The organism is Mucilaginibacter jinjuensis, from assembly GCF_028596025.1.
Taxonomy (GTDB): Bacteria; Bacteroidota; Bacteroidia; order Sphingobacteriales; family Sphingobacteriaceae; genus Mucilaginibacter; species Mucilaginibacter jinjuensis.
The window spans coordinates 173014-230132 of record NZ_CP117167.1 but is presented as its reverse complement, the minus strand read 5'-3'; the positions used below and the strand labels follow the sequence as shown (position 1 = coordinate 230132).

The following is a 57119-nucleotide window of genomic DNA, read 5'->3' as shown; positions in this document are numbered from 1 at the left end:
TTATTATAAAATGCGGGGGTTAAATAAAAAACTGTATCAATAAAATAAAGCACTCCGTTGTATGAGAGTACATTTTCGTCATGTAAATCCTCAAAGATTAAGCCTATTTCAGGACTAAAGTAATCGTTGTTACGTTTCTGCTTAAATCCATTGTAGTCCAGAAATTCTTTTACAAGTTCCAGGTTAGTATTCTCGTTCGATAAAATGAATTCCTGTTTAACTACAGCATTCAATTCATTGCCAATTATTTTGAACCCTAAAAATGTATAAGCAGTAGATGGAAAGAAAAAATTATGGATTAGTAAGCTATTAAAGTAATCATACCAACTTTCATAAAACATGCTCTGGTTGGTCTTTAATACATGAGCATCATCAAATCTATAAACCCTTTGTTCGGCCCCCTCACTTATAAAATCACTTTCAGCAATCAGATGGCTATAGAAGAGACTTTCTGAAGTTGCAAAAGTTATGAGTGCTGTTGTTTCTTCGTTTTTGAAATGCTGTTGCTTTTCAGTTGAGATGCTTGTTTCCGCATATCCTCTAAGGAAATTTTGGGCTTTTTTGAGCTGGCTATTTGAGCCAATTCGTTCATCTCCGAGAATGATATCCTGTAATTCATCTTTGATGGTTTTCATTTAAATAATAATCAAATATACGCTTTTTCGAATATTAATAAATAACAGATAAGGTGGTAGGATTTATGCTTTAGTATAGTTTTCATATTATGGAATAGTAATTGTCTTGAACCATTTACCATCGAAACCAAAGGTTATGAACACCTCAGATCTTTCGATTTAAGGCTTTTTCTTTCTGGGTAGCGGAAATAGGACTAATGTCGAATCGCCTAATGGATTCAATGTGCATTTTATTAGGCATTTAGAGAAATCTAATAGGTTCGAGAATTAGAAAAGTCCGATTCGGGTTGATCGAGCCCGAACAGGACTAAAGTGCAACCAATTAGTGATTGATTTGGCAATATTAAAAGTAACTTCAGCCCGTGTCCGATAGCTAAATGGCGTTATTAGTTAAACTTGTAACATTCTATGGTAAAAGAGAGTCTTGTATCAAAACATTTACCAATGATAACCTTGATAACCCGTGTTACTACACTTTGTGTAATTGCAATTACTCTTATAATTACGCCTACTTCTGCACAATCAACAAAAGTAAGTTATAGCCAGCTGAAAGAATACGAAGGCGAATATCAATATATTAAACAAACCACATTAAAGATAGCGGCGTCACCTAAGCAAGAATTGCTTTATGCGATCATCAATGAAAGTCGCTATCCTTTAGAGCCGCAGGGGGACGACAACTTTCGTAATGCTGGAAATGAATTGGTTCATTTTTTCAGAAATAAGGATCATATTATTTCTGGTTACGTAACAGGTCGGGATACATTTAAAATTTTGAATAAGCATGTTTCCTTCCCTGTTGAAATGTGGTATCCCCGATTAGTTGACCATCCGGAGTCTTATGCCTATGAATACAAGGTCCCGGCCACAACGAATGACGGTATCACTGTTGGAAACATCAAAGGAACGGGTTTAAATCCAGCGCTTTTGTCGCAAATGATGCTGAAAATAGTAAATGGGGAATATCCTAATGTGAGGAGCATTCTGATCATCAAGAACGATAAACTGGTTTTTGAAGAGTATTTTTATGACTATAACCGTGATAAACTACAGGAAATGCGTTCGGCAACTAAAAGCATTATTTCGGCATTAACCGGTATAGCCATTCAACAGAAACTGATAGTCGGTGTAAACGTTAAGTTGAGCAACCTTTTGCCGCAGTACCATTTTGCGAATCCATCACCGCTCAAAGACCGCATCACTTTAAAAGATATGCTGGACAACCAAAGCGGTGTTGCATACGACATTGCAGATCCCAAACTCCCGGGAAACGAGACAGCCATGAATTACTCACCCGACTGGATTAAATATACGTACGACCTGCCGATGGTTGATACACCTGGAATGATTGGCCGTTATAATTCAGGTAACCCCATCACTGTCGCGCGTATTATTGAATTGCGGTCTGGCATGTCTCTGCGCGACTATGCGGCTAAATACCTGTTTGATCCAATAGGCATACGCGACTTCAAATGGAATTTCAAACCCGATCAATCCAACGCAGAGAACTTTGGTCAGGTCTATTTAACACCACGCGATATGGCGAAATTTGGCTTGTTGTATTTAAACGATGGAAGGTGGAAGCATAAAACAATTGTTCCCGAAAATTGGGTCCGTGAATCTACATTAAAGCATTCGGTTGTGCAAAATGTTGACTACGGATACTTTTGGTGGCTTAAGTATTTGGATACTAAGAACAGGCGATATCAAAGCATTGCGGCACAGGGCAATGGAGGGCAGAAAATCTATATATTTAAAGAGCTTAAAATGGTCGTCGTAACAACTGGCGGAAACTATAACAGCAAATCGCCATCGGATGAATTGATCAAAGATTACATTCTACCGGCCTTCGATTAACAATAGCCAAATGGCAGACAGCCCTTAGGTCTACACTTAATAACAAACGAATATAACTGTTTCTTAACATTAACTAACAGGGGTAGGTAAAGTCGCTGGAACTCGAACCGAAAACACATGTTTTTTTATAAAACTTGCAAGAATTATCTGCAAGAAAATGAGTGAAACTAAAAAATAAATAAAAAAAACGCCATCCCACTTAAAAAGATACTTTTTCAGCCCGAACAGGACTAATCTCGAATCGCTTGATGGATTCAATGCGCGTTTTATCAAGTATCTAGGAAAATCAAACAGGTTCGAGAATTAGAGAAATCCGATTCGGGTTAACCGAGCGGGAACAGGACTAATGTCGAACCGCCTTGTGAATAGTATCAAACAACTATCCACAGTTATTTAATTAGAATGTAGTTTAATTGCCTGAGCGGTCAGATGCTGAAAATCCTTGTAAGTAAACTTTTTAGACAGGGCTTCCTGAGATAGTTTATTAAATATGGAAGATGTATTATAAATTTTCGATTAATTAATTATTTAATTCTTTCCAGATTTCTTTTAGCATCAATATTATCAGGTTGAAGTGATAATATTTTTTCGTAGCATGATTTAGCCTTTCCTTTTAAGCCTTTTACCAGATAGGCATCGGCTAAACTGTCCCAAACATTCACTGAAGAGGGATAGTTTTTGGTATTTATTTCAAAGATCGCAATGGCAACATCAGGGATATTCCTATCATGTAGGGCTATATAGCCAAGCGTATTTACAAAACTTTCGTCTGATTTAATCTCTACGCCCATTTTTTGGGACATTTCAAGATCATGTTTATTGATCAAATCGGGGTTCTTACATACTTCATTTATATCCAATTCAAAACCATCAAAAATGTAACGAAGTCCATAATAAGTTGCCGGCACCGGAACTGTCAGGTGTTTTTCATCTTCAAAATATCGCAGCTTTACGTCTAACTTGGAAAATGTACTGTTTTTTAGCAATGCATAAAATTCATTTCCCCATTGATAATGCCTCTTATCTTCCTGCATGTTGTTGGCTAAGGCGATATAAACACGTCCTTCCAGATCAGTTTTTGTTTTTAAAACCTCTCTGGTCCTTTTTCCAATATAGTTATGGTCCCAAAACCATGAAGGATCTATAAGGAGATAATAATTAAACAATCCAGGCGACTCTAATAGGCAATTGATAGCGAACAAGCCACCTAATGAATGTCCAATGATTAAGTTTTTAGGTAAGGTTCTGTAGGAGCTATCTATCTGGGGCATCAGTTCTTTTTTAATGAATTGCATAAATGCATCAGCTCCGCCGCTAGTGCTAAAAGCAGCGATATTTTCTGCATCTAAATAATTCAGGGAATGTGTAGGCGTAAAGTCTCTTGTTCTGTCTGTATTTTCTATTGATACGATGATCAATTCGGGAATTTGCATTTTTAAATCCGGTATAGAATTCATTGACTGGGCTATTCCGGTTACTTCAAGAAATTTGTTTCTCCCTCCATCTAAGACGTAAGCTACAAAATACTTTTTGCTGGGGTTTCTTTGATATGAAGGCGGTAGATAGACAGTATAAGTTCTCTTCTCTTTTAATATTTTGGAATAGACCGAGTACTTTTTGCCAATAGTTATTAAACTATCATTTATTTGCGCAAGCAGCGTTGTACATATAAATAAAAATATAATTGCAAGTACTGCACGTCTCATGAAATCTTCAAGTATTTATTTGTTATAAAATTCAAAATTAATTGAATACAACTCGCAAAAAAGGACAGCCTTAGTCACAATCCGGCCATTCTTCAACAACGTAGAGTTCAATATCTATAGCGACCAATACGAGCCCGACATGCTCAAACGCAAAAAAGCCTCAGATTTTCATCTGAGGCTTTTCTTTTCTGGGTAGCGGGAACAGGACTCGAACCTATGACCTTCGGGTTATGAGCCCGACGAGCTACCAACTGCTCCATCCCGCACTATCTTTTTGTTGAGTACAAAGGTACGATAACATTTAACATTTGCTGAATAAATATGTAACAGTAAGGTAATAATAGCAAAGCCACCCTGATACAGAGCGGCTTTGCTATTAAAATAAATTTTATGATGCGCTATTTACGCCGCCTTTATAACCGGGGCTATGTGTTTTCATATAATTATCGACAGAAAACGGACCCGAGCCTATTACCCAAAACATAACCAACAGCAGAAAAACCAATATGGACAGCCAGAGTTCTGAGTTGAGGAAAGTGAGCCCATGGGTTGCATTCACAAAAAATATAGCACCCAGTAAAATGGGGATCTGTATAACCACGGCAAAGCGGGTAACCAAGCCCATTATAATTAAGGCACCGCCTACAATGTGCACAAATGCCACCACATGTATTACAACCATAGCCATGAGCCCCGAAAAGCCGAATGCATTGTTTTGTAAAACCCAGTCTTGCTGTATGTTGGTTTGGCTTATAAAAGAAATGCCTTTGCACAAAATAAGCAAGCCCAGCAGCATACGTACTGCATCCAGCCATTTGGCATGGTGCAGGTCGCCCCAGTGTTCAACTTTTTGAACGGTATTCATAAAAACCTCCTTGTTTAAGATATTATATTGGTATAATGAAGTTACACGTTAATAAACTTAAAATCAATAGTTTTCAATCTTATTTTATAATGTAACAGATTGTACGGCAGGTAGTTTTATTCATTTTGAGGAATGGCTATCCTACCGGTCATTCTGCGGAAAAATGCGGATGGTTTTCACGTATCGCCCCAGGTAATGCGGTTTCAATGTAGTTTCGGTAACACCATAAGCCTTGCCCGATGTAGAGTGAATAAAGGCAATATCATTATTAATATTCGATACAATAATACCCATGTGCCCAACCGTGCGGATGGTGCTATCAGTACCGGTAAACAAAATGAGGTCGCCGGGCTTGGCATCTGCAATGTCTATTTCCCGTTGCACATTGGTAAAATCAACAGAGCTTCGGGGCACTGTAATGCCGAAATGCGTAAACACATAAGTAACAAAGCCCGAGCAATCCAAGCCCTGTTGCGGGTTACTCGATCCATATTGGTAAGGTGTGCCGATGAGGGATTCTGCAAAACTGATTAATTCGGCAGGTTGAGTTTTTCCGGTAGAAATAGTAGTTGCAGGCTGCGATGTTTGGTGATGAATGCTGTCGATAGAGGTGTTAGTATCGGCTGTTGCCGAGGCATTATCCGGATCATTACAGGATAAAATACCGATGACTAAAATATAAAGCCAGCAATTGAGTTTCATATCTGTTAAAGACACAGAAATGTCTGTATTGTTCAAATAGTTAAACATTATAAGCATTTCGTGGTTTCAATCTCATACACAACACTATCTATCATTTGAAATTACAACAACATAACCCATATAAAATTTTACTGCTGTTTGTGCTTTTTATGGGCATTAATCATGCGGCCTTTGCACAGGTAGCAACCGCAGTAGATTCGCTGAAACGTGATTCATTACACCACGTGGCACTGCAAGCCCAACAACAAGAGCGTGCGGTATTGGCTAAACAGTATGATTTCGGTAATCTGTTCCACGATATTTTTACCCCACATAAACAGCCCGATTCGTTGCATAAACCATCGGGCATTACGATAATTCCTAATATATCTGCCAATCCTACTATTGGGTTCCAGGTGGGGGTAAAAGCAGTTGCGGGCAGAAAGCTGGGGAATGATCCTAACACGTTTATGTCGGTAGCGGCAACTTCGGCATCTATCACTACCAAAAACATTATTTACTTCTATATCAACCATAATATCTACACACCGGGTAATAAGTGGAATTTTCAGGGTAATATCGTAATAGCCAAAACCGTAACACCCGATTTTGGTCTGGGTATAGGTAAAAGCGTTGCGGGCGAATCTACCGTCGACGAGGTGCTGGCAAACCCAAATCGCAAAGTGCGGGTATTCAACTCCATGTTTTATAACGTGCGGGAGAAGGTATACAAAGAGGTTGCTAAAGGCCTGTTTGTTGGAGCAGGCGCCTCTTTTGAAGTGAGGAAAAACATTGATGAAAAAGATACCAGCGCACTAACGCCGTATAAAATTTATAACCAGGAACACGGCTTTAAAAACGGCAGTTATTCGGCAAACGGTTTGTTGTTTAATCTGCAATATACCACGCGCGATAATCAGAACCGTGCTTATAAAGGTATTTATGCCGATGTGGGTATCCGCGCCAACCAAAGCTGGATGGGCAGTACCCAGAACGCGTTGCAGATTACTACCGATTTCAGGAAATACTTCAGCCTGTCTGACAGTAACCCCGAAACCGTGTTGGCCTTCTGGAACTGGGGTTCGTATCTCGTGAGCGGTAATGTGCCTTATCTCGAACTACCGGGTACCGCCCGAGACGGTGCTTTCAGAAGTGGCCGTGGTTATACCTCGCAATACTTTAAGGGCACACAATTCAATGATACTGAAGCCGAATTCCGTTTCCCGATAACAGCCAATAAGTTTTTGAGTGGTGTGGCTTTTGGTAACTTGCAAACGGCTAATGACGAGCAGGGCACTAAGCTATTCCAGGTATTTCAGCCCGGTTATGGCGCTGGTTTGCGGGTGTTGTTTAACAAGGCTACACGTACCAACCTGGCGCTCGATTATGCTTTTGGTAAGTTCGGCAACAAAGGTTTCTTCCTCAATTTGAACGAAGCGTTTTAGGGGGACTTAAGGGGAGGAAAGACAAAGGAGAAAGGACAAATGTTTGTTAATCTGGCTGCTCCGCTACAATATCTGTCCCAATTAGCCCCCTAATATGTCTGTTCCTCACCTGATTGGTATGCATGCTTTCGTGTAATTTAGATTTACAATAATCTATTCAATCATGAAAATAGTACGGGTACAATACACCACTACACAGGCCTACGCAGCAACAAATCAGCAGAATATTAAAAATGTGGTGAATGATCTGAAACAGCTTAACCACCCCGGTATTAAGTACAGCACGTATTTGCTGGAAGATGGCAAAACGTTTATGCACTTCGACCAGTTTGAGAACGAAGAAGCACATGAGTTACTGACATCACTCGCATCATTCAAGAAATTTGCTGCGGAATTGGAAGCAAGCGGACTGGAAGTTGAACCGAAGCTGGAACTGCCAACCTTAATTGCCTCTACCGAAACTTTCTGGGGATAATTAAACCGGTTTTATAGTGCCTTGTGTGTTATAAAACTCTCCCTCGCGCGAAGTCCAGTTGGAGTAGATGATCCCCTTTTCATAATCCTGCACCTGCGTTACGGTAGTTCCGCTGGCTTCCTGCCAGGTGGCCATTAAAACGTGTGGGCGGATTTCTGTTAATTTAATGGCAACGGTTTCCGTTGTGTTGTCTGCTGCTCCTTCTTTTTCTGTGATGGTGAATGTGAGCGAAGTTTCGCTTTCGAAATGCAGCACAGCTTTGGCCATGCCAAAATCAACCAAATATTCTTTTCCGATGATTTCCATAAATTTCTGTTTGATAGTATGAAGTTCGACAGGAAATACTGAAATGTAAGTCTGCATAAGCGACATATTGCGGGTGCATTTGGGACATTGAAAAAAGCTGTTAAATTTGCCGCACCCCAATTAACCAATTTTTACTGTTACCACTTCATGACCAAAACCCAGCCAGGCGCAAGCATCCTGAAAACGAAACAGCACTTTGAAATTCTCGACGGATTGAGAGGTGTTGCCGCCATTGCCGTAGTAACCTTCCATTTTATGGAATGGGCGATAAGCGACTACAGCAAAAACTTTATTGGTCATGGCTTTTTGGCGGTTGATTTCTTTTTCTGTTTATCGGGTTTTGTGATTGCATACGCTTATGATGATAGGATTGGCAAAGTGGGCGTACTCCAATTTTTTAAAGCGCGCATCATCAGGCTGCACCCTTTGGTTATCCTGGGTTCGGTATTGGGTTTACTGGCTTTGTATTTCGATCCTTTTGGCGGCACGCCAGAGTTATATACCGCAGGCAGAATAATTCTGATCTTTCTTTGCTCGGCCCTGCTCATTCCCTTCCCGGTAATGACGGATCGTTCGTTTAATTTGTTTGGGCTGAATGCCCCATCATGGTCGTTGTTTTGGGAATATATGGCCAATATTGTTTATGCTTTTGTGTTGAGTAAACTCAACCGCAAGTGGCTGCTCGTGCTCGCCATCATATCGGCAGCCTGGCTTTGCGTCGTAGGCTACCGCGCAGGCAATTTAATGGGCGGCTGGAGCGGCGGCACTTTTTGGGATGGCGGCGCGCGCATCTCCTTTTCGTTTTTGGCCGGTATACTGGTTTACCGCTCTAACTGGATCATCAAAAACAACATGGGTTTCATCAGCCTATCGTTTTGGTTATTGCTGGCTTTCTTGTTCCCATTCTCTACCTGGAACTGGCTAACCGAACCACTAATTATCATCATCTATTTCCCGCTATTGGTTTCGCTCGGTGCGGGTGCCACACTAAGTGATGGATTGAAAAAGCTCTGCAATTTCTCGGGCAGAATATCCTACCCCCTCTACATGACCCACTACGCCGCCTTATGGATGTGGGGTAACTACTATGGCAGCCACAAACCAGATGGCGTGCATATGTTCTACATCATTTTACCAAGCATTATACTGTTGGTAGGCATTGCTTATTTAGCCATGAGGTTTTACGATGAGCCGGTGAGGAAGTGGTTAAATGCAAAGAGAAAGGAAAAATAAAAGCTATTTCTGGATTATAAAACAACATCGTTTTCTCCAAATTTATCGACAACCTGTTTTATTTCATTTGCTTTCAGATAGCGGCTTAACTTATTAATGGCTTCATGAGACCATCCATCTTCATCAGGGGTAAGGTCAAATAATGGGTGAGTATCAAAATATACCGTTAGCACATTTCCTCTATTATTTGAGCCAAAGCCACCACCCCTGTGAAATTTTATTGGGCGATCCCTGTAAATAAAATCTATTTTTTGAACATCAAAGCTGTATCGTTTTGATGATCCCATCAAGAAGTTATATTTGGTTATAGTAAGCATTGAGTCATTAATAACAGCACTAGATACCTTATAATGCCACGGTTTTAACCAAAAAATGAATATTGTTAAAGCAATAAGATAAAACACATTATTAACAGGAAATAGCCATAAGAAAGTTCCATCCAATAAAAGTATAGTTACTATAAAACAGTAACGTAGTGTGTTTCCATTGCTAATATAATCCTCATAAATCTCCATATTATTATGCAATGTAATATTTTCAGATTATTGGGACGAAAAAACGAAGCCTACAACTTCAAATTCTTTATCGGTGGCCCAACCCGTTTAAAGCCATAGTCTTCCCTGAATTTATCCTGTTCGGCCTCGCTTTTATTTTTGAGGGCGCCTTCACTTACTTTGGCGAAGAATTCTTCCATCTTGCCGGCGGGTTGAAAGAATTGTAGCAGCCTGCCTTCACCGTCTCCTATTTTCGCGAAGCTGTGAGGTACCATACGCGGACCAAATACACTGTCGCCTACTTTAGCATGGTAGGTTGTTTCGCCAATTTTGATTAAGAATTCGCCTTGTAATACATACCACCATTCGTCTTGCGCAAAATGTACGTGATGGGCAGGGCCACCTTCTTTAACCCGTGATGATTCGTAGGCATATATATCGCCATCTGTATCGGCAGTAGAAACTTTAGTGAGAAAAGTATCACCTTCGAAGAGCGTAATAGCTTTACCTGTACGGCTCTTAGTAGCATCAACCATAAACCCGGCATTTACCCTGAATTTTGTGATGCCTTTGGCAACAAGACTAATTGGTGTTGCAATGATTGCACCCACAGCGAGACACGATTTGAGAAATGATTTTCTTTCCATAAAATAATTTGAATAAGGTGTAAGCATTAAGAATTGCCAATTAGACATGGCGAAGGAAGGGCAAAAATCAATAAGGGGAATAAATAAAAGTAAACCTATTAGTATTAACTTACAACTAATTGGCTGAATTATAATGTAGAAATGTTTGGATGTTTGAAAAACTGGCTGTCATGCTGTCCCGACTACTGTTGGGACGAAGCATGTGCGGAGGATATCACCGAGCATGCATTAGCGGTAGCCATGGCGTAAAAGGCCTTTGCCTACATGCTTCGTCCCAACGGTAGTCGGGACAGCATGACAGCCTTTTTTACCTACCCATTCCTCCCTCTAATCATACTCAAAAACACAGGCGTAATGCCAAGGTAAGAGGCAATTTGTTTCTGTGCTATCCTTTGCTCCAGTTTGGGGTATTGCCTGTGGAAGAGTTCGTAACGCTCTTCGGCAGTTTTAGCTAGATTGGAGGTAATGCGTTGCTGGTACAGGTTAAAGCCGTTTTGTGTGAGAATGCGGAAGAAGCGTTCAAGTTTGGGGATCTCTAAATAAAGTTGTTCCAGTACGGGATAGCTGAAGTAAAATACTTCGGTATCTTCTAAAGCACTGATATTATAGAAGGCCGGCCGCTGGTCAGAGAAACTGGCAATATCAACAGCCCACCAGTTTTCGGGGCAAAAGAGGATATTGTGTTCTTCGCCCCGCTCATCGGTATCAAAAGTGCGCAGGCAGCCTTTGTTTACAAAATAGATGTTTTTGCAGGTTTCGCCAGCGGTAAGCAGTACTGTGTTTTTCTTTACCGTTTTGTGTTGCAATTTGCTTTTAATATGCTCGGCCTCGGCGGCATCGAGCACAATATGCATGGCGAAATTGGAAAGAATAAGCTCGTACATTTTACGTTTTCGGTAAATATAAAATGTACGAGCCATAATTACTTAAAAGAAACTTACAATACGTGTAATCTTAAACTCGCTGTTAAATTCAAAATAGTCGAAACCATCTTTAGTGCCTTCGGGCAAATGTACCTGCCAGTTGTAGCGGCCAACGTTGTGGTGATACTCGGGCTGGGTTAATACAGAGAAAGTGCGGCCTGGGAGCTTGTCTAATGAGATCTGCGCCAATTCGGCAATGGCATCTAAACCTGCGATATCATAATTAGGGTCGGTGTAGGTAGCATCGGCAGACCAGCATTCGGCAAAGGCTGCTTTAAACTCGTCGACGTTGTGATGGTTCCAGGCATTCACATATTTTCCGATCATTTCTTCAACTGACGTTATCATATTCGTTTGTTTTTTTGGTGTATACAAAAGAACATCGCGCCAGCCGCAATAAAATTAAAGTAGTTTAATAAATGAAAATAGTGCAGCTTACTTACTGGTGCTTTTTAATGCCCAGTAAACCAGCACCGGTTGAAACAGCAGGCGGACAAACCTTTTTTTATCAGTATCTAAACCAAATGCACTACGATGATGGGTGTATTGCGAAATATTGCCAGGAAATACCGCTGTGAAGAAACCTGCAGCAACTTGTCCTACTTTCTCTTCATATTTTTTAGGCGTAAATACCAGGGCGCTGCCTAAGGCAATCTCGGCAATGCCTGAATACACTACCGTATCATCTATTTTTAAGGGAACCCAATCCGGCACCTGTGCTTTAAATGCCTTTCGGGCGAAGGTTAAATGGCTAATGCCTGCGAATATTAAGTTAGCTCCCAACAGGATACGGGCTGCTTTTTTGATGGTTTCTTCTTTCATGATTGAAGGAATGCAAATACTATTCCATGAAAGGTGAAGGTGGTTTGTTGTCTTCCGCGGGCGGGTTGGGATTTTTAATTATTGTCATTGCGAGCGATAGCGTGGCAATCTCGTAGTACGTAAATCGGATATACATACGACGAGATTGCCACGCTATCGCTCGCAATGACAAATTGAGATATAGGTTATTCTGTAACGCAAAAACGCCGCGATTATTAACCACGACGTTTCCTATAATGTGTAATCTGCACTTAAGCTTTCTTCACTAAATAACGTTTCCTCAACCATTCGCGAACAGGCTCGTCGTAAAATTTGAGGCATACCCAGGCAATGGCAACGGCGGCTATAACCAGCAGCGCGCCAATTTGCATACCATAATCCATTGGTATTTTATCATCAGATACCCAGGCGGTATAGGTATAAATTAAAGCATAGTGGGTAATGTAAATAGGATACGATATATCGCCCAGAAACTTACATGCTTTTTTGGCGAAACCGCCAGTAATGTGGCCGCCAGCGCCAAGGGCAACAATAAGCGGGAACACGAGGATGATAGAGAATGATTCGTATAAGCCATTCATCCACAAAGTATGTTCATCACCAATCCTCGGGATAAAAAACACAACGATAAGCAACAGACTACATACGGTAAAAGCATTTTTAACATGGATGAGTTTACCCATGCGGCAAAGCAAGATACCGGCGAAAAACGGATAAAGTAAACGGGTAAAACCAATGTTAAGCTGCTCTGCATTAATGCTCCAGCCGCCAATGACATCGCCGGTTGGTCCCCATACTAAATAGCGCACCAACATTGCTGCAAATATCACCACAAACACGCCCAATACTTTTTTAGAAAACCGGCGGAACACCAGTGCATACAGGATATTGGCAACATATTCGAAAAATAGCGACCAGGCTGGGCCGTTCAGCGGGTGCATTTCCTGCCATCCGCGGATGTCCATCGAGATAGGCAAAGGCAGCATGGTAAAGCCAACCAGCATAACCAGCAGCATGTGCCAAACCTGTGTTTGGTTAATAAGCGGCCACAAGGCACCGCCCTGTGTGTAAAAGAATATAGCGCCAATGATAGAACCCATAATAACCATAGGCTGCAGACGGATAAGGCGGCGTTTGTAGAAATCCCACTGCGTCATTTTACCCCAGCGGTCATCGTAAGCGTAGGCTACCACGAAACCCGAAAGCAGGAAAAAGAAATCGACAGCCAAATAGCCATGATTAATGATCTGTTTGAAACGTGTGCCCGAGTAGGTTTCTAAAACGTGGAAAATAACTACAATAATGGCTGCTACCCCACGTAAACCGTCGAGGATTTCATAATGGTTTTTGGTTTCGAGGTAGGCCGGTGTTTTACTGGTCATGGATGGTTAAATAGCTTAAATTGATTAAAGGTTGTTGCCTCCATGACAAATCAAAAAGGCGAATTAATATAATTGGTTTCCGCAATACGGGGTACAACATTGCGTTTATTCGACGCAATAATAATTAAAAGTTTTTCTTCTGCAATAAGGATGTTTAATTTGTTTATAACTCTACCAGCCTATGTTAACAAATTGGTGACATACAGCCTTTTGCTTTAGATTAAATGCTTTTGTTTTTATATTGCTGTGAGCTTTAATTGAAATAAAGATGAAAAAAAGTGAGGAGCAAAAAACTGCTATAAAGAAGAAGCAATGGATAAAACCTGACGTAGAAACTATTGGTGCCGACATTATTGCCAGTGGTTCTGTTTTTCAAAATCATGAGGGCGGGTATTACAAACTGTTTAGTTATAATGGCGCTCTTATTAAAGCCACTTACTTTAGTTAATGTGTTTTAAGGCCGTTTTATTGTTATTATATTTGAGTAAAACCACTATCTACCATGAACCAGATTAATAAAGAAGATATTAAGCAAGAGGTATTTGACCTATACGATGATTATGCGCACAGTCGCCTCGACCGCCGGGCATTTATGCAGAAACTATCGCTGTATGCTGTTGGCGGTTTAACCGTGCCTGCGCTAATGAGTTTCCTGATGCCTAACTACCAGGATAACATACAGGTTAAAGCTGATGATCCCCGCTTAAAATCAGAATATATTACTTATGATTCACCTAATGGTGGCGGAAAGATAAAAGCATTGCTTTCTAAACCTGCGGACGCCAAAGGCAAACTGGGAGGTATTATTGTAGTGCACGAAAACCGTGGCTTAAACCCTTATATTGAAGATGTAGCCCGCCGCGCTGCCCTTGCCGGTTTCATCACGCTTGCACCTGATGCGCTTACGCCACTTGGCGGCTATCCCGGCAATGACGACCAGGGCCGCGAACTGCAAGCCAAACGCGACAAAGGCGAAATGGAGCAGGATTTTATAGATGCGTTCCATTACCTCAAAAACCATAAAGACTGCAATGGCAAAGTAGGAGTTGTTGGTTTTTGCTACGGCGGCGGTATTGCCAACATGATGGCCGTGCGCCTGCCTGATCTGGCTGCAGCAGTACCTTTTTACGGCGCCCAGCCCGATGCCGCAGACGTGCCGAAAATTAAAGCACCGCTGATGCTGCACTATGCCTCGTTAGATACCCGCATTACAGGTGGATGGCCCGCTTACGAAGCTGCGCTGAAAACCAACAACAAAAAATACGAAGCCTTTATTTACGAAGGAGCTAACCACGGTTTCCATAACGATACCACCCCCCGTTATGATAAAACGGCAGCAGAGTTAGCATGGAAAAGGACAATTGAGTTTTTTAAGGCGAATTTAAAATAATAGCATAATGCCTGGAATACTAACGTCGAAACCATCTGAGATCAGAGAGTTTAGCATGGCTTATGAAGTTGACAAACTGGTAAAAATGTTAAAGCTGCCTATAACCCATGTTGAGTTTGATGAAAGATATGAATACGGGAAATTGTACCTGGACGAAAACCAGGAATTTATAATTATATATGCTAGGCTATTTGTAAATGATGATTTTATTGGCACTATCCCTTATATAAGTGATAAATGGGGACCGGGCTATGACACATCCAAACAAAATGAATTGGCTTGGGGCAAAGTTTACCAGCAGTTTCAACCAATTATTTTTGATAAAATATTGCAGTTAGAGCCTCTTACAGCTACACTAGAAACAATAGAAAACAGATCTCTATTGATTAAGAATAAAGATGGGCTTGCGATTAATACGGCATACTGTAATTATATTAATAACGAATGGAATGTGGTTTTAGGAGGTTTGTATTCGGAGGAAAGGGTAAAGGTTTTCACATACAAGATAACAATCCCGGATTTAGACCATGATGAAGGCGAAGCATTTTAAAGTTAGCTATAGCCTAATTCTTTGCTCTAAACATTCCCAACCCTCAACTTATACCCCTTACTATCTATATTAACCAGCTGAATAGACCCATCATACTCCAATTTCTTTCTTAGTTTGGAAATGAACACATCCAAACTGCGGCCAACAATTACGTTTTCATTCTCCCATTTTTTTTGAAGGCGGATGCGTTCAATGATGGTACTTGGCGAGTTTTGGTAATTTTCATTAAAAACAAGGGTCATATTATAATGTGATCAATCTTTATTAATTAAATTTCTTTCACTATAGCTAAAGTTTTATAAACTTTAAACCAATTAACCGGGCGCATCGTAATTAGTATGTACTCTGGCTGCGTAGGGCACGGTTATTCTACATATATTATTAGCCTATGCTAAAAAAGTTGAATGGTGTTTGGTTTAAGCTAATAGGCAACTCTTCTGGTTTTTCGTTAGAAAGCAGGATCTTTCACTCTATTACTATTTGTTTAGTTTTACTTGCTGTTTTTTATATCCCTTATAATTTTTTTGCCGGGCTTTATATTGCTTCTTTGTCGTGCATATTATTAAGCTCGTTTTTTATATATGAGTATTACAACTCCCGCTTTAATAACAAACCGCATAGCAGTATTTTATTCGGGGTAGCGGGTATAGCTATTTTCTCAGTTAACTACTTCGCTAATTCGGGCATTCATGGCTCAACCGATATTATATGGCCGGCTTACCTGTTGTTGGTATTTGCCATTTCGCCATACCGGCAGCATTTGGCCTGGCTAATACTGTATATGCTGTGTTTTCTGATTTTACATATTGTGGCCTATTATAATCCGCAACTGGTTAAATATCCTTTTGTTGCAGGTAAAGGCGAACTGATAGACAGGATTACGGCCTTCCCATTGCCGGTTATCGTCATTTATATTGTTATTAAATACATCCGCAAAAACTATGATAAAGAGCGGGTGGCTGTAGAAGAGAAGGCTACAGCTATTGAAGAACAAAACCGGCACATCCTGTTTCAAAATGAGCAATTGGAGAAAATTGATGCCGAAAAAAACAAGCTCATGTCTATTATCTCGCATGATATGCGAACACCACTGATTAACATACAAAGTTACTTACAGTTGCTTAGCGAAAATGAAATAGAAGGATCGGAGCGCGCCGGAATAGAACAGGAATTATTGCTGGCTACCAATGGCACCATGGATATGCTTACCAATTTATTGCAATGGGCTAAATCACAAATGGAGGGGCCTACGATTAATTTGGTACTGGCAAACCTGCTTAACGTGATAAAAAGTACGTTGGAGATGGGCAAAACCCAGGCCGATAAAAAGGGTATCGCCCTCAGCTATAAAATTAACCCTGAGCTTACAGTAATTGCTGATATAAATATGCTGCAACTGGTATTGCGTAACCTCATTAGCAATGCCATAAAGTTTACGCCAAACGGTGGTATTATTAATGTAGATGCCCAATTGGTGCAGCACGAGTGTAAGATAACCGTTAGCGATAACGGCAAAGGCATTGACCTAAGTAAACAGGAAAAAATATTCTCCATTAATACCGAGCCCGGCTTCGGCACCAATAATGAAAAAGGGGTTGGCTTGGGATTATTGTTATGCAAGGAGTTTACCGAACGCCAGGGCGGCAGGATAGGCTTTGAAAGCGTATTTGGCCAGGGCTCCAGTTTTTTTATTTTTATACCGGCTGGAGAAGGGGCTAATTGATGAAGAGCTAAGAATTCTTCCAAACGCAAAAAAGCCTCAGATTTTCATCTGAGGCTTTTTCATTCTGGGTAGCGGGAGCAGGACTCGAACCTACGACCTTCGGGTTATGAGCCCGACGAGCTACCAACTGCTCCATCCCGCACTATGTGTTTTTTTTATTGGACTGCAAAGATATAATTCGTTTCTTTGTACTCCAAATAAAAAATTAAATATTTTTAAATGAGTCATAAGGCAGGTTTTGTAAGCATTATTGGTAAACCCAACGCAGGTAAATCAACATTGATGAACGCATTGGTGGGCGAAAAAATGTCGATCATTACCCCAAAGGCGCAAACAACCAGGCACCGTATACTGGGTATTGTAAACGAAGACGATTACCAGATTGTGTTTTCTGATACCCCGGGTGTTATTAAACCGGCGTACCAGTTACAGGAAAGCATGATGCACCAGGTTGATGGCAGCATTGTGGATGCCGACCTGATTTTGCTGGTTACAGATATTAACGAAAAATACGACGAAGGCGATGTGATGATTAAACTGCAAAAATCGGAAGCACCGATTGCTGTTTTAATTAACAAGATTGACCAGAGCGACGAAGAAACCGTTAAGCAGAAAATTGAGTATTGGCAAGAGAAACTGAACCCTAAAGTGGTTTTCGCTATCTCGGCCCTGCACCAGCATAATGTAAAGGCTATTATGGATTTCATTCTGGAAAACCTGCCCGAGCACCCTGCCTATTATGAAAAAGATTTCCTGACCGATCGTAACGACCGTTTCTTTGCGTCGGAGATGATCCGCGAGCAGGTGTTTAAACAATATAAAAAAGAGATCCCTTACAGCACCGAGGTAATTATTACCAAGTTTGAAGAGGGCGATAAGCTATACCGCATCAGCGCCGAAATTATTGTGGAGCGCGACTCGCAAAAAAATATCCTGATCGGTAAAAACGGCGAGATGCTTAAAATTGTTGGTACCTATGCACGCCGCAGCATGGAGGAGTTTTTCCAGAAGAAAATCTTCCTCGAAATGTTTGTTAAGGTAATTGCAGACTGGCGCAGCAAAAAGAACTACCTGAAACAGTTTGGGTACGAAGACTAATTTTAAGAGAAGCAAGAAACGAGAATCAAGAACCAGGACGGTTGGTGGTGCTTGTACTTGAGTATAAGAATTAAGAATAACTTAACTTACAGGTAGTAAGTTTAATATAAATTAGAACATAAGGGTTACCGGAAGCAAGGCCATTTTTCTTTGTTTGCTGGCTCTTAGTTCTTTAATCCCCAAAAAATGAGCAATATAGTAGCAATTGTAGGGCGCCCAAACGTGGGTAAATCAACCCTATATAACCGCCTTACCGAAACCCGCAAAGCCATTGTTGACGACATGAGCGGCGTAACCCGCGACCGCCATTATGGTGTAGCCGAATGGATTGGCCGTAACTTTACCGTTATTGATACCGGTGGTTATGTAGCCAACAGCGAAGATGTTTTTGAAGCTGCCATTCGCGAGCAGGTAACCATTGCTATTGAAGAAGCTTCGGCTATATTATTTGTGGTTGATGTTACTACCGGCATTACCGACCTCGACGACGAGATTGCTAACCTACTGCGCAAAGGCAAAAAGCCTGTGTTTGTAGTAGTAAACAAGGTTGATAACACCTCCCTTAATGGCGATGCTGCTATATTTTACAGCTTAGGCCTGGGCGAAATCTACAGCATTTCGTCAATGACAGGTTCTGGTACGGGCGAACTCTTGGACGAGGTTGTTAAAACTTTCGACGAGGATGTAGTTCCGGAAAATACGCTGCCTAAATACGCCATTGTTGGCCGCCCTAACGTGGGTAAGTCATCTATCATCAATGCGCTGATCGGTAAAGACCGTAATATTGTTACGCCAATTGCCGGCACCACCCGCGATAGTATCCATATCCATTACAACCAGTATGGCCACGAGTTTATGCTGATTGATACTGCCGGTTTACGTAAAAAAACCAAGGTAAAAGAAAATATCGAGTTTTACTCGGTAATGCGTACTATCAAAGCTCTGGAAGAAGCCGATATTATTATCCTGATGATTGACGCACAGGAAGGTATCGAATCGCAGGATATTAACATTTTCCACCTGGCCGAAAAGAACAAAAAAGGAATCATGGTGGTGGTTAACAAATGGGATTTGATCGAGAAGAACAACAAAACCGTTAAAGTTTTTGAAGAAGCCATCCGCGAAAAAATTGCACCTTTTACTGATGTGCCTATCGTGTTTACTTCAGTAACCGAAAAACAGCGTGTATTGAAAGTGCTTGATGTAGCCAAAGAAGTTTACCAAAACCGTGCTAAAAAGATCCCGACCTCGAAACTGAACGACATTATGCTGCCGATCATCGAGAACTATCCGCCACCAGCGCTGAAAGGTAAATTTGTGAAAATTAAATATGTAACACAAATCAATGCAACATCACCGATGTTCGCGTTTTTCTGTAACCTGCCACAATATATTAAAGAACCTTACCGCCGCTTTATAGAAAACAAGCTTCGCGAAAACTTCGATTTCAGCGGTGTGCCCGTACAGATCTTCTTCAGACAGAAATAGATTTTAAAGAGACAGAAAGATAAAAGGACGAAAGATGAAGGACGATAAATCCTTTACCTTTCGTCCTTTTTATTTTACCCAAACCGTCTGTCTTAATATGTTGACGCACGGACAGTAACCACTTCGTCTTTTCTCCTTTATCTTTCCTCTTCCATTAACATTCCTTTCACATAAAATCCCGATATTGGCTTTCAATCGAAACCATCACTTTATGTTTAAAAAATTATTCCTGCTATTATTTGCAACTGCTACCTTAATTACGGCCAAAGCCCAAACAGCTGATGAGCTGCAAAATGCTTATTATGATTTTAGCTATGCTTATGTACAACACTTCAATGCCAACGCATTAAGCCTGGGCGAAGCGCTCTTACCCAATGCAGGTAAGCTATCTGATAAGGCGCAACCTAATTTCTATTACCGCATGGGTACACTTTACGAGGATCTTAACCAATTCGATAAAGCCATTAACTGCTATGAAAAAGTAATTGCTGCCGTGCCTGATTTTTTTGTGGCGCATCGTGCTTTAGGTTACCTGTATCTAAAACAGGCAAACCAGGTAGCAGGCAAACTTAATGCAGCCAAAACAGACCCTGTTGAGAACAAACGGCTTGCTGCACTATACACGGCCACTGCAAAAAAAGCAATCCCCCATCTGGAGAAAGCCCAGGCCTGTGACCCCGAAGATGACACGCTTACCCGCATAAAAATGCTCTATAAAAACACTAAAGACGAAAAAGGCTTGGCTTCATTAGATACCCGCTTGCAAACTTTGAGCAAAAATTGCGTGGACTTGCTGAGCGACAAATAGATGAAAGACTAAAAAACAAAAGACACAATACGTACTTTGTTTTGCTTGCAGGTAACAATAAAGCATTCACTCATTCAAAACTAACTCACTCATTGATTTGTTCTTAATTAGTTTCAAATAAATACCAGCCGGTATCTAATTCTAAAGCAACCGGAACTTTAATTTTATCAGACATTGTTGCTGTTTTCATCATTTTATGATCTGAACTTTGCAGAATGTAATCAGAAGAATAAACAACAGCTTCAAAGCCTATATGGGCAGAGTCAATAAGGTTTAATATAATTGTTGTAGCGGCCTCATTTGGCAATAAAACCTCCATATTACTAGTTAAATTATAGCTTGGCTTGTAGTGCTTATCAACAATTGTGGTTCCTTTAGGTAAAATGCCTTTGGCAACATGTGTGGCCGGAAAATCCAGCGAATCGCTGATGGAGGAATTCGTATTGCTGTTACCCGGCCTTAAATTGTCAGGAGAGTTATTAAGTGCATCAATAAGGTTTGTTCCCAGCTCAGCAAGCTTACCAAGGTTTTTACTGTTGTCTATGATGGTGCCTATCTGTTGTTTGCAGTTTTGTGCTTCATCATAAAGAGTATGGGCTATTTTAGTTAGTGCACCATAATTAGTATCACTCTTGTGGTTATCAGCAGCACGCCCATTTGGAAAAATCGCATTGATTAAGTACTCCAAATCCCCCATAACCACTGCGCCCTGCGTACCTGATAACCCGGCATTAATCTGATTCATCACGATCAAGCGGATGTATCCAAATGGGATATAGTGGCACCTGGCCTCGTTACTCCCAATCTGTAGATATTTGTTAATATCACTTAGGAAAGGATGCCTGGGGCCTTTTGCCATTTGTCCCCCACTTACAATTATAGATCTTTGAACAACAGGCGATTGTAATGGATAATTTGTTTGGCTATATGCAGTGGTGAAACTGAAGTTAGAGTTGCTTTTCAACTGTGTAGCTTTTGCCCCCATCATATCAGCTTCACGTTCTAACCCGCGGTTATCGTTTATTGTAATACCCGCTTTTAATTGTGTAGTTGGCCGTACCCTGCCCTGTTTTTGCTGTGCAACATGCCAGGCCTCGTGCGGCAAATGTTTTTCCTGCCCCGGCGCTACATGTATTTGATTGCCCTGTGCAAAAGCGTGAGCCTGTAGCTCACCGGGCTTGGCAGAATTATAGTGAACGTTAACATCATCGAGCGATTGCCCCGAAAGGTTTTCAACCCCGGCCTTTAACTGATCGGGCAAGCCGGTATCATTTTTTTTGCGTTGAACAGATCTGTTATCAACCAAACTGCCTTTTTCGTTTAGTTGTACGGCAACATCTCTAGGTGGGTTGGCAGGCGCAAACTTACCTTGAGCAACATTACCATCCCTGTTATCTTGCAGGTTTAAACCATCGGTTTTATTCGGCCTCCTGGCATCGTTAACCAGCCTGTTCTTATTCGAAGTGTCTTTACTTTTATAAATAGTCATAGGTTTAGAATAAGGGTGATAAGTAAAAATAAATAAAATACTTTAATACAATTAGTTATATATATTAAAAATATAGTTGCGGATTGCAAATGAGTGAGTAGCGAGGCATTTACTTGCTACTCACTCATTCACTAACTCAAAACTGACAGGCCCTAATTCCTTCACTCATTGATTTTATCTTGTCGCAAACACCCCTTTCAGATGTCGTTTTATACCCCGTTGCTATTCATCCTTTATCTATAAGTTTGATTATCAATTATACAATATGAAAAAAATAGTATTATTTATGCATGTCAGCCTCGATGGCTATACCGCTGGCCCCAATGGAGAGATGGACTGGATTGGCATTGGGGATGAAATGTTCGATACGGCCGGCAGCCAGGCCGAACGATCAGACGTTGCCCTATACGGCCGCGGCACCTTCGAAATAATGGAAGCCTACTGGCCCACAGCCGCCGACAAGCCCAACGCTTCGAAACATGATATTGAGCATGGCAACTGGTATAATAAAGTGAATAAATATGTAGCATCGGCAAGTATGCAAGGGCAGAGCTTTAGTAATACCACCATATTGAGTGATAATATTATTGAGCAAATAACCGCTCTTAAACAAAAGGAAGGCGATAAGCAGATCGTTATGTTCGGCAGCCCATCGCTCGGTGCCAGTTTAATGGATCATGATCTGATTGATGAATACTGGCTGTTTGTAAACCCTATTATATTGGGCAAGGGTAAACTGTTGTTTAAGCCCCAGCAAAATGCTATTCGTTTGCAACTGGTAGAAAACAAGACATTTAGCAATGGCGTAATTTGCCTGCACTATATTAGATAGAAGCAAGAAACAAGAGCCAGGAAACAAGACATAAAAAATGCCATGAAGCTAATCTTCATGGCATTTTGTTTAGTGCGATTAAAACAAGCTTGTCATACTGAGCGATAGCGAAGTATCTTCTTCACTATGCTTAGCGGCATGCCAAGGTGAAGAAGATTCCTTCTTCGTCGGAATGACAAAGGGGGGCTTATTTCTTGTTTCTGTCCTCTTCTCTCTAAAAGCTAATCCCCATATTCCAGAACATAAACGCCCATTTATCAGCCTGCTGGTTAATTACCTGGGCTGTGCTCTGCCCCGCGCCATGGCCTGCATTGGTTTCTATACGGATTAATACCGGTGCCGATCCTTGCTGATCTTCCTGCAGACGTGCTGCAAACTTGAAGGAGTGAGCCGGCACCACACGGTCATCATGATCTGCCGTGGTAACCATAGTAGCCGGATAATTAGCAGGTTTTAAAGCATGGTAGGGCGAATAATGATATAAGTAGGCAAACATCTCTGCTCCATCTTCTGCAGTACCATAATCATAAGCCCAGCCTGCGCCTGCGGTAAATTTGTTGTAACGCAGCATATCCATAACACCTACAGCGGGGAAAGCTACTTTACATAAATCGGGGCGCTGGGTCATGGTAGCGCCGATGAGCAGGCCGCCGTTTGATCCGCCCGAGATAGCCAGGTAATCATGCGAAGTATATTTATGCTGAATCAGGTATTCGGCAGCGGCGATAAAATCATCAAACACGTTCTGCTTTTTAAGCTTGATACCTGCGCGGTGCCAGGTTTCACCATACTCGCCACCACCACGAATGTTAGGTACAGCGTAAATACCACCATGCTCAAGCAACACAATGTTACTGGTGCTGAAGGCAGGCGTAAGGCTCACCCCGAAACCACCGTAAGCATACAGCATTGTTGGGTTCTTGCCGTTTAATACGATTCCTTTTTTGTAGGTGATAATCATCGGGACCTGCGTTCCATCCTTCGATTTATAGAAAACCTGTTTGCTCTCGTACAGCGTTGGGTCGAACTGTACATTAGGCTTTTTGTACACGGTTGATTTGCCAGAGGTTATATCGTACTTAAATATCGTGCTCGGGTAAACATAACTGGTAAAGGTATAATACAACTCCTTCTCCTCTTTTTTAGCGCCGAAACCTGCCGCAGTACCCACACCAGGTAATGCAATCTCTTGTTCCAGCTTGCCATCCATATTGTATTGCAATACCAGCGAGGTAGCATCTTTCAGGTACTCGGCAAAGATCTTCTGTCCGCCGGTACTTACAGTTAAAGAATTTTTAGTTTGGGGGATCAGATCTTTCCAGTGCGTAACACCAGGGCTCGATGCATCAACCGTAACCACGCGATGGTTAGGTGCGTACAGGTTGGTGTAGATGTACAGCTTGCTGCCGATATTATCGATGATGTTATGCTCGTTATCAAAATTGCTAACAATGGGCACAATAGAACTGCCTGCTTGTGTTAAATCCTGCAGATAAAGCTCATTACCTGTTGTGCTGTTGGCTGCGGTGATAATCAAATAGCGCTCATCTTCGGTTAAGTAAGCGCCAATGTAACGGCGAGGGGTTTGCTCTCCACCAAATATCAGCTTGTCGCTGCTTTGTGGTGTGCCCAGCTGGTGATAAAACAGTTTGTGGTATTGCGTCATGCCACTTAGCTGGCTGCCTTCTGCGGGCTTATCGTAGCTACTGTAGTAAAAGCCTTCGTTACCTTTCCAGGCAATGCCGCTAAACTTCACGTCACGCAGGGTATCGCCAACCTGGCTTTTGTCTGATGCCCTGATGATAATCACCTTACGCCAGTCACTACCGCCTTCCGAGATTTGATAAGCAGCCAGGCTGCCATCCTTGGTAAAATCCAGCCCTTGTAATGATGTCGTGCCGTCTTTCGAAAACTGGTTAGGATCCAGAAATACCTCCGGTTCTCCACCATCTTTCTGGCGGTAAATCACACTCTGGCTTTGCAGACCGCTATTTCGTCCGAAATAAGTCCACTCGCCTTGCTTTTGCGGCGCACCAAATTTCTCATAGTTCCACAACACCTCCAGGCGTTTGCGGATAGCCTCGCGATAGGGGATTTGCTCCAGGTAAGCGTGCGTAACCTTGTTTTCGGCCTGTACCCAAGCTTTGGTATCCTCGGCACGGTCGTCTTCCAGCCATCGGTAAGGGTCGGGTACGGCGGTGCCAAAATAAGTATCAACAGTTTCCACCTTTTTGGTAGTAGGGTAAGGGAGGGTTTTCATAGTAGTTGCAGAAGTTTGGGCAAGTGCCGAACCACCCAACAGGGCAGCCAGCGGTAAACACATCAATCGTTTCATTCTAAATGAGGGGTTTATGTGAATGGCTAAGATAAGTGGTTTGCAATCAAGAGTCAAGATGAGTAGTGGCAGTGTTTAGTAACCGTGGCAGTAAACAATCATCAGTTTAAAATAGCCAACATCACATCCTGCTACTGCTACTAACCCCGCCACTCTTTTTCCCTCTTCTCTGAACAAATCCCTCATCTCCTTGGTTATTCAACTTATGATCAAACCTTTGCTAACCTTAATCTTCGCCTCTGCCGTTTTAATTTCGTGCAGCCAGGCACCCAAACAACGTATTGATTTAGCCAAATTAAACCTCAACGAAAGGGTTAAATCTGTCCTCAATTATCATGATACTATTGTAGGAGGCATAGATATGGTAGAAGCGCCAATGGCGGTGCTGTTTGAGGTAGATAACAGCAAATCATACAGCTTTAACGGCATCCCATTAGATAGTACGGAGGTTATCTTTCAACTCAACTCCGTACATTTCAGGACTGATACTACTTATCATGATGGCATAGGCCACTTCGAAATCATTAAGGTTAAAAAAGATGCCGCGGTTGATAAAGTTATCGACCACTTTAAGGCCGACAGTATTATTTACGGCTACAGGGTACGCATTAAAAGGCCACAGATGAAGGCCCGCATACTGCAGGAACTTACCAAATTATACGGCAAAGGAACTAAGAACCCACACACCGACCATGGCCAGTACTGGAACCTGAAAGACAAGAACCGCCTTATTTTATATGCCCCCGATTACGACACCTTTGTAGTACTTAACAGCACCAACCTATCCAAAACTTGTTATCAGGACAATATGAACGGGGTGCTCGATTTCGGAGGCTGCAATATCGATAAATATTTAGATGAACTGTATGCCAGGAAGAAGCGCCAATAATTTAGAAAATAACGGTTCTTAGCCACTCGCTACCGACAATCCCGCTTTACGCTATACTACGTGCCGCTACAATCGGGTTTATAAAGGAGTGCCATCGCTCTAAAGAACAAAAAACGTATAAACAAAAAAAGAGTCCGGTATACCACGGACTCTTTTCGTTTTCATAGATAGGATATATATAGATCAGGCTGCTTTTTGTGCAGACTGGTTGATTGCGGCAATTAATTGTTTGGTACGATATGCTTCTAAATCAGCTTTTAATATTCTTTTTAATTCAATATCAAGTGCTTTTAACATTAGATCAGTTTTGTTTATAGTTTTCATAATCGTTGTTTTTTAAGTTAGTTGTGTTAGGTTAAATACGATAATTATGCCAAACTTTTACAAACATTCACTATAAAGCAAAAACGCGGTTTTTAGCCGCGTTTAATGTAGTATTGTGTACACAAAAAAATACAAACCGAAAATTCAATGACCAAAATATCAAATAATCATGACTTTTAAGTCATTTTAAATACTGTACGATATCGGCATAGCTTTGAGCGCTTTTGATACAGCTACAACATTGTTTGCAACAGCCTTCGCCGTTTCTATCGACCAGTCTTTTCTAAAATTAGTTTTAAGATATGATGTACCTGGCCCGGGGCCATTGTTCCAGTACGTGTAGCATTGTGGGGCTATGGTAAAACCTACGTCCATTAAACCACCCGCCATTTCACTTACCACGTGGCGCGCACCATCTTCTTCGCCGGTAACTACAAAACCTGCTACCTTGTTAAAAGTAACGGGTATACCCTTTTCATCTTTAACGGGATACAAGCCGTTCATCCGTTCCAGTACCCGCATGGCTATGCTCGACATCTGACCTACCCATGTTGGGCTTGCCATAATCAGGATGTCTGAGTCCAGTAGTTCTTTCAAAATCTCGGGCCAGGCATCACCATTACCCATGTCTGATTTTGATCCGGGTTTAATATCATGATCTATCATTCGGATCAGCTTGGTTTCTACACCGAGGCGTTCCAATTCTTTAATTACTTCGCTGGCCAATGCTTCGGTGTTTGATGCTATTGGCGATGGCTTTAGAGTACAGTTAAATATGATGGCTTTCATAAAGGGCTCAATAAAAAGACCGGTAGATTTTATTCGTCCGGTCTGCAATAAGTAAAAGGGATTAAGATTATTCTTGTGTAATGGCTGTATGATGTGCATGGCAAGCTTCGGCACATTCGCGGCATACTTTAGCACATTGCTGGCAATGCTCCATATAGTGTTTGCTGCATTCGGCTGCACAAAGGCGGCAAATCTCTTCGCACAAAACAAGGTATTGGTGTGCGATAATGGAATCGCGCTGTAGCAAGCGTGCGCCAATATTGCAAATGTCGGCACAGTCACGGTCGAGCGTAATGCAGTTGACCATGTATTTTACTTCGTCTCCTTCGGCAAGGCAGGCGGTGGCGCAATGTTCGCAAGCTAATACACAATCCAGTAATTTTTGGATAAGCGCCTGGTGGTTATGATGTTGTTCCATAGTGTTGATGTTTTATATATGATATAAGCATCAACCCAACACTATGTTTTAACAATGAGTTAATTACCACTTTTTAAGCTGTTTTAAGTAGGCGGTCAGCTCATCAGCCATTTCTTTATGCTCGGCCATATCAGGGTGGGTACCGCAGCCATGGAAGTATCTTTTGCTGTAGAAATAATGCGTTACTTTTTGATCACCGGTTTGGTTTACATGATTATTTATAGCTGTAATATATTTCTTCAATACAGGCGTAAGGGTCGAATCGCCCATGGGGCTTGTTAAACAAACGATATCTGCTTTAGGATAATGATTGCGGATATCGCCCAGAAACTTTACATAGGCGCTGCAAAAAGCAGTCGAATCCTGCACACCATCGTTCTGGCCAAGGCAAACTGTAACTACATCGGGCTGGTATTTATTGAAATTCCATTTAATCGAGTCAGTCCGCATATTCACTTTGTCGAAAACCTGCGGCATCACAATTTTCATATCGCAGCAACTGTGGATCAGGCCAATACCCGATACCGAACTCAGTACGTATTGCGCATTCAAAGCCCTTGAGGTTAAAGGTCCGTAACTCATATAGGCATTATGCTGATCATACCATTTACCCCCACCGCACTGAATCCCCGTCATATCCAAACTACTTCCGCAGGTGATTGAATCGCCAATGTATTCAATTTTACGTATTGGTTTAGCTGGCATAGGCAGCAATTGGGCGCATTTAATGCCGGTAAACTCCAGATACCCAATGCCCGATTCTGTGTCTTTACAAATGGTGATGGTATGTACACCGTTCGGCAGGTTTTTGGCTACTTCAATTACATTGGTTTTACCGGTAGTTTGCAGGCGAACCGGTTGCTGATTATCTATAGCTACTTCCACATAGTTATGGCTATTACCATAAAGCACTTCATCATTCAGCATAATGGCGCATGAAGTACCCTTAAATTTAGCCTGAATGTATACTGCCGGTGACCAGAAACGAGGTTTAAGCGGATTAGTAAAATCAATCCTGCCCGTGTATTGTATTTTAGGATCGTTGGCTTTAAATATGGTTAGTCCTGCTTGTGGTTTATTTTTGGCTTGCGCGAAACAGGTAACGATAGATAGCAACAGGCAGATGTAGTATTTCATGGCTTTCATAATTGATCCCTTAAATATATTTATGATTTAAGCAGGAATCGTTACAATGAAAAATTTGGCTAATATTTTACAGAAATACTATCAGGATAAAGCTCAAAATAACCTTCCATCTTTTATGATCCACTTCAATATACCCTTTATTAGCGCTGTTGCAAATTGCACACACAGTAGTTTTCCCCTAAATTAGGGGAATGCGATGACAGTGCTATCACTTCTAACATTGATAAGGGGTAGAAATTGGTTAGATCAAACATGTGAGTACTATAAGCTTTAAAAGGAAAATACTTAAATAAACATTACACAATCACCCCAAACAAAAAAAGGGATGAAAGCCTTAAGCCCTCATCCCTCTCGTCAAAACACTATATAGAATATAAAATTTATTATTAGTTGGTACCGTTGCTCACGTCGGTTACACGGTAAACTTTTTGGCCGTACTGATCGCGTTCCTGATGATAGTATACATTAGCAGGATCTACATAATACACCTCGTTATCAATTTTTACCTTTCTGCAATTTGGAGGTAAAGCCTGTACAACATCACCCGGTTGCGGCAAATTGCTGCCCTGTTGCGGTTGTACTTGTTGTTGCTGTTGTGGTGCATAACCCTGGTTTTGGTTCGCATCCGGCTGATTGTTTGGATCATCCTGATAATCGCCTGCACCTGTGGTTAACTGGCCATCTTTACCGGCAATCTGGTATGCTTGTGAGCCGTCATCACGGGTAATTGGCAGGTAATACACACCGTTAGCCTCGTAGTATTGCTGGCCATCTATTACAATTGATTTTGCATTTGATGGCAGCTGGGTAATTTCGGCACCTACCGGTGGTTCAACCACGGTGTATTGGTTATCATTATATTGATAGTAGTAACCACCGCTATAAAAGAACTGATCTGGGCCGAAGTAGAACGGATAGTACCCATAAGGTAATACGCCAATGCTGAAACCTATACGAGGGGCATAATAACGGCCGTAAAAGCCACCATAGTTATAGTACCCGCCTCTGAAAGGGCCATGATAGTAATAACCGCCACGGTAACCTACGCCACCATGATAGTATCCCCCTGGTCTGTAATAACCTCCACGGCCTGGAGCGTAACCCGGGCGACCAGCATAACCTACACGCCCGCCGCCTACATAACCACCACGATTATAACCGTAATGACCACCTGATACTACCGGGCGACCACCGCCACCGTTAAAATTGCCGCGTGGAGCAAAGTTGCCACCACGTGAGGGAGCTGGTGCAGCATGGCCACCGCCACCCTGAAAACCACCACCACCGTGGAAACCGCCGCCGCCACCGCCGCCATGGAAGCCTCCGCCTCCACCGCCGCCGTGAGAACCACCGCCACCTCCACCATGTCCGCCGCCGCCACGTTGTGCATCGGCATTTGTTGCTACAAACAGGCTAAGTAAACCTGCTACAACTGTAAATGAGAATAATTGATATATGCGTTTCATAATTTAACCTTCAATTCTCAGCGCTTTATCGCTGTTGGTATAAGTATGACCGCTCGCAGCTAAAAAAGTTTAATTCAGTTTTACTTTTTTATTAAGGCTACACTAAAATGACATTAAAGGTTAGTTACTTTATACACCCGAATGTAGTCGATCAGCATGCTGCAGGGGAAAGAAGTATCATCCACACCCTGTGCGCCGCCCCAGTCGCCACCTACTGCGGTGTTCAGCATCAGGTGAAAACGCTTATCGAAAGGCCATGCCATATAACCCGTGCCTTCGTTTTTAAATACCATCACCTGTGCATCATCTATAAATGCCGTAACCGAAGCGGGGGTCCAGTCTATCCGGTAAGTATGATAATCGCTTAAAGCAGTGGGTACGCCAACGGTCACACCTTTTTGGGTGTTGAGGATATGGTTATAAGCCCCTGTATGCATGGTTACATAAATATTATAAGGGTCATAACCTACGTGCTCCATAATATCCATTTCGCCCGAGGCCGGCCATGCGCCGTAAGCATAATCTGTAGGCAACATCCATATAGCAGGCCAGGTACCTTTCCCTCCGGGGATCTTCGCCCTTATTTCGATACGCCCATAAGTAAAATTGCCGGTACCTTTTGAGAATAAGCGTGCTGATGAATAGCTGCTGCCAGCTACGTTTTCCTTCCGTGTGGTAATAACCAAATTACCGTTGGCTATGCTCACGTTGTTTCCATTGGTATAATACTCCAGCTCGTGGTTACCCCAGCCACCGCCGCCAATATCGTAGCCCCAACGGCTGGTATCGGGCATAGTACCTGTATTGAATTCTTCCGACCAGGTGGGTGTGGTATCGAACGTATAGGTTTTATCAGACACTGTTATACTACCGCCAGTACCAGTGCCACCACTCGGCCCCGGCGAACTACTTTTACTTGAGCACGACAGCAGGCAAACGCCCAGCAAAAACAGGCTTATAATTTTATTAGGAAACATAATTGGCTAATTGGTAGGCCTAATATACAGGCTTGTAACTATATATATGTAAATGATTGTATTTAGTACACAACTGTGGGCTATGGGGGATTGAAAAGTGAGGTTTCGATTTCCCCTCTTGAGAGGGGCGCGGAAGGATGTGCGATGGCAGGGGTGTGTTATGCGATTTGTAGATTAGGCTCATCATGTAGAATAACACACCCCTAACCCCTCTCGAGAGGGGAATAAGATCGTAGAGCTTGGCATATGGGATGTCAAACTCGTTTCGTCATGCCGTAACAAAGAACTTCAATGTTAACAAAACACCTCTACAACAGATCAAATTTGCTTGAAATTTAAAATCAATATAGCTTATCTAAAATCTATAGATTTTATTTATATCGATCTTAACACACTCTTAAACAATGCTTATTTACACCCTCTCGGCAATAAACACATAAGGCTGGTTAAACTGAATAGTAAAAAAACCGTCGGCCATAGTCTCAAAACTACCATCATTTAACGCCTTTAATCCGGTTTGATTTAATCCATCTGATTGTGTTACAAACCTGATTATATCGCCCGCCGGTTTCCATTTACTGAAGCCGGATTTAATGGGGTAGATCTTCTCTTCGTCCTGATAAATTACCAGATCTATCTGGCTGGCGTAGGGCAGGTAGGTGTCGGCATTAAAATTATTTGTGATGACGTTTACTGCGCGATAACCCTGATCTATGAGCTGAAACAATGCTGTTTGAAGATACTTTTCGTCTTCTACCGGAATTAGTTTTACATCTGATTGTAGTTCTGTGATCGGTTCGTTGGCGATGAGCCAGTCTACCTTGATCTGGTTTTCGTGGAGTTGGATGGCAGTTTGGGGAATGGCAATTAGTGTGGGGCTCCATTCCAGCAACTGGCCGAGGAGTTCGAAAGAAAAATCAGACAAATTTAAAACCAGCAGCGCAGGCTCCTGCTTTTCACGAACGATGTGGTGCGATGACATGTATATTTTTAACCGTTAAATTGATAAAGCTAATTGTATTTTTGCATACCTGTTTCATACATGACCACAAAAAATCATACCAACTTTGCCCTGCTTGTGCACACCTGCGACAGGTACCAGTTTTTATACACCGGCTTTTCGGCGTTTTTTAATAAGTATTGGGATTTTAAGATCCCCTGCAATTACTACTTCGCAACCGAAAATCTGGAGGTTGAGATTGATGGATTTACGAACATCCGCTCGGGCTCGGGGCAATGGTCGGACAGGTTGGCCCATTTGCTGAAACATGATGTGAAAGAGAAATATGTAATTTATTTTCAGGAGGATATGTGGCTCAACAAACCTGTAGACGCTGCCTTCTTTACCGAACTATTTGCCCTGATTGAAACCCATAATTGGAAACAGGTAAAGCTAACCAGCGCCGAAGTATACAAAACCAAGCCAACGGGCTACGAGGTACAAGGCTTTACGATAGCAGAACTGGATAATGCAGCTTCGGGTTACCTGATGTCGCACCAGGTTACGGTTTGGGACCGCGAGTTTCTACTGGCACAACTCCCACCAAACGAACACCCCTGGCGAAACGAGCGCAAAGGCACCAAACGCATCAAACAGCTGAACCCTCAAATTTACCAGGTTGATTACTTTGCCGAAAACGGCAACCCTGCAATCAACCCCAATCCCGATGCATCAAAACGAAGTGGCTATGACACCGTATCGCAAAACAGCGCCCTCAACCCGCGTGTATTGCCCTATATTGATGCCTTGAAACATGAGCCTAATTATAATCAGTACACCCTCGAGTTACAGCATCATTATGATGAACAACTAACCCACGATGGCCAGCCCAAACCCCGTAAAGACGATATTTTTAAGAAGATAAAAAATTGGTGGAAGGGGAAGTAACAGAAAAGGCACGAGTTACAAGCTCGCGCCAGCAGTGTGAATTAATTAAACATATTATCGATACGATCCTTTATCTCTTTGTAATCAAATCCTTTTGGGTTTTGGGTTTTTAATGTTTCCACTTTGTCAATTATAACATTCATTTCTGGCTTAACATCAGAAATTGTGATCATATAGCCTTCTGATTTAATTTTAAATAGACCTATTGACTTATAAGCCACAAGATTGCCAATAATATAATATTTATATTCATCGTCATCAGAAATCAGTTTACTAAAATCAAATGCTTTATCTTTTGTAGCACTTAAATATGCGGCATATAACGCTAAATTCCCAATAGGTGAATTATTATTAACAATAGATGTTACACTTTCCAAACTAAAGTTTAACGGGGTTCCAGGCGGCTGAGTATTTGGCGTGATAAGAGCTAAAAATTCGTCATATTTCATACTTATTGTTTTAAGTTGATCTGGCACTTCTTTAAATTTCTTATCAAACTCTGCCATCAAAGTAGTTAAATCAGTGGAATTATTTTCTATCTGAATACTTGATCTTTTTAGATCTGAGATAGTATCTGACAGAGAGTTATTTGAAACGAAGCCTTGTATTATGGCTAAGATTGCTAATATTAATGATGACAATGTTGCCCCAAAAGAAACATAATCGACCAATGTTTTATCCTTGGTAAAGAAGAAAATCATCAGTACAATTATTGCTAATACCAATATGGTGATTATGTATTTATAGTGAAGCGGGTTTATGGATGATTTATATTCCATTGTAACAATTTCGGTTTGAATTATTGTAATTTATTAAATCAATTTGATTTATCAAACTTCCTCAAACCGGTGTAATTTGTTGCATAAGCGTTAGCGTATGGCTCCTGCTATAAAACCAGTACTCATCGGTCGGGGATTGCTTCGTTCCTCGCAATGACGTTCTGGGTTGAAGTGATGCTGAAAGGTACCTTGTTCACTTCTTCCTGATCTATCCTTACCTCTGAGCGGCACTGTATATAGCAGAAGATTGAGACTCTTCGCTATCGCTCCTGCATGACAAATAAATGCAAATAAGTAGAGACACAAAATATTGTGCCTCTACTTATTATTCTGATAATTCTTTAATTCGGGAATCCTGCTTACATCTTCTCAAACCTCGCACTCCAACCCCCACCCGGTGCCATTTTAATATTCAATTTATCTTTAGCGGTAACAGTAACAATGGTTTTCTTATAATCCGTAGCATCACGGTCTGCGTTTATGCCGTCTTCGAATATAATGGCGCGGTATTTTCCATCGCCCAGAAATGAAAGATCGATAGCTGTATTGCGGGCATCCCAGCTGGTCATAGCACCGGCAAACCAGGTGGTGCCTTTGCGGCGGGCAATAGCTACGTAATTACCAACGCTGCCGTCAATGGCGTAAGTTTCATCAAAGGTTGTAGGCACGGCAGCTATAAAATCAGTGCACTCCTGCTCTTTTTGATAAATGGTTGGGTTATCGGCCAGCATTTGCAACGGGGCTTCAAAAATAGTGTACATGGACAGTTGATGGCAGCGTGTGCCCTGGCTCATCGGGTTATCATTTACAGGGCGCCAGTTGGCCTGGTTAGCATTGCGCATTGCACCTGGTGTATAATCCATAGGCCCGGCCAGCATGCGGATAAAAGGGATACTTACATCGTACCCCGGATGGTCTTTTACGCCCCATTTTACGTTCTCCAATCCCTTTACGCCTTCAAAATTTACAATGTTTGGATAGGTGTGCTGTATGCCCGATGGCTTGTACATGCCGTGGTAATCAACCAGCATGTGGTGTTTGGCAGAAGCATCGGCTATTTCATAAAGTGATTTGGTCATCTTCTGGTCGTCGCGATCAATAAAATCAATCTTGAACCCTTTGATACCCATCTGCTCGTAACGCCCTAATATTCCTTCCAGATCACGGGTAATGGCAAACCAGCTCGACCATAAAATAATGCCTACATTCTTTTGTTTACCGTAATTAACCAGCTCTTGCAGGTTTAGTGCAGGGTTTACCTTGGTCAGGTCGGCATCATCGCTCCAGCCTTCGTCAATAATAATGTATTCGAGTTTATTGGCAGCGGCGAAATCGATATAATATTTGTAGGTGGCATTATTAACTCCGGCTTTAAAATCAACATGGCTTATGTTCCAGTTGTTCCACCAGTCCCAGGCTACTTTGCCGGGTTTAATCCAACTCATGTCTGTAACACGCGATGCCGAAGCAATTTTCTGCATCATATCATTATCCAGCAGCTCTTTATCGCTATTGCTGATAATTACAATGCGCCATGGTAAGACTGTAGAACCGGCAACTTTAGCAATATAATCGGCCCGGCCATTCACTACGTAATTAATGTTTTTGTATCCGCCATTACCTTCCTGGGTTGGGTATTGTGCAAACACACCGCTTAATCCGTTACTGGCTTTGTCGCCTGCCGAAAGATACATGCCCGGATAGTTTTCAATATCGGCTTCCAAAATGGCAGCTTTTTGTTGATTACCCAAATCAACCAATATGGGTAAAAATGCCAGGCTATCTTTAACTATTTTCGAAATTGGCATTTTGCTATACTGTGCCTCGAATGAGGTTGTGAACTTATCTTTATTACGGTAATCGTTTACAAAAGGCAAATAAGCAACGTCATCATTCTTGAAGTTAAATTGTGCCTGCTCATTTTTGATAGTCAGTTCGCCTTTGCGCTCGCTTACAAAACGGTAAGCAATACCATCATCATAAGCGCGGAATATCACGGCGTAATCGCCCTTCATTGAAAGCTTAATCTGGTTATAATGGTTGCTCACATGCGCCTTTTTATAGAAAGGCGTTTTAATCAGCTCATCGGCCTGCGAAGTTTCTGCCTTTTTTACAGAAGCATTCTGGCCCAATACCTCACCACCGGCTAATTCGAGACCAATAGTTGAAGGAGTGATCACATCTGTATAACCATCCTTAACAGCCCAGGTAATAGTTTTACCAACGTTAATAGTTGCCGTCAGCCTACCATCCGGTGATTGTAATTGGTAGTTTTTTTGTGCCCAGACACCGGTACTTACAAGCAGTGAAGCAACAAATAATAATTTCGCTTTCATTCGGTTATTCGTAAAGGTTATAATTTGGTATGTGTAAGCTAATACACGCATGGCTAAACTAAATAAAAAATCAGAATAACTGTCAAAGTGATTATTATTAAGTGCTATTGGATAAAATAGTATAATAGGGAAGGTAAAAACATTAATTCAGCTAATCCCTAAATTCGTAAATTTGGGTTCAGACAAACACAATGCTCCAGGTTAGTCAACTCTTCATCTATCCCATCAAATCCCTCGGCGGCATTGAACTTAGCTCTGCCGAAGTAACGGATCGTGGCTTAAAGTATGATCGCCGTTGGATGCTGATTGATGATAACAACCGTTTTATTTCACAACGCGAGTTTGCTAAAATGGCACTCTTGCATATTAATATTGACGCTGGTGGATTGCGTGTTACCTACATGCCTCATCAATCATCTATTTTAATTCCTTTCCATCCTCAAACTAATACAGTAATACAGGCTACCGTTTGGGATGATACCTGCGAAGGCACTTTAGTAGACCCGGAAGTTGACCAATGGTTCACACAAATACTGGGTATGAATGCGAGGCTGATTTACATGGCTGATTCTTCGCTCCGTGCGGTCGACCCTAAATATGCAAAGCAGCAGGAGGTTACTTCATTTGCAGATGCTTATCCGTTTCTGATTATTGGTCAAGCTTCTTTAGATGAGTTGAATACGAGGTTACAGAACCAAATCAAGATGGACCGTTTCCGGCCCAATATTGTTTTTACAGGAGGTGAGCCCTATGCCGAAGATGTGATGCCACACATCAGGATTAACAACATCAATTTTTATGGGGTTAAACGCTGTGCGCGTTGTGTAATGATCACCATCGATCAGCAAAATGCGGCTAAAAATGTAGAGCCGATGAAAGTGCTGGCTGGTTACCGGGCACAGAACAATAAAATCTATTTCGGGCAAAATTTACTACACCAGGGCGTTGGAGAGATTAGTGTTGGTGACAAGTTAGAAATACCTGGCTAACACTTTTTGCTATATCATGCCATTTTAAAACAAAAGCTGCATGATGTATCTTTAACAAAAAAGTTTGCCCAAAAGCACCCAATGAATATTGCCAGCGACATCAATCAGGACGAAATCGATATACTAAGAACGCTGATTCAGGAAATTCCTGACCCGATTGGTTTGTACGTAGGCCGTGAAATGCGCATCCGTGTAGCTAATAAAGCTATCCACAAAACCTGGGGCAAAACAGAAACCGTTGTCGGCAAAACATTTCGTGAGGCATTGCCCGAACTGGACGACCAAAGTTTTTACAAACTTTTGGATGATGTTTATACAACAGGCATTACCTACGAAGCCAAACAACAGCGGATAGACCTGCTGATTGATGGCGAGTTCAAGATCCACTACTTCGATTTTACATATAAGCCCTTAAAACACACTGATGGCACAGTTTGGGGTATTTTAAACACAGCAAAAGACCTTACCGATGTGGTGCTGGCACAGCAACGTGCTGATGAGGCTGATGCCCGCAGGCAGTTTACTTTAGAGGCCGCCGGTATAGGCAACTGGGACCTTAATATTGTAACCAACGAGGTTTGGTGGGACGACAGGTGCAAGGAGCTTTACGGCTTTAATAAAGATTATAACGTGCCTTATGATGAGGTACTGAGGTACATGCACCCGCTCGACAGGCCAAGGGTTGACGAGGCTGTAATGGCATCCTTAGATCCGTCTTCGGGTGGTGTTTATGATATACGGTTCAGAACCATCGGTGCCGATGATAATCAGTTGCGTTGGCTGCATTGCAAAGGCAGGGCTTATTTCGATTCAGAAAACAAACCGTTCCGTTTCTCTGGCATAGCACAGGATATTACCGAGCAAATACTCGCTGATGAGAAGGCCAGATCTGCGGAGCAATTAACCCAGCTTGCAGCAGAAGCCGCTGGTGCCGGGACTTTTTTCATCGACTTTATTAACAACGAAACCATCTATTCGCCAACCCTGAGTAAGATCTTAAGTGGGGTGGAAAGATCGGGCCAAAAACGTGGCGACCTCCTTAAATTTATCCATCCGGATGATGTTGATAAAAGAAAGGTAGCTTTCGATGAAGCCTTAATCACGGGTAAGCTAAACTACGAAGTGCGTTTTAAATGGGCCGATGGTTCTGTGCATTGGATAAAAACGCTGGGCTCTTATGTGTTTGACCCCGAGGGCAAGCCTGTTGTACTAATGGGCACCAGCCAGGATATTACAGCAGAAGTAGAAGCTCGCGAAGAGCAGAAACGCTTGCTTTGGCTAATGGAAAACAGCAATGATTTTATCAGCCTCTCAACCCATGATGGCCATGTTACTTATGTAAATAAAACAGGGCTCGAACTCATGGGCTTTAATAACCTGGAAGAAGCGCAACGGCACAATTCTGAATATTTATTGCCCGATGAGATTGAAAAGTTGCGGGTAGAAATCAACCCTTTGTTGCTGAATGATGGCAGATGGGAAGGCAATATCACCTATAAACATTTCATTACCGGCGAAGCCATTCCGGGTCACGGCATGTCATTACTGCTGCGCGAGCCCGTAAGTGGCGAACTATTAGGCAGGGCATCTCTGTTCCGCGATCTTAGGCCCGATATTGCAGCCCGCAAAGCGCTTTCGGATAGCGAGCAACTGTTCAGGGGTATAACGCAGGCATCGCCAACAGCCTTGTGGATGTCGGACGAGAATGCGATGATCACCTATGTGAACCAAATCTGGGTAGACTGGACAGGTTACCCATTAGAGAGCCATTTAGGCGAAGGCTGGTTGAACGCCGTATTGAAAGAAGATATCGAACAAGCTGCCACTAAGTTTCTGGCAGATTATAATGACCGTAAATATCACGAAAGCCAGTTCCGTATCAGGCATACTGATGGTACAACACGCTGGATAGTTTGTACCGGAAACCCGCAGTTTACAGAGGCGGGCGATTTCTTTGGCTACATTGGCGCCTGCGTTGATATTACCGAGCAAAAGCAGCTGCAAAATCAGAAAGATGAGTTTATTGGTATTGCCAGCCATGAGCTTAAAACACCGGTCACCAGTATTAAAGCTTATGCGCAGGTATTGGAGGCCATGTTCCGCAAGAGTGGTGATGAGCGAAAGGCCAACATGATTGTAAAAATGAATAACCAGATAGATCGCCTTACCAGTTTAATTGGCGATTTGCTGGATGTAACCAAAATACAATCGGGCCGTTTGCAGTTTAACGATACCCTGTTTGACTTTAACCAGTTGATACAAGACATGGTGGAAGACCTGCAACGCACCACAGATAAACATCAAATTATTACCGAGCTAAAACCCATTGGCGAAGTGTACGCCGATAAAGACCGCATTGGCCAGGTACTAACCAATCTGGTTACCAACGCCATTAAATACTCGCCCGATGCCGATAAAATTATTGTACAGGCAGAGGTTATTGATAATGAAGTAATGGTATGTGTGCAGGATTTTGGTATTGGCATTAGCCATGATAAAAAAGATAAAGTGTTTGAACAGTTTTACCGCGTAAGCGGCGATAAGCAGCACACCTTCCCGGGGCTTGGTTTGGGCTTATATATCTCATCCGAAATTATTAAGCGCGAGGGGGGACGGATCTGGGTAAATTCGGTACAGGGCAAGGGTTCAACGTTCTGTTTTTCTTTACCAATTAAGAAATAGTTAAATATCAAAGTGTTGTTTTTACAACATAATTGGCAATTATGTATCAGGCTTATTTCCTACTAGTTAAGTTGAAAATTTTTGTTCTTTAATTTAATATTTTTATAAGTTTGTTTACCTGTAAAGAAACATGCTTAAGAAAATTTTAATTGCGGATGACGATCCGGGAATAGTAGATGCCGTTGAAATGATGCTCAGCTTTTCCGGCTACGATGTAAGCTCAACTTACGATGGCAGAGATGCCCTAAAGCTGTCGAAAGAACAACTCCCTGATCTTTTTTTGTTAGACATCTGGATGTCGGGTGTAGACGGCCGTGATATTTGCCGCGAACTGAAAGAAAAAGTAGAAACCCGCCAAATCCCTGTACTCATGATCTCGGCCAGTAACGATATTCACAACTCGGCCATTGATGCCGGTGCCGATGATTTTATGACCAAGCCTTTTGATATGCAGCAATTGATTGATAAGATTGATAGCTTACTGAAAAAAGAAGCGGTAGCTGTGGGAGTTAATTAATCTTCTATCCTGCTGCACTGCGTTGCGTCGTTCCTTGCAAATAAAAAATCCCGGCTTTCGCGCGGGATCTTCATCATCAATAGTCAATTGTTAGCTAGAAACTCTTTATTAATTACTCGCCATTACACGTTTGTGCTCCAGGTACAGGTATTTAATTTTGTATTGATTGGCCGCGTGATCATAGCTGATTAAATCGGCATCACTGCGGAAGTTGCTCTGCAGGCTGTAACGGAAATTTGTTGCCTGCGGGAAACTGGCTGTAAGATTCGCTATCGTTAACTCTTTAACCGCTTTGTTATTTACACTATAAAAATATTGGGTGGCCGGTTTATAGCCTTTAGTATCCTGTACTAATTTTTCGCGGCTGTAAATGGCAAAACCTACAGTGTCAATTACTTTGTAAGCGACATTGTTGTAAAAACGGTAGTCCTGGTTAGCTAAGCGATAACCGAAGATCTCATTTTTATTAAGGTTCACTTTTTTGCCATCATTGATTACACTGATGGTATTACCGCCGAAGAATTCGTTCAACTGTATTTTATCTGTGTTTGAGGCGTAAGTTAGTTTATGGTCTTTATAATCGTTTTCGTTAAGGTAAACACCAGTAGTGTTTTGTGCTTTTAAGCTTAAACCTTGTATTATTAAAATGGCTGTGAAAAGCACCTTGATTGAAGTTTTCATTTTATTTATTATTTAATCTATTCCTGCGCAGTATCATTCCAACGAAGTGCCAATGTGTTGGCATATTTACTATATGCCCAAAATTAGGCTGTAAAGGGCATTTCTGAAAGTTTTAAACATTTTGTTGCACGTTATTTACATTCAAAACGGAAGGCTGGATTATCAGAATGGAAGAGTTTTTAAAGGCGACGTACTGAGATAAAAGAAATAGATAAACTCCACGCAAAAAATTAATTTTAAAAACCCACTAAGAAATTCACCCCCAGTGCGACTAATTGTATAAATACCAATAATTGAAAGAGCAGTTCACCTTATTAATAACCAGCAACCAGGGTCTTATTCTGAAGGTTTGCAATATGTATTGCAATAGCCGGGAAGATAGAGAGGACCTTTTTCAGGACATTGTATTACAGCTTTGGCGGGCGTATGGTTCATTTAATGGCGCCTCTAAAGTTTCGACCTGGATTTACCGGGTTGCACTTAATATCGCCATAACCCGGCTCAGAAAAGAAACCAAACGCGAGAAATTTACCGGGCTTGATGATAATGTTTTTGAGATAGCTGCTACAGACAATAAGGAAGAAAATGAACAAGTGCTGCAAATGTATGAGGCGATAAAAAAGCTCTCGGAGGTTGAACGGGCCATTACCATGTTGTATATGGACGATTACAGTTACCGCGAGATTGCGGAGGTGATGGGCCTTTCAGAATCGAACATTGGGTTCAACCTCAGTAAAATACGCAGCAAATTAAAAACAATGGTTAACAACGGATAATATGGAACTGGACGATTTTAAAGCGCACTGGAACAATATCCAGGATAAAGAATTTCAACAACAAAAATTTTCGTCAGAAAAATTAGAACAAATTATTATGAACACAACAGACACCTTAAATCAATTACACACCAAAAGCCTCTTTTGGAAAACTTTGGGAACAACCACTTGCAAAATGTTAATCGGCATACTAGCAGTAGCTTTTTTAATGACTATAGTCGATGCCATTCACCTGCATAAGCTGGCCAATATCCCTATGGCATTGGCATATATGCTTATCATACTATTATATTGTATTGTTACGATATGGGCTTATAACCGGCAAGAACAGATATTTACGATATACAATAATGGCGATGTAAAGGCAAGCCTTAAACTAACCATTACAACATTCAAAAAATTCTACCTGTTGCTCAATATTATTTATCTCTTTTTATATCCTGTATATAGTTACGCGGTTATTAAACTATTTATACCGTACTGGCACCCATCGCCACAAATCCTTTATATTACCTGTGCAATTGTAACTGTTGTATGCCTTGCAGGCGGGCATTGGTATTACAAAGCCAAATTCTTTAAAAAGCTAAAATCACTTGAAGGTAATTTGAAAGAGTTAGAGAGTTAACATACATAGTGACACGCTGGGCGAAGAAGATTCTTCGTTAGCACTCAGAATGACAAAAAAAGTGTTGTTATCCCGGTACTCGAAGCATTCCCCAATATAGCAACGAAAAGAGCCGGACATTATCCGGCTCTTTTTTCGTTTTATGTAAATGTGTATTAGAAACGCACGATCAAGTCCATCGCGGCGGTGTACTGATCTTTTTTGGTGCCGTTATCATAAGGCGTAATTCCATCGGCATAGGCGCGCTCATATCTAATTTCAGGGCGGATCCTGATCAGATTATTAAAGTAGTGTACAAAACCAATAGTATGGCTGGTGTACAAAGTTGCATAACCTGTGCGGTTGGCCTGCGGGTCATCCAGCATATCATTACGGATCGATAAATAATTTTTAGGGCCGAAGAGGATTTGGAAATAGTTAACCAAACCTATGGCATTGGCTGTGCCGGGTATCAATGAACCCGCACCGGTTCCTTCGTAAAATGGCTTGCCCGGGCCTGTAATCACGGTACCGCCGGTTAATGCATTTTTTTGCCACATGTAATAGCCTTCGGTCATCATGTGTACACGGCTGCTAAATTTGTGGCCCCAGGTAGCAACCAGCATTTGGAGGTCATCATGCTGGTTGGTATAATTTCCGCTACCTAAAGAGTTAATACCTCCCCATAAACCATCATTATTATCTTTAGATACCCAGCGTACCATCAGCAAACCGTTTAACTGTGCCGAATTACTCCAGGGCGCCATATCATTACCGGCATGTGCCGCCACTTGCAATTGCCAACGCGAACCCAGTTTAATTGTTCCCTGCACACCGGTAAAGGTGTAAGGGTCAACCGTAAACATCAGCGAGTGTGAGTATAGATAGTTATCGGTTGCCCATTGTGCTTCAATATCAGCAGGCGAAATAAAACGGCCCACTTTTACAATTAAGCCATCGGCCACTTTCGGAAAGTACAGGATACCATATAACTCAGCCGGGTCGAAACCGTACTTGTTATTGTTTTTAAGCAGCTGATTACTGAAGATTCCTTTCGCTGTAGTGTAGCGGTAATCGGTACCAAATATGGTGGTCGACAGGAAACCCCAGTCGAAATGATCTGTTTGTGCCGTATTGGGTTGCTTTTCAAATTTAATACCAGCTTGGTCAAGTACAACGGCATTAGGGATCAGGTTGTATGAGGTAGGGGCGTTTGAGTTTTTTGACGAGCTGATGTTACCGCCAATATCAACCCAGCCATAAATTTTAACCTTGCTTTGGCTTAAGCCCAATAGTTTGGTTAATGGATAATTTGGTGCGGTTGCATCAACCCCAACCAATGGCGAACCAATCCAATCGCCCGAAGGGAACGGCGGAGATGGCAGTGGCGAAGGCAGCGAACGGATAACGGTATCTTTCTTTGTTTTATTTTTAACGGTGTCTTGCTGGGCGTTTACATTTAGTGCAATAGCTGCCAGCGCAACTATTGTTAACAGGTGTTTTTTCATTTCTTTGTTAATTGTTATTTGGATTTATTGCGACCGGGTTTAGCGGATATTTTGTAGGGTTGTTGATCAACATCAAAGGCAATGTTTCGAGCAATTTGATGTACAGGCTGATCCCTTTTTTAATTTCTTCGAGGAAGATGAACTCATCAGAAGAATGTGAACGGGCCGAATCACCAGGGCCGATTTTCACCGATGGAATATCCAGCCAGGCCTGATCAGACGTGGTGGGCGAGCCGTAAGTTTTGCAACCGATAGCCAATCCGGTTTTCACGATAGGGTGATCGAGCGGAACAGCCGATGAGCCAAGCGATCCGGGGCGAACAGTAAACTCTGAAGAGATATTCTTACGGATGGTTGCCAGGATAGCCTCATGCGAAAACACATCATCGTTACGGATATCAACCGTAAACTCACATTTGGCAGGCACAATATTATGTTGCAAACCCGCCTTAATTGCCGTAATGGTCATCTTAACCGGCGACAAGCTTTTCGATTGCTGCGGAAACTGGTATGAACGGAACCACTCCAGGTCCTTCATGCATTTATAAATGGCATTATCACCCTCCTCACGCGCGGCATGGCCCGAGCGGCCGGTGCTTGTGCAATCTATCACCAAATTACCTTTTTCGGCAACAGCCATTTGCAGCAGGGTAGGTTCGCCAACAATGGCCAGCTCCAGTTTACCCAGCAAAGGCAGGATAGATTTAATCCCGTTTTTGCCCGAGTTCTCCTCTTCGGCAGTGGCAGCAAAGCATAGGTTAAACCCAAGCCCCTGGTAACTGTAATAATGTAAAAAGGTAGCCAGCAGCGATACAAGGCAACCGCCAGCATCATTACTGCCAAGTCCGAATAATTTACCGCCGGTAATTTCAGGACAGAAAGGATTCTTGGTATAGCCATTCGGTTTAACCGTATCCAGGTGCGAGTTAAGTAAGATGGTAGGCTTACTTTCGTCGAAATATTTGTTGTAAGCCCAAACGTTGTTTCTTCTGCGCTTAACTTTTACGCTGTAACTTAAAAGGTAATGCTGAACCAGATCGGCAGCGGCAGATTCTTCACCGCTGAATGATGGGATCTCTATCAGTTTTTGCAGCAGGCTTACCGATTCGCTGAATAACAGCGAACTCAAAGGCAGGGTTTCTCTAACCGTTGAAACACCCGGCTTTGCAATTGCATTTTTGATCATGGTAAAATGTTTTTTAGTTTAATTGAGGGTCAAAAAGCATGGCGGTGCAAAGGCAGTTGCACCTGTTTTTAGCTTGCAGCACATCGTAGTTTACGCAGCTTTTGCAGCCATCCCAAAAGCGGTTTTCCTGTGCTATTTCGGCATAAGTAACCGGCTCGAAACCCAGGTGGGTATTCATTTTCATAATAGCCAGCCCTGATGTAATGCTGAACACCTTGGCAGCCGGGTATTTGCTGCGCGATAATTGAAAGATTTGAGTTTTAATTTGAGAAGCAACATGGTGGTTGCGGTGTTTGGGCGATACAATGAGGCCGCTGTTTGATACAAATTTTTCATCGTCCCAGGTTTCGATGTAAGAGAAGCCTGCCCACTCGCCATCTTCGGTAACAGCTACTACGGCTTTCCCGGCATCAATTTTTTCTATTATAGAGGCGGCTGATCTTTTTGAGATACCCGAGCCTCTCGCTATTGCAGAACTTTCCATTTCGCGGATAATCTGATCGGCAAATACCACATCTGATGGAATTGCTGATCTTACAATAATTCGTTCACTTTCCATTTTTGATTTTATTTCGATTGAATCATCTTCAACTGTATTGGCGGGTATGCCAAAAGAATGCCCGGGCGGTATATCAGATCACTAAATGGCTTCTATCGGCCTTAAAAGCCCCTTTTATTTAAAATCAAGTATCAGCACATAAAAAAAGCCTCTCAAAATGAAAGGCTCGTTTTCCAAATTAGCAGGATGCATGGAAGTAAAGCTTGCCAGGCGCATTTTCTACTTAACATCTCCGGCATTTCAATTACATAGCATAATTAAAAATGAATTCAAAACAGCAATTTATAATTCACACAAGAATCATAGTTTTTATCTATACCTATGTTGCATGATTTTAATCACACAAATCAATCTAAAAAAGAAAGTTCTTTTTACAGTTCTGCAACATAGAACACATTCATTAATCAGACTTTTGCCCGATGTTAAACAGTCAGAAAATTAAAGGGGCAATCCTGGTATTATTAGGTGCAGCCAGCTATGGCATTTTAGCCACGGTTGTAAAGTATGCCAACCATTTAGGGATCCATACCAGTGCGCTAACGTTTATGCAGTTTGCCACAGGCGCTATATTTCTGACCATCTACTCTAACATCAAGCAAAAAAACAACAAAAATGCAAAGCCGGTTTCGGGCAAATCAAAAACAAGACTTATCCTTTTTGGTACCTCGCTTGGGCTTACCAGCACACTTTATTATATCTCTATCCAGTACATCCCGGTTTCTATGGGCATCATTTTATTGATGCAGTCCATCTGGATGAGTGTTGTGGTAGAAGTGGTATGGCTAAAAGAAAAGCTACAAGCCATCAAAGTAATAGGCACGCTTTTAGTGATTGGTGGCAAGCTGCTGGCTACCAATATTTTGTTCGAAAAGCATACCATAAGCTGGATTGGGATAGGCTGGGGATTAGCTGCCGGGGTAGGCTATACTGTATCAATATTTTCATCAAGCAATATCGAAACCAGCGTGCCCAGCGATGTAAGAAGCAAATACCTGGTAATCGGCGGCTTGATCGCCATCATCTTGTTTTGGAACATCAACATCATTACCCACTTAAGCGGTTTAAGCATGCTTAAATGGGGGATATTATTAGGTGTATTTGGAACCATATTGCCGCCATTGTTATTTACCAAAGGAATCCCGCTTACGGGTATCGGCCTCGGTTCTATCATTGCGGCTATCGAGATCCCAATTTCAATAACCTCTGCCTTTTTAATTTTAAACGAGCAGATCAACACCTATCAATGGATAGGCGTAGGTGTTATTATTTGCTCTGTAATAGTTGTAAATTTAAAGAAGCATCCTTAAACGCCGGCCGGTCGTTTTTGCATCCATTTAATTCTTTCAGCCTCCGTAAAAAACGCCCAGGCTACCACGCGGCTTACCTTTTGGCCTTGCGACATATTGATAGTTTTAACATCCAGCGCCTTAGCTTTCTCTAAAGCTTTGTAAATAACAGGCAGAGATTCTTTTTTCGATACCAGGGTAGTGAACCACAGGCATTGTTCGGCAAATAAAAAGCTTTGCTCTACCATTTGCCTGATAAAAGCAGCTTCGCCACCGGGCGTCCATAACTCGTTGTTTTTACCACCGAAGTTTAATAGCGCCTTAGGTAATCTGCCTCCATTTAGGTTTTCCCATTTTTTATTACTGCCTGCATGGGCCTCTTTCATCGAAGCGTGGAAAGGCGGGTTGCACATCGTTACATCAAACCTATCGCCCGGTCTTATAATCCAGTTAAAAATTTCCTTTCGGTTAGTTTGCTGCCGTAGCTCAATTAGCTGTTGCAATGCTTTGTTTGCAGCCACAATTTGCTTAGCCGATTGGATAGCTACCGTATCTGTATCAGACCCAACAAAAGACCAGCCATACGCGCTGCTGCCAATCAACGGGTAAACACAGTTAGCGCCTACTCCCACATCAAGTACTTTTATTTTACTGCCCATTGGTATGGTACCGTTATTGGTTTCGGCCAGCAAGTCGGCCACGTAATGGATGTAATCGGCACGGCCGGGTATAGGCGGGCAAAGGTAACCTGCCGGGATATCCCAGCCATCAACCTTATAAAAATGTTTTAGTAATGCTTTGTTTAAGGCCTTAACTGCATCGGGGTCACTAAAATTGATAGACTCGTTTCCGTGCTGATTAATCGATACAAAATTCCGCAATGCCGGGTTAGCAGTGCAAAGCCTTTTAAAATCGTACATATCCCGGTGTGCATTGCGCGGGTGCAGAGTGTCTTTTTCGGCGGGCTTTGAGTTGGGTTGTTGCGGCATATTGATTGTATAATTTACAAAGGTAAGTAATTGAGAAGGATATAGCCCATAGCAGAACCATGAGTATTACCTCAGTAAGTAAAAGAATCAATTAGTATCTGAATAAAAATAATACGAAATTTAAAAAGGCGGAGTGAACGAACTATAATTTAACCTGTTATATGGATGTACAAGAACAAATTGAAGCATATATTACCAACCAGCCCGAACAGAAGCGTACTGATATGCAAGCTTTGCACCAGCGCATACTTGAAGTTTTACCGGGTTGTAAATTGTGGTTTGATAATGGCAAAAACAGCGAAAACAAAACCGTTAGTAACCCCAATATTGGCTATGGATTTTACACTATAAAATATGCCGATGGCAAAACCCGCGATTTTTTTCAGATTGGTTTGAGTGCAAACACAACCGGCATCTCTGTTTATATACTCGGCATAAAAGATAAAACATACTTAGCCCAAACGTTCGGGCTAAATCTGGGAAAGGCAAGCGTTACAGGCTATTGTATTAAGTTTAAAAAGCTAAAAGATATAAACCTTGATGTACTTGAAGCGGCAATACGTTATGGTGTTAAGGTTAGCAACGAAAATTAAACTTCAAGTATTATCGAAATGGGTATTCGATCTATAAGCTGTTAAATATCATTAACTTATTAATATTCTCGTTGGGGCTTGTACTTTTTAGCCAACTCTGTAAAGCTACATTTATGCTACAGGGGCCGTAGGTAATTATCTTTATTTCTCGCGATAACGCCTCTTTTTTCAAAAGGTCTAAAACATCATGGATTATATGGCTATCAAACGGTGTGTACATAAAAAATATATTTCCTGATGAATAGTCTGCTTCCCGGGCATCCACATTAATAACTTTTATGTTGGATAGGTTAAGGCTGGCGATGCTGTTAATGGCGTAATTACAAAAAGCAGGTTCAAATTCTACCCCTATCGTTTTAACGCCGCTTAGCAAATTCACCAGCATAATCACGAAGCCCAGGCCCGAACCTAAATCGAAAAACACATCTTCATTTGTGAAGTCTACCTTATCCAACATTTCAAAGATGATGCGGGCTGGGGTCTTTTGATAAAACACCATTCCGGGTTCCCGCTGCAAAGTTTGCTCGGGTACATTTTTAAAGGAAAAGATCCCGTTGAGAAAAACGTCCAGATTATCATAACCTACCTCTCCCTGATATTCGTTGTTCGTTGAGTCAAAATGAACAAACTCGCGAACCATGCTTTTAAAGCTTTCGCTTGTATATGCTCCGCTCCGGATATTATCCTGAATTTTTTGAAACAACCCGGCATCAACCGCCTCCAGTTTTGTCCTTAATTGTTCTGCCCGGTTCTTGAGCGATAGCAATAGGTTCTGCTGATCTGTTTGGGGTAACACCCCTTCAATCCGGTCAAGAATATGAAAGTCGATGAAATCTAATGTGTCTGTGCGTTTGTCGAAGTTCCTTTCTTCAAACAACAAAGTATTATGCTCAATAGCCGCAATATCGGTTTGAATATCATTGATCTGATTTTCGAGATCGGTGATAACAGGAGCTAATTCTTTGTTCATCAAGTTTATATCGATTGGTTATCTGTACAATAGTTCTCCGAAACAGCAACACCTTCCAAAATTTCACGATGTGCCAGCCCCCATTGCTCCAGTTGTTTCCATACCGGGGCCAAGGCAATGGCACTTTCTGTCAGTTCATACTCCACACGTGGTGGCACTTCGGGGTATACAGTTCTTGTTACCAATAGGTCGCGTTCCATTTCCTGCAAATGCAGGGTCAGCATGCGGTCGGTTATATTGGGCAGTATTCTTTTGATGTCAGTGTAGCGCAGTTTCTTATTTTCCAATTTATGGAGGATCAATAGCTTCCACCTACCGGCCAATATATCGAGGGCATAGTTCATTCCGCAGAAATCGCTCAACTCATTCCGGTTCCGGTTATTAGTGGATGTTAGCTTCCTTTTACTCATTACTCACATTTTTGTATGCAGCACACAACAAGCTGCCGATAATCTAATTTACAGATAGCCCTATAATTTTGCGGTATACATTAAAAATTAATACACGAAAATGAACATACTCATTGTATACGCCCACCCCGAACCGCAAAGTTTAAACGGCGCCATGTACCGCACCGCCATAGAACACCTCACCAAATTAGGCCACCAGGTTAAAACCACAGATCTGTATGCCATGCAATTTGATCCCGTATCGGACCGGAAAAACTTCGCTACCGTTAGTAACCCCGACTACTTTAAACAACAAGCCGAAGAACTATACGCCAATGAACACAATGGTTTCTCCGCTGAAATTGCCGCCGAACAAGAAAAAGTAGAATGGTGTAATCTGATGATCTTTCAATTTCCGCTCTGGTGGTTTGCCCTCCCCGCCATACTAAAAGGCTGGGTAGACCGTGTATTTGCCATGGGCCGCTTTTACAACAATGGCCGCATTTATGATAACGGTGTATTTAAAGGAAAAAAGGCAATGCTCTCCCTCACCACCGGCGGCCCCGAAAAAAACTACAACAAAGACCTTTACGGCGAAATGGAAAGCATCCTAAAACCCATCCACCGCGGTATCTTCGAATTTACGGGTTGGACGGTGTTGCGTCCTCAGGTGGTTTATGCTGTGGAGAGACAGTCTGTTGAGGAATTGGCGGGGGAATTGGAAATGTGGAAAGATAGGTTAGAGGGGGTGTTTGAGGAGGTGTGATTGTTGGGGAGTAGTTAATTTGACTCCCGACGAGATTCTAACGGTTATTCCACAAGCGGAGGCGCTTGCGGGCAAAGAGGCTTGCTCTCAGTTTTTTTGCCTATCGTCGATATTGTTATTGCATCAATTTATTATATACAAAAGCCAATTGCTGGCGCAAACCTGTCGTATGTACCACACAAGACTATGAGAATATTGTGTGTCCTTTAATAAAATAGCCCCATTATTACCTACCACAATTTAAAAAGAGATATTTTTATCGCATGGCTGGTAACACAACAGAGATAGAATTATTACGCACGGTATTAGGTTCGGCAGGGATGAAGGCTGATGTTTTCGACCTGTCGTTGCCGCATTGGAAATTGAAGCAGTATAAAAAAGGTGAGTTTTATAACGAGTATAAAAATGTTTGTAAACACCTGGGCTTTATTATCAGCGGCGTGTTCAGGATCTACCGGGTAAATGATACTACGGGCGAAGAAAAGAACATGCTTTTCTTTACCGACCATCAGTTCGTTACTTCTTTCGCCAGCTTTTTCAGCCAGGTGGCTTGCGAGTATTATACAGAAGCAATGTCAGATTCGGTGATCTTATATATCCATATCGATCACTTAAATGAGCTTTACGGGCAGTCGCATCAATGGGAGCGATTTGGGCGCAAGGTTGCCGAAACAGCTTTTTATGAGGTAATGCGCAATACCGAAGGCTTTTTATTTAAAACCCCGGAAGACCGTTACCGGGAAATGATAGAGAAACACCCTAACATTTTTAATTCTGTGCCGCTTTATCATATCGCATCCTACCTTGGCATCCAGGGACCATCACTGAGCCGCATCCGTAAGCGTATGGTGAACAAATAATTTTTTTTTACGCGTTGTTCGATTTTAACCTGGGTTAAAATTATCCAGCCAGCTTAACCCGATGTTTGTGATGTCCTAAACAATTAGGCATTACAGAAAATGAAAACAGCAATATTATTTTTAGCATTAAGCGTTTTAGGGTTTAGCACTTATGCCCAAAAAAAAGTTAACAAAAATTTAGAAACAATAGTACTTGTACACGGCGCCTGGTCTGATGCAACAGCATGGCAAAACGTTGTGCCTTTGTTAAAAGCACAAGGGCACGAAGTGATTGCCGTTAACCTGCCCGGTCACGGAAGCGATGCCACTTCGTTTGCAAACATCAGCTTACAATCTTATGTTGATGCGGTGAAGAACGCCATTGGTGACAGAAAGAATGTGGTCTTAGTAGGCCACAGCATGGCTGGCGTTGTAATCAGTGAAGTGGCCGAGCAAATCCCCGGTCAGATTAAAGAATTAATATACCTGGGTGCTTTTCTGCCACAAAACGGCGATAGCTTGTTGGGGCTTTCAAAACAAGATGCTGATAGCCATATCGGTAAATACTTACAAATAGATCAGGCTACAGGTTCTGCAATTATTGCCAAAGATGGTGTGATAGATATATTTGCCGCCGATGCACCGGCACAAATTGGCACCTACCTTGCCAACAACATTAAACCAGAACCATTAGCACCATTTGTAACACCGGCTACTTTAACTGATGCCAATTTTGGCAGTGTTAAGAAAGTGTATATCCATACCTTAAATGACCATGCGGTTAGCCTTTCAAACCAAAACACAATGGTGAAGGCCAATGGCCATATCAGCAAAGAGTATTCATTACCAAGCAGCCATACGCCATTTATATCAATGCCAGATAAATTAGCGGCTATTTTAATTGCAGAATCTAAATAATTAAGACGGATAACACAAGAAAGCTCATCGAACTACATCGATGAGCTTTCTTGTACTTAATAATTATCGCTGGCCACCGGCAACAGCAATCGTTTCGCCGGTTACCCAATATGAATCATCGGAAGCCAGGAATATAGCTACTTTGGCAATATCTTCGGGCTGCCCAACACGGCCAAGCGGTGTTTGCGAAATATGCCATTTTTCTACATCACCTGCCATTACACCAGAACTATGTGAGCCTTCAGTTTCGATTAGCCCGGGATTTATAGAGTTAACCCGGATATTTTTAGGGCCAAGCTCTTTAGCCAAAATGCGGGTCATGCCGTCAATGGCATATTTGGTTTGGGTATAAACCAGTGCAGTCGGCATATCCAGTGTAGATACGATAGAGCCGGTATTAATAATTACACCACCTTTATTACCAAATAGTTTTACCGCCTGCTGAGCAGTTAGTATGCTGCCCAAAACATTAATGTTAAACATCTGATGAAACGATGCTTCTGTAATATCTTCGATGCCGGCAAAACTGTACACACCAGCATTATTAACCAAAACATCTAATTTCCCAAATGCTTTGATTGTTTCTTCAAACAAGCGTTTTACATCGGCAGCATTATCTACGTTGGCTTGCACGGCAATAGCTTTACCGCCGGCTGCTGCTATTTCCTGTACAACTTTATCAGCACCTTCTTTACTGCTTGCATAGTTAACCACCACAGCGGCACCTTCTTTTGCATATGCTTTGGCAATACCCGCGCCTATACCTTTAGAAGCGCCTGTTATTACGGCAACTTTGCCGTTTAATTTTCCTGAATTTCCCATTTTCTTTATCGTATTATTTTGTTTTTCGATAAAGCAAAGTTGGTGTTTCGGGCACCCGGTAACGATGAAGTAGATTAGGAAATAAGGTTGAAGTAGATTAAGATTTTGGCTTTACGCGCTGGTTACGAATTTTGGAGAGAAATTCTGTCGTCATACCCAGATAAGACGCAATGACATATTGCGGAAAGCGGCGGGTAAAAACGGCATAACGCTCCATAAAAGTCTCGTAACGTTCCTCGGCCGACTGGGTGAGGTTAGTGACAATTCGCCTTTGCATAAAAGCAACCGATCGCTCTGCTAGGGTACGAAAAAAGGTTTCGAAATGATGATTTTCAGCCTTCAGTCTGCTTTCGTTCTGATGGGTAATTTCTAATAACAGGGAATCTTCCATGGCAATTACAAACATGCTCGCTGGCTGCTGATAGATATAACTATTATAGTCGGATATCCACCACTCCTCCAAAGCAAGCTGAATGGTATGATCCTGCCCATCCTCACCAATTACATAAGCTCTTAACGCACCACTAATAACGAAATACCTGCTTTTAGCCGTAAAATTAGGCTGAATTAAAAACTGCCGCTTCTTCACCCGCAATTCTTTAATGCAGCAGCCAAATCTACTGCTTCGGCGTCCGAAATCGGCACCGATTTACGCACATAAGCAATGATGACATCTTTGTTATTCACGTCCATAAAGTGATGGCAAATTACGTAAATTCTTCTTATTTAACCCTCACGCAGTACCGAAGGCAACGTGAAAAACAGGTTCTCAGAAATTCGGCGGGCCTTTTTGTATTATTTCAAATTGATCAATAGCTTTTTAATCCACCCTCCAGCCCAATTTCCATATAACCGGAAACTTAACTCCGCAAAGCCAATAAATAAAATCATTACCAGAAATGGGGCCAGATAGCTGTATCTGCCCATGTAAGGCCAAAAACATTTAATCAATATCAGGCCAGGCTTGGATTCCGAAAAATCGGCCCTATGCTTTTTTTACAAACTCAGATTTAAGTGCCATGGCGCCGAAGCCATCAATTTTACAATCAATATTATGGTCGCTATCTACCAAACGGATGTTTTTAACTTTGGTTCCTGCCTTTATACTTTGGGACGAACCTTTTACCGGCAGGTTCTTAATTGTTACTACCGAATCTCCATTTTGCAGGATGTTTCCATTGCTATCTTTTACTATGAACTGATGATCTCCGGCACTTTCTTCTTCCGGGCTCCATTCATGGCCGCATTCTGGACAGGCAAGCAAGCCATTCATTTCATAGGTAAAGGTTGATTTGCACAACGGGCATGGAGGTAGTTCTATCATATTAATATTTTGACAAAGGTAAACTTGTTACCCGCAATTGAGTAATGATTGTATAGTCTCAATTGTCGGCGACATGCATGCCACGTGTGCCTATTATCGCGTTATATCTTAAACAGAAAAGCCTTCAGATTTTCATCCAAAGGCTTTTTCAAAAACAGTGCCTGCCATGTATCAATTTTGCAGATAACGCTCCGCCGGTCTACCGCTTTGTGAGGCACCAAATAATTGGTTACGGGCATCTTCATAAGCATCAATTATTTTTTGATCATTTACTGACGGATGTGTGGTGAGCTCACCTTTATCTAATCCGGAAAGTGTTGCATCAACACAATCCTCGGCAGTCATAATAGTAGACTGATCCAATGCAGATAACGGCACACCACCCACTTCCCATATTTCTGTTGCCGTAGTAGCAGGATTCACTAACTGAACACGAATATTTGTTCCTTTCAATTCTTCCTGCAACCCACGTGTATATTGAACCACGAACCCTTTTGTACCGCTATAAATTGAGCTTACAGGTAATGAATAAAAACCAAGTACTGATGCTATGTTAATTAAAACGCCTTCGTTTTTCTCAATAAAATGAGGCAAAACCGTGTTCGAAAGTAGCATTAAGGCGGTAATATTTACATCAACCATCTCTTTCTGTTTAGCAACGCTTGTGGCTGTAATTGGTGCAAGTGTACTGGTACCGGCATTATTAATGAGCATAGTAATGCTTTTATCTGCTTTCAGATTGTTAACCACATTTTCTAAATCTGTTTCTGAACCCAGGTCTGCCACCAGGTTGGTAACCTGTATACTGTACTTGCTTTGCAATTTGGCTGCAAGTTTATCTAATCTGTCTTTACGGCGCGCTACCAACTTTAGGTTATAACCGCGTTTAGCTAATCTTTCGGCAAATATTTCGCCTAATCCCGAAGAGGCCCCTGTTACCACAGCAGTACCTAACTGTTTGTTTTCTTCCATTTTGTTAATTTTTAAACTACTGATTATCAATATCAGTTTTATGTTCTGTTAGTGTCAGGTGTAAACAGACCTGTTTACAACAATTGCAAATGTAAACAGGTTAGTTTACATTTGCAATAAATATTTCTCAGAGATGAATAAAGAAATAGAATCGGGTTCAAAGTCTTTGAAACGCGATGAAATGATTAAATATGCTTACGACCTTTTTTATAGAAATGGGTTTCATGCTACCGGAGTAGATACGATAACCGAGGGTACTGGTATTTCAAAACGTACACTTTATAAGCATTTTACATCTAAAGAAGGTCTAATTACAGCTACAATTGATCACTATCATCAATTGAGATATAAGGCTATTTCTGACTATCTGGAAAAATCCACCATCAGAAACCCTGTTGATAAGGCTTTAATAATTTTTGATTTTCTGTCAGCCTTAGTAAATTCAGGCATGTTAGATGGATGTTTTGCCATGAACGCAAAAACAGAATATGCAAACAAAGCGAAAGAAATAGAGGCAGCTTATGATACTTATGTGGCAGCAGTTCAACAACTTATTGAATCTTATTTAAAAGAGGGAAAAATAGCGGATTATAAATCAATAGCCATGCAAGTAGTAATGCTTTTTGAAGGTGCCATTATCCGGAGTAAAGCATTGGGTAATTCTCAACCCGTTAAATTGGCAAAAGCAGCAGCAAAAGTAATTTGTAATCAATAACCCTCAATGCGGTAATGTATCTCAAACAAAAAAAGCCTCCATGTTTCCATCTGAAGGCTTTCATTTTTTAGTGGTCCCGACGGGAATCGAAATATGGACTTTTTACAGCTTGTTTGACTCATTAAGGCTTAAAGATTTTACCTATTTATTGTAATGGCGTAACCTTTTTTTTAATATCAGAAAAAAACCTAATAAGCTTTTCTAATTAATTAGTTTGACTTAATATTAATTCACACTAAATTGAGCCAGCCCCGAATCGGATGTGTTTCCTTTGGAGTCGATAGTAATAATTTTCCAGTAATAAGTACTGCCACTTACAACATCTGCACTATATGGGCTTGCTGTGATACCGCTTTTTAATAGTGTTACATTTGCAGAAGTTCCCCAATACAAATTGTATCCGGCAATGTCGTTATCAACATCACTGCCATTCCAGCTTAAAGTTACCTTACCATTTACGGCTGTTACCTTTTGCCCTGTAGAGGGTGCTGTAAGGTCGGCAGGAAATGGCGCATAGTTGGTTGCTGCCGGGCCTGAATTATAAAACTTCCAGAAATCGCTTTGGGCTGTAGTGCTATTTTTTGTGGATTTTGAAGTAACAGCCCAAGAGTATGCCGTATTACGTTTCAAATTCACATCAACCTGTGTGGTAGTTGTTGTTTGTGTTGTTGTAGTACCTGCATCCAGGTCTTTAATATTAACATCATAGCTTTCGGCGTTCAGGGCCGCATTCCATTTTAAAGTTACAGTACTTTGTGTAGGTGAAATTACAGTCCCTTGTGTGCATAACTCATTTTGCGCCGGCGCTACCAGCGTAGCCTTTTCGGGTGCCGGGGCG

General features: G+C 41.8%; 60 protein-coding genes and 2 tRNA genes (2 of these 62 only partly in view). 25 read left to right on the top strand and 37 right to left on the bottom strand.

Annotated elements, in window-relative coordinates; translation table 11 throughout:
- On the bottom strand, positions 1-635 hold the 5' portion of the coding sequence (locus PQO05_RS00995; protein ID WP_273630771.1) for a putative polyvalent protein kinase domain-containing protein. Its footprint begins 4 nt before the window's first position; the window shows 635 of its 639 coding nt (coding positions 1-635); it begins with the start codon at positions 633-635; its stop codon lies beyond the left edge, outside the window.
- A 444-nt stretch (positions 636-1079) separates the two neighbouring features.
- On the opposite strand from PQO05_RS00995, the gene PQO05_RS00990 reads away from it, so the two are divergent.
- Positions 1080-2492 (top strand): serine hydrolase domain-containing protein, encoded by a 1413-nt coding sequence (locus tag PQO05_RS00990; RefSeq protein WP_273630770.1) that lies wholly within the window; start codon positions 1080-1082, stop codon positions 2490-2492.
- A gap of 524 nt (positions 2493-3016) precedes the next feature.
- Here the strand turns inward: PQO05_RS00990 and PQO05_RS00985 are convergent.
- The 4 genes from PQO05_RS00985 to PQO05_RS00970 form a co-directional block, all read right to left on the bottom strand.
- Positions 3017-4198 (bottom strand): alpha/beta hydrolase-fold protein, encoded by a 1182-nt coding sequence (locus PQO05_RS00985; protein WP_273630769.1) that lies wholly within the window; start codon positions 4196-4198, stop codon positions 3017-3019.
- A 189-nt stretch (positions 4199-4387) separates the two neighbouring features.
- Positions 4388-4464 (bottom strand) — tRNA-Met (locus PQO05_RS00980).
- Between the two features lie 122 nt (positions 4465-4586).
- Positions 4587-5063 carry a DoxX family protein gene (locus PQO05_RS00975; protein ID WP_273630768.1) on the bottom strand — a complete coding sequence of 159 codons (477 nt, stop codon included), beginning with the start codon at positions 5061-5063 and terminating at the stop codon, positions 4587-4589.
- Between the two features lie 141 nt (positions 5064-5204).
- A complete protein-coding gene (locus PQO05_RS00970; protein WP_273630767.1) occupies positions 5205-5765 on the bottom strand; it encodes a C40 family peptidase in 561 nt (186 codons plus the stop codon).
- Between the two features lie 95 nt (positions 5766-5860).
- On the opposite strand from PQO05_RS00970, the gene PQO05_RS00965 reads away from it, so the two are divergent.
- Together PQO05_RS00965 and PQO05_RS00960 are read left to right on the top strand one after the other, a co-directional pair.
- Positions 5861-7189 carry a BamA/TamA family outer membrane protein gene (locus PQO05_RS00965; RefSeq protein ID WP_273630766.1) on the top strand — a complete coding sequence of 443 codons (1329 nt, stop codon included), beginning with the start codon at positions 5861-5863 and terminating at the stop codon, positions 7187-7189.
- Between the two features lie 163 nt (positions 7190-7352).
- Positions 7353-7664, top strand: coding sequence for a hypothetical protein (locus PQO05_RS00960; RefSeq protein WP_273630765.1), 312 nt, complete (start codon positions 7353-7355; stop codon positions 7662-7664).
- On the opposite strand, the gene PQO05_RS00955 is transcribed toward PQO05_RS00960, so the two are convergent.
- Complete coding sequence (locus PQO05_RS00955; RefSeq protein WP_273630764.1) at positions 7665-7970, bottom strand: MoaF-related domain-containing protein; 306 nt, start codon at positions 7968-7970, stop codon at positions 7665-7667.
- 147 nt (positions 7971-8117) lie between these two features.
- Here PQO05_RS00955 and PQO05_RS00950 point away from each other — a divergent pair, with 147 nt between their 5' ends.
- Positions 8118-9203, top strand: coding sequence for an acyltransferase family protein (locus PQO05_RS00950; RefSeq protein ID WP_273630763.1), 1086 nt, complete (start codon positions 8118-8120; stop codon positions 9201-9203).
- A gap of 14 nt (positions 9204-9217) precedes the next feature.
- Here PQO05_RS00950 and PQO05_RS00945 read toward each other — a convergent pair whose 3' ends face one another.
- The 6 genes from PQO05_RS00945 to PQO05_RS00920 form a co-directional block, all read right to left on the bottom strand.
- Positions 9218-9718 carry a hypothetical protein gene (locus PQO05_RS00945; protein WP_273630762.1) on the bottom strand — a complete coding sequence of 167 codons (501 nt, stop codon included), beginning with the start codon at positions 9716-9718 and terminating at the stop codon, positions 9218-9220.
- Positions 9719-9768: 50 nt separating this feature from the next.
- The gene (locus PQO05_RS00940) at positions 9769-10344 is read right to left on the bottom strand and encodes a cupin domain-containing protein (protein ID WP_273630760.1); all 576 of its coding nucleotides are present in this window, start codon (positions 10342-10344) and stop codon (positions 9769-9771) included.
- Positions 10345-10655: 311 nt separating this feature from the next.
- Positions 10656-11228, bottom strand: a complete 573-nt coding sequence (locus PQO05_RS00935; RefSeq protein WP_273630759.1) for a Crp/Fnr family transcriptional regulator — start codon at positions 11226-11228, stop codon at positions 10656-10658.
- A 42-nt stretch (positions 11229-11270) separates the two neighbouring features.
- On the bottom strand, positions 11271-11615 hold the full coding sequence (locus PQO05_RS00930; protein WP_273630758.1) for a nuclear transport factor 2 family protein: 345 nt from the start codon (positions 11613-11615) through the stop codon (positions 11271-11273).
- 87 nt (positions 11616-11702) lie between these two features.
- Complete coding sequence (locus PQO05_RS00925; protein ID WP_273630757.1) at positions 11703-12089, bottom strand: DoxX family protein; 387 nt, start codon at positions 12087-12089, stop codon at positions 11703-11705.
- Between the two features lie 251 nt (positions 12090-12340).
- Entirely contained in the window at positions 12341-13471 is a 1131-nt protein-coding gene (locus tag PQO05_RS00920; RefSeq protein ID WP_273630756.1) for an acyltransferase family protein, read from the bottom strand.
- 268 nt (positions 13472-13739) lie between these two features.
- Between PQO05_RS00920 and PQO05_RS00915 the strand changes: the two genes are divergently transcribed.
- From PQO05_RS00915 to PQO05_RS00905, 3 genes are read left to right on the top strand one after another with little or no spacing between them, the layout of a single operon-like run.
- Entirely contained in the window at positions 13740-13919 is a 180-nt protein-coding gene (locus PQO05_RS00915) for a hypothetical protein (protein WP_273630755.1), read from the top strand.
- Between the two features lie 54 nt (positions 13920-13973).
- Positions 13974-14861, top strand: coding sequence for a dienelactone hydrolase family protein (locus tag PQO05_RS00910; protein ID WP_273630754.1), 888 nt, complete (start codon positions 13974-13976; stop codon positions 14859-14861).
- Between the two features lie 7 nt (positions 14862-14868).
- The gene (locus tag PQO05_RS00905) at positions 14869-15411 is read left to right on the top strand and encodes a hypothetical protein (protein WP_273630753.1); all 543 of its coding nucleotides are present in this window, start codon (positions 14869-14871) and stop codon (positions 15409-15411) included.
- Positions 15412-15437: 26 nt separating this feature from the next.
- Here the strand turns inward: PQO05_RS00905 and PQO05_RS00900 are convergent, their stop codons facing one another.
- Complete coding sequence (locus PQO05_RS00900; protein ID WP_273630752.1) at positions 15438-15653, bottom strand: helix-turn-helix domain-containing protein; 216 nt, start codon at positions 15651-15653, stop codon at positions 15438-15440.
- A 146-nt stretch (positions 15654-15799) separates the two neighbouring features.
- On the opposite strand from PQO05_RS00900, the gene PQO05_RS00895 reads away from it, so the two are divergent.
- Positions 15800-17134, top strand: coding sequence for a sensor histidine kinase (locus PQO05_RS00895; RefSeq protein WP_273630751.1), 1335 nt, complete (start codon positions 15800-15802; stop codon positions 17132-17134).
- Between the two features lie 65 nt (positions 17135-17199).
- Here the strand turns inward: PQO05_RS00895 and PQO05_RS00890 are convergent.
- A tRNA-Met gene (locus tag PQO05_RS00890) sits at positions 17200-17276 on the bottom strand.
- Between the two features lie 77 nt (positions 17277-17353).
- Here PQO05_RS00890 and era point away from each other — a divergent pair.
- The 3 genes from era (at position 17354) to PQO05_RS00875 (ending at position 20528) form a co-directional block, all read left to right on the top strand.
- Complete coding sequence (era, locus tag PQO05_RS00885) at positions 17354-18232, top strand: GTPase Era (protein WP_273630750.1); 879 nt, start codon at positions 17354-17356, stop codon at positions 18230-18232.
- A 186-nt stretch (positions 18233-18418) separates the two neighbouring features.
- The gene (der, locus tag PQO05_RS00880; protein ID WP_273630749.1) at positions 18419-19720 is read left to right on the top strand and encodes a ribosome biogenesis GTPase Der; all 1302 of its coding nucleotides are present in this window, start codon (positions 18419-18421) and stop codon (positions 19718-19720) included.
- 211 nt (positions 19721-19931) lie between these two features.
- Positions 19932-20528 carry a tetratricopeptide repeat protein gene (locus PQO05_RS00875; protein WP_273630748.1) on the top strand — a complete coding sequence of 199 codons (597 nt, stop codon included), beginning with the start codon at positions 19932-19934 and terminating at the stop codon, positions 20526-20528.
- A gap of 103 nt (positions 20529-20631) precedes the next feature.
- On the opposite strand, the gene PQO05_RS00870 is transcribed toward PQO05_RS00875, so the two are convergent.
- The gene (locus tag PQO05_RS00870; protein WP_273630747.1) at positions 20632-22017 is read right to left on the bottom strand and encodes an eCIS core domain-containing protein; all 1386 of its coding nucleotides are present in this window, start codon (positions 22015-22017) and stop codon (positions 20632-20634) included.
- Positions 22018-22282: 265 nt separating this feature from the next.
- Here PQO05_RS00870 and PQO05_RS00865 point away from each other — a divergent pair, with 265 nt between their 5' ends.
- Positions 22283-22849, top strand: a complete 567-nt coding sequence (locus tag PQO05_RS00865; protein ID WP_273630746.1) for a dihydrofolate reductase family protein — start codon at positions 22283-22285, stop codon at positions 22847-22849.
- A gap of 214 nt (positions 22850-23063) precedes the next feature.
- Here PQO05_RS00865 and PQO05_RS00860 read toward each other — a convergent pair whose 3' ends face one another.
- On the bottom strand, positions 23064-25184 hold the full coding sequence (locus PQO05_RS00860; protein ID WP_273630745.1) for a prolyl oligopeptidase family serine peptidase: 2121 nt from the start codon (positions 25182-25184) through the stop codon (positions 23064-23066).
- Between the two features lie 205 nt (positions 25185-25389).
- Between PQO05_RS00860 and PQO05_RS00855 the strand changes: the two genes are divergently transcribed.
- A complete protein-coding gene (locus PQO05_RS00855; RefSeq protein ID WP_273630744.1) occupies positions 25390-26073 on the top strand; it encodes a hypothetical protein in 684 nt (227 codons plus the stop codon).
- 183 nt (positions 26074-26256) lie between these two features.
- Here the strand turns inward: PQO05_RS00855 and PQO05_RS00850 are convergent, their stop codons facing one another.
- The 7 genes from PQO05_RS00850 to PQO05_RS00820 all read right to left on the bottom strand — a co-directional run bounded on the left by PQO05_RS00850 (position 26257) and on the right by PQO05_RS00820 (position 32175).
- Positions 26257-26397 (bottom strand): hypothetical protein, encoded by a 141-nt coding sequence (locus tag PQO05_RS00850; protein WP_273630743.1) that lies wholly within the window; start codon positions 26395-26397, stop codon positions 26257-26259.
- Positions 26398-26583: 186 nt separating this feature from the next.
- Positions 26584-27186 (bottom strand): flavodoxin family protein, encoded by a 603-nt coding sequence (locus PQO05_RS00845; protein ID WP_273630742.1) that lies wholly within the window; start codon positions 27184-27186, stop codon positions 26584-26586.
- 67 nt (positions 27187-27253) lie between these two features.
- The gene (locus PQO05_RS00840; RefSeq protein WP_273630741.1) at positions 27254-27604 is read right to left on the bottom strand and encodes a four-helix bundle copper-binding protein; all 351 of its coding nucleotides are present in this window, start codon (positions 27602-27604) and stop codon (positions 27254-27256) included.
- Positions 27605-27667: 63 nt separating this feature from the next.
- Positions 27668-28741 carry an SGNH/GDSL hydrolase family protein gene (locus PQO05_RS00835; protein ID WP_273630740.1) on the bottom strand — a complete coding sequence of 358 codons (1074 nt, stop codon included), beginning with the start codon at positions 28739-28741 and terminating at the stop codon, positions 27668-27670.
- Between the two features lie 395 nt (positions 28742-29136).
- Positions 29137-30216 carry a DUF6515 family protein gene (locus PQO05_RS00830; RefSeq protein ID WP_273630739.1) on the bottom strand — a complete coding sequence of 360 codons (1080 nt, stop codon included), beginning with the start codon at positions 30214-30216 and terminating at the stop codon, positions 29137-29139.
- A 113-nt stretch (positions 30217-30329) separates the two neighbouring features.
- Entirely contained in the window at positions 30330-31193 is an 864-nt protein-coding gene (locus PQO05_RS00825) for a glycoside hydrolase family 16 protein (RefSeq protein ID WP_273630738.1), read from the bottom strand.
- Positions 31194-31605: 412 nt separating this feature from the next.
- Positions 31606-32175, bottom strand: a complete 570-nt coding sequence (locus PQO05_RS00820) for a thiamine diphosphokinase (RefSeq protein ID WP_273630737.1) — start codon at positions 32173-32175, stop codon at positions 31606-31608.
- 60 nt (positions 32176-32235) lie between these two features.
- Here PQO05_RS00820 and PQO05_RS00815 point away from each other — a divergent pair, with 60 nt between their 5' ends.
- Positions 32236-33081 (top strand): hypothetical protein, encoded by an 846-nt coding sequence (locus tag PQO05_RS00815; protein ID WP_273630736.1) that lies wholly within the window; start codon positions 32236-32238, stop codon positions 33079-33081.
- Positions 33082-33122: 41 nt separating this feature from the next.
- On the opposite strand, the gene PQO05_RS00810 is transcribed toward PQO05_RS00815, so the two are convergent.
- Entirely contained in the window at positions 33123-33860 is a 738-nt protein-coding gene (locus PQO05_RS00810) for a hypothetical protein (protein WP_273630735.1), read from the bottom strand.
- A 359-nt stretch (positions 33861-34219) separates the two neighbouring features.
- A complete protein-coding gene (locus PQO05_RS00805; RefSeq protein WP_273630734.1) occupies positions 34220-36196 on the bottom strand; it encodes a glycoside hydrolase family 97 protein in 1977 nt (658 codons plus the stop codon).
- A gap of 191 nt (positions 36197-36387) precedes the next feature.
- Here PQO05_RS00805 and PQO05_RS00800 point away from each other — a divergent pair, with 191 nt between their 5' ends.
- From PQO05_RS00800 to PQO05_RS00790, 3 genes are all read left to right on the top strand, one after another.
- Positions 36388-37185: an MOSC domain-containing protein gene (locus PQO05_RS00800; RefSeq protein WP_273630732.1), complete on the top strand. Its 798-nt coding sequence runs from the start codon at positions 36388-36390 to the stop codon at positions 37183-37185.
- 81 nt (positions 37186-37266) lie between these two features.
- Positions 37267-39867 carry a PAS domain-containing protein gene (locus PQO05_RS00795; protein WP_273630730.1) on the top strand — a complete coding sequence of 867 codons (2601 nt, stop codon included), beginning with the start codon at positions 37267-37269 and terminating at the stop codon, positions 39865-39867.
- A 130-nt stretch (positions 39868-39997) separates the two neighbouring features.
- Entirely contained in the window at positions 39998-40384 is a 387-nt protein-coding gene (locus PQO05_RS00790; RefSeq protein ID WP_273630729.1) for a response regulator transcription factor, read from the top strand.
- Positions 40385-40492: 108 nt separating this feature from the next.
- On the opposite strand, the gene PQO05_RS00785 is transcribed toward PQO05_RS00790, so the two are convergent.
- The gene (locus PQO05_RS00785) at positions 40493-41065 is read right to left on the bottom strand and encodes a hypothetical protein (protein ID WP_273630728.1); all 573 of its coding nucleotides are present in this window, start codon (positions 41063-41065) and stop codon (positions 40493-40495) included.
- Positions 41066-41358: 293 nt separating this feature from the next.
- Here PQO05_RS00785 and PQO05_RS00780 point away from each other — a divergent pair, with 293 nt between their 5' ends.
- Both PQO05_RS00780 and PQO05_RS00775 read left to right on the top strand, forming a co-directional pair.
- Entirely contained in the window at positions 41359-41841 is a 483-nt protein-coding gene (locus tag PQO05_RS00780) for an RNA polymerase sigma factor (RefSeq protein ID WP_273630727.1), read from the top strand.
- A gap of 1 nt (position 41842) precedes the next feature.
- Positions 41843-42466, top strand: coding sequence for a hypothetical protein (locus tag PQO05_RS00775; protein WP_273630726.1), 624 nt, complete (start codon positions 41843-41845; stop codon positions 42464-42466).
- A gap of 155 nt (positions 42467-42621) precedes the next feature.
- On the opposite strand, the gene PQO05_RS00770 is transcribed toward PQO05_RS00775, so the two are convergent.
- Genes PQO05_RS00770 through PQO05_RS00760 form a run of 3 tightly spaced genes read right to left on the bottom strand, consistent with a single transcriptional unit; the run spans position 42622 to position 45698 of the window.
- Positions 42622-43953 carry an outer membrane beta-barrel protein gene (locus PQO05_RS00770; protein WP_273630725.1) on the bottom strand — a complete coding sequence of 444 codons (1332 nt, stop codon included), beginning with the start codon at positions 43951-43953 and terminating at the stop codon, positions 42622-42624.
- 7 nt (positions 43954-43960) lie between these two features.
- Complete coding sequence (locus PQO05_RS00765; protein WP_273630724.1) at positions 43961-45139, bottom strand: M20 family metallo-hydrolase; 1179 nt, start codon at positions 45137-45139, stop codon at positions 43961-43963.
- Between the two features lie 13 nt (positions 45140-45152).
- The gene (locus PQO05_RS00760; protein WP_273630723.1) at positions 45153-45698 is read right to left on the bottom strand and encodes a GNAT family N-acetyltransferase; all 546 of its coding nucleotides are present in this window, start codon (positions 45696-45698) and stop codon (positions 45153-45155) included.
- Between the two features lie 419 nt (positions 45699-46117).
- Between PQO05_RS00760 and PQO05_RS00755 the strand changes: the two genes are divergently transcribed.
- A complete protein-coding gene (locus tag PQO05_RS00755; protein ID WP_273630722.1) occupies positions 46118-47005 on the top strand; it encodes an EamA family transporter in 888 nt (295 codons plus the stop codon).
- Here the strand turns inward: PQO05_RS00755 and rlmF are convergent.
- Positions 47002-47973, bottom strand: coding sequence for a 23S rRNA (adenine(1618)-N(6))-methyltransferase RlmF (gene rlmF / locus PQO05_RS00750; RefSeq protein ID WP_273630721.1), 972 nt, complete (start codon positions 47971-47973; stop codon positions 47002-47004). The genes PQO05_RS00755 and rlmF overlap by 4 nt on opposite strands.
- A gap of 161 nt (positions 47974-48134) precedes the next feature.
- Here rlmF and PQO05_RS00745 point away from each other — a divergent pair, with 161 nt between their 5' ends.
- Positions 48135-48566, top strand: a complete 432-nt coding sequence (locus PQO05_RS00745) for a DUF1801 domain-containing protein (protein WP_273630720.1) — start codon at positions 48135-48137, stop codon at positions 48564-48566.
- A gap of 31 nt (positions 48567-48597) precedes the next feature.
- Here the strand turns inward: PQO05_RS00745 and PQO05_RS00740 are convergent, their stop codons facing one another.
- Entirely contained in the window at positions 48598-49536 is a 939-nt protein-coding gene (locus PQO05_RS00740) for a class I SAM-dependent methyltransferase (protein ID WP_273630719.1), read from the bottom strand.
- Positions 49537-49541: 5 nt separating this feature from the next.
- Entirely contained in the window at positions 49542-49946 is a 405-nt protein-coding gene (locus tag PQO05_RS00735; RefSeq protein ID WP_273630718.1) for a winged helix-turn-helix transcriptional regulator, read from the bottom strand.
- Positions 49947-50046: 100 nt separating this feature from the next.
- Here PQO05_RS00735 and PQO05_RS00730 point away from each other — a divergent pair, with 100 nt between their 5' ends.
- The 3 genes from PQO05_RS00730 to PQO05_RS00720 all read left to right on the top strand — a co-directional run bounded on the left by PQO05_RS00730 (position 50047) and on the right by PQO05_RS00720 (position 52448).
- Positions 50047-50691 carry an NAD(P)H-dependent oxidoreductase gene (locus PQO05_RS00730; protein WP_273630717.1) on the top strand — a complete coding sequence of 215 codons (645 nt, stop codon included), beginning with the start codon at positions 50047-50049 and terminating at the stop codon, positions 50689-50691.
- Between the two features lie 263 nt (positions 50692-50954).
- Complete coding sequence (locus PQO05_RS00725) at positions 50955-51551, top strand: Crp/Fnr family transcriptional regulator (protein WP_273630716.1); 597 nt, start codon at positions 50955-50957, stop codon at positions 51549-51551.
- A gap of 99 nt (positions 51552-51650) precedes the next feature.
- Positions 51651-52448: an alpha/beta fold hydrolase gene (locus PQO05_RS00720; protein WP_273630715.1), complete on the top strand. Its 798-nt coding sequence runs from the start codon at positions 51651-51653 to the stop codon at positions 52446-52448.
- Positions 52449-52511: 63 nt separating this feature from the next.
- Here PQO05_RS00720 and PQO05_RS00715 read toward each other — a convergent pair whose 3' ends face one another.
- From PQO05_RS00715 to PQO05_RS00700, 4 genes are all read right to left on the bottom strand, one after another.
- Positions 52512-53270: an SDR family NAD(P)-dependent oxidoreductase gene (locus PQO05_RS00715; RefSeq protein WP_273630714.1), complete on the bottom strand. Its 759-nt coding sequence runs from the start codon at positions 53268-53270 to the stop codon at positions 52512-52514.
- A 97-nt stretch (positions 53271-53367) separates the two neighbouring features.
- Positions 53368-53859: a Crp/Fnr family transcriptional regulator gene (locus PQO05_RS00710; RefSeq protein WP_273630713.1), complete on the bottom strand. Its 492-nt coding sequence runs from the start codon at positions 53857-53859 to the stop codon at positions 53368-53370.
- A 396-nt stretch (positions 53860-54255) separates the two neighbouring features.
- Complete coding sequence (locus tag PQO05_RS00705) at positions 54256-54594, bottom strand: zinc ribbon domain-containing protein YjdM (RefSeq protein WP_273630712.1); 339 nt, start codon at positions 54592-54594, stop codon at positions 54256-54258.
- A gap of 171 nt (positions 54595-54765) precedes the next feature.
- Positions 54766-55566, bottom strand: coding sequence for an SDR family NAD(P)-dependent oxidoreductase (locus PQO05_RS00700; protein WP_273630711.1), 801 nt, complete (start codon positions 55564-55566; stop codon positions 54766-54768).
- 133 nt (positions 55567-55699) lie between these two features.
- On the opposite strand from PQO05_RS00700, the gene PQO05_RS00695 reads away from it, so the two are divergent.
- Entirely contained in the window at positions 55700-56281 is a 582-nt protein-coding gene (locus PQO05_RS00695; protein ID WP_273630710.1) for a TetR/AcrR family transcriptional regulator, read from the top strand.
- A gap of 225 nt (positions 56282-56506) precedes the next feature.
- Here PQO05_RS00695 and PQO05_RS00690 read toward each other — a convergent pair whose 3' ends face one another.
- Positions 56507-57119, bottom strand: the 3' portion of a protein-coding gene (locus tag PQO05_RS00690) for a fibronectin type III domain-containing protein (RefSeq protein ID WP_273630709.1). The gene runs 86 nt beyond the window's last position; only the last 613 of its 699 coding nucleotides appear in the window; its start codon lies off the right edge, out of view; the stop codon is at positions 56507-56509.

Bases quoted from the DNA above. Each gene is read 5' to 3' on its own strand.
- PQO05_RS00930 (WP_273630758.1), bottom strand. From the start codon at position 11,615: ATGATAACGTCAGTTGAAGAAATGATCGGAAAATATGTGAATGCCTGG.
- PQO05_RS00820 (WP_273630737.1), bottom strand. From the start codon at position 32,175: ATGTCATCGCACCACATCGTTCGTGAAAAGCAGGAGCCTGCGCTGCTG.
- PQO05_RS00935 (WP_273630759.1), bottom strand. From the start codon at position 11,228: ATGTACGAGCTTATTCTTTCCAATTTCGCCATGCATATTGTGCTCGAT.
- PQO05_RS00855 (WP_273630744.1), top strand. From the start codon at position 25,390: ATGATCAAACCTTTGCTAACCTTAATCTTCGCCTCTGCCGTTTTAATT.
- PQO05_RS00715 (WP_273630714.1), bottom strand. From the start codon at position 53,270: ATGGGAAATTCAGGAAAATTAAACGGCAAAGTTGCCGTAATAACAGGC.
- PQO05_RS00970 (WP_273630767.1), bottom strand. From the start codon at position 5,765: ATGAAACTCAATTGCTGGCTTTATATTTTAGTCATCGGTATTTTATCC.
- PQO05_RS00765 (WP_273630724.1), bottom strand. From the start codon at position 45,139: ATGATCAAAAATGCAATTGCAAAGCCGGGTGTTTCAACGGTTAGAGAA.
- PQO05_RS00915 (WP_273630755.1), top strand. From the start codon at position 13,740: ATGAAAAAAAGTGAGGAGCAAAAAACTGCTATAAAGAAGAAGCAATGG.
- PQO05_RS00860 (WP_273630745.1), bottom strand. From the start codon at position 25,184: ATGAAACGATTGATGTGTTTACCGCTGGCTGCCCTGTTGGGTGGTTCG.
- PQO05_RS00730 (WP_273630717.1), top strand. From the start codon at position 50,047: ATGAACATACTCATTGTATACGCCCACCCCGAACCGCAAAGTTTAAAC.
- PQO05_RS00800 (WP_273630732.1), top strand. From the start codon at position 36,388: ATGCTCCAGGTTAGTCAACTCTTCATCTATCCCATCAAATCCCTCGGC.
- PQO05_RS00945 (WP_273630762.1), bottom strand. From the start codon at position 9,718: ATGGAGATTTATGAGGATTATATTAGCAATGGAAACACACTACGTTAC.
- PQO05_RS00940 (WP_273630760.1), bottom strand. From the start codon at position 10,344: ATGGAAAGAAAATCATTTCTCAAATCGTGTCTCGCTGTGGGTGCAATC.
- PQO05_RS00755 (WP_273630722.1), top strand. From the start codon at position 46,118: ATGTTAAACAGTCAGAAAATTAAAGGGGCAATCCTGGTATTATTAGGT.
- PQO05_RS00795 (WP_273630730.1), top strand. From the start codon at position 37,267: ATGAATATTGCCAGCGACATCAATCAGGACGAAATCGATATACTAAGA.
- PQO05_RS00955 (WP_273630764.1), bottom strand. From the start codon at position 7,970: ATGGAAATCATCGGAAAAGAATATTTGGTTGATTTTGGCATGGCCAAA.
- PQO05_RS00735 (WP_273630718.1), bottom strand. From the start codon at position 49,946: ATGAGTAAAAGGAAGCTAACATCCACTAATAACCGGAACCGGAATGAG.
- PQO05_RS00770 (WP_273630725.1), bottom strand. From the start codon at position 43,953: ATGAAAAAACACCTGTTAACAATAGTTGCGCTGGCAGCTATTGCACTA.
- PQO05_RS00900 (WP_273630752.1), bottom strand. From the start codon at position 15,653: ATGACCCTTGTTTTTAATGAAAATTACCAAAACTCGCCAAGTACCATC.
- PQO05_RS00960 (WP_273630765.1), top strand. From the start codon at position 7,353: ATGAAAATAGTACGGGTACAATACACCACTACACAGGCCTACGCAGCA.
- PQO05_RS00985 (WP_273630769.1), bottom strand. From the start codon at position 4,198: ATGAGACGTGCAGTACTTGCAATTATATTTTTATTTATATGTACAACG.
- PQO05_RS00775 (WP_273630726.1), top strand. From the start codon at position 41,843: ATGGAACTGGACGATTTTAAAGCGCACTGGAACAATATCCAGGATAAA.
- PQO05_RS00920 (WP_273630756.1), bottom strand. From the start codon at position 13,471: ATGACCAGTAAAACACCGGCCTACCTCGAAACCAAAAACCATTATGAA.
- PQO05_RS00790 (WP_273630729.1), top strand. From the start codon at position 39,998: ATGCTTAAGAAAATTTTAATTGCGGATGACGATCCGGGAATAGTAGAT.
- PQO05_RS00875 (WP_273630748.1), top strand. From the start codon at position 19,932: ATGTTTAAAAAATTATTCCTGCTATTATTTGCAACTGCTACCTTAATT.
- PQO05_RS00895 (WP_273630751.1), top strand. From the start codon at position 15,800: ATGCTAAAAAAGTTGAATGGTGTTTGGTTTAAGCTAATAGGCAACTCT.
- PQO05_RS00845 (WP_273630742.1), bottom strand. From the start codon at position 27,186: ATGAAAGCCATCATATTTAACTGTACTCTAAAGCCATCGCCAATAGCA.
- PQO05_RS00740 (WP_273630719.1), bottom strand. From the start codon at position 49,536: ATGAACAAAGAATTAGCTCCTGTTATCACCGATCTCGAAAATCAGATC.
- PQO05_RS00720 (WP_273630715.1), top strand. From the start codon at position 51,651: ATGAAAACAGCAATATTATTTTTAGCATTAAGCGTTTTAGGGTTTAGC.
- PQO05_RS00695 (WP_273630710.1), top strand. From the start codon at position 55,700: ATGAATAAAGAAATAGAATCGGGTTCAAAGTCTTTGAAACGCGATGAA.
- PQO05_RS00825 (WP_273630738.1), bottom strand. From the start codon at position 31,193: ATGTTTCCTAATAAAATTATAAGCCTGTTTTTGCTGGGCGTTTGCCTG.
- PQO05_RS00870 (WP_273630747.1), bottom strand. From the start codon at position 22,017: ATGACTATTTATAAAAGTAAAGACACTTCGAATAAGAACAGGCTGGTT.
- PQO05_RS00925 (WP_273630757.1), bottom strand. From the start codon at position 12,089: ATGAAAGAAGAAACCATCAAAAAAGCAGCCCGTATCCTGTTGGGAGCT.
- PQO05_RS00850 (WP_273630743.1), bottom strand. From the start codon at position 26,397: ATGAAAACTATAAACAAAACTGATCTAATGTTAAAAGCACTTGATATT.
- PQO05_RS00810 (WP_273630735.1), bottom strand. From the start codon at position 33,860: ATGGAATATAAATCATCCATAAACCCGCTTCACTATAAATACATAATC.
- PQO05_RS00990 (WP_273630770.1), top strand. From the start codon at position 1,080: ATGATAACCTTGATAACCCGTGTTACTACACTTTGTGTAATTGCAATT.
- PQO05_RS00760 (WP_273630723.1), bottom strand. From the start codon at position 45,698: ATGGAAAGTGAACGAATTATTGTAAGATCAGCAATTCCATCAGATGTG.
- PQO05_RS00830 (WP_273630739.1), bottom strand. From the start codon at position 30,216: ATGAAACGCATATATCAATTATTCTCATTTACAGTTGTAGCAGGTTTA.
- PQO05_RS00975 (WP_273630768.1), bottom strand. From the start codon at position 5,063: ATGAATACCGTTCAAAAAGTTGAACACTGGGGCGACCTGCACCATGCC.
- der (WP_273630749.1), top strand. From the start codon at position 18,419: ATGAGCAATATAGTAGCAATTGTAGGGCGCCCAAACGTGGGTAAATCA.
- PQO05_RS00910 (WP_273630754.1), top strand. From the start codon at position 13,974: ATGAACCAGATTAATAAAGAAGATATTAAGCAAGAGGTATTTGACCTA.
- PQO05_RS00840 (WP_273630741.1), bottom strand. From the start codon at position 27,604: ATGGAACAACATCATAACCACCAGGCGCTTATCCAAAAATTACTGGAT.
- rlmF (WP_273630721.1), bottom strand. From the start codon at position 47,973: ATGCCGCAACAACCCAACTCAAAGCCCGCCGAAAAAGACACTCTGCAC.
- PQO05_RS00805 (WP_273630734.1), bottom strand. From the start codon at position 36,196: ATGAAAGCGAAATTATTATTTGTTGCTTCACTGCTTGTAAGTACCGGT.
- PQO05_RS00905 (WP_273630753.1), top strand. From the start codon at position 14,869: ATGCCTGGAATACTAACGTCGAAACCATCTGAGATCAGAGAGTTTAGC.
- PQO05_RS00865 (WP_273630746.1), top strand. From the start codon at position 22,283: ATGAAAAAAATAGTATTATTTATGCATGTCAGCCTCGATGGCTATACC.
- PQO05_RS00745 (WP_273630720.1), top strand. From the start codon at position 48,135: ATGGATGTACAAGAACAAATTGAAGCATATATTACCAACCAGCCCGAA.
- PQO05_RS00950 (WP_273630763.1), top strand. From the start codon at position 8,118: ATGACCAAAACCCAGCCAGGCGCAAGCATCCTGAAAACGAAACAGCAC.
- PQO05_RS00835 (WP_273630740.1), bottom strand. From the start codon at position 28,741: ATGAAATACTACATCTGCCTGTTGCTATCTATCGTTACCTGTTTCGCG.
- PQO05_RS00700 (WP_273630711.1), bottom strand. From the start codon at position 55,566: ATGGAAGAAAACAAACAGTTAGGTACTGCTGTGGTAACAGGGGCCTCT.
- PQO05_RS00785 (WP_273630728.1), bottom strand. From the start codon at position 41,065: ATGAAAACTTCAATCAAGGTGCTTTTCACAGCCATTTTAATAATACAA.
- PQO05_RS00815 (WP_273630736.1), top strand. From the start codon at position 32,236: ATGACCACAAAAAATCATACCAACTTTGCCCTGCTTGTGCACACCTGC.
- PQO05_RS00725 (WP_273630716.1), top strand. From the start codon at position 50,955: ATGGCTGGTAACACAACAGAGATAGAATTATTACGCACGGTATTAGGT.
- PQO05_RS00705 (WP_273630712.1), bottom strand. From the start codon at position 54,594: ATGATAGAACTACCTCCATGCCCGTTGTGCAAATCAACCTTTACCTAT.
- era (WP_273630750.1), top strand. From the start codon at position 17,354: ATGAGTCATAAGGCAGGTTTTGTAAGCATTATTGGTAAACCCAACGCA.